Below are 48,924 nucleotides of genomic sequence, written 5' to 3' on the forward strand. Positions count from 1 at the left end.
GTCGGGCGTCTTGCGGATCGAGTACTCGCCGATCGCGATGCATTTGCGGAAGGCCTTCTCGGCCATGCCCACGTTCCCCAGCTTCAGGCAGGCCTGGCCGAGGTTGCGCTGGCGCGGCACCGAGTTGGGCGAGAGCTTGGCGGCGCGCTCCAGGATGCCGAGCGCCTCTTCGTGCTTGCCCATGCTCTGGTAGGCCTGCGCCAGCCCGTCGTAGGCGTCGATGTAGTAGCGGTTCTCGGCGATCACGGTGGCGAACATCTGGCGCGCCTGCTCGTGGTCGCCGTCCGCCATGCGGATCCTGGCCAGGCCCGCGCGCGCCCACTGGTATTCGCGCTGGGCCAGCACGCGTTCGTAGGTCTCGCGCGCCTTGGCGGGTTCGCCGCACTTCTCCATCAGGCGCGCCTTCATGCGCAGCAGGTCGATCTCGTGGACGCGGTTGGCCGCGATCTGCTCGTCGCACAGGCGCGCGGCGCGCAGGTAGTCCTTCTCGGCAAACGCATGGTCGATCGGGTTGAACACCTGCTTCTTGCGCCAGACGCGGTTCAGGCGCGTCAGCAGCACGCCCTCGGTGATCGGCTTGACGAGATAGGCGTCCGGCTGGTGCTCGGCCGCCCCCATCACTGATTCGACGGTCTTCTCGGCCGACACCATCAGGAACACGCTCGAGGGCAGCAGCAGGTTGCGGATGCGCGCTTCTTCCAGCACCTGCTGGCCGTTCTTGCCTTCGCCCAGGTTGTAGTCGCACAGGACCACGTCGTAGCGGGTCTTGTTCAGCAGGGCCATCGCCTCGCCGCCGCTGGAGGCCTGGTCGATATTGCGCGCGCCCAGGCTGCGCAGGCTTTCGCGCAGCAGCTGGCGCACCCCGATGAAGTCATCGACCACGAGGTAGTTCTTGGCGGCCCAGTCGACCTGCTCGACGGCGCTGGGCGCGGGCAGCGGGGCGGCCGGGCTGATGAAGTTGGCGGGCGCGTTCATGGCAGGGTCAGGATGAAGCAGCCGCCGCCAAGCTCGCCGCCGTTTTCGAGGCGCACGCTGCCCGCACGGTCGCGGTGGCGGTGCATGCGCGCGACTTCGCGCGAGAAGTGCAGGCCCAGGCCGGCGCTGTTGGTCAGGAAGTTCACGCCGCTGGCATTCGCGTCCATCGCGGCGCCGCCCGCCGCCAGCAGGGAGGGCGGATAGCCGGCGCCGTTGTCCTCGACGCGGATCTCCAGCCAGCCGTCGCGTTCGCGCGCACGGAGGCGGATGCGGTCGCGCGTGTAGTGCACCGCGTTGTTGATCGCGTGCGAGACCACGCCGACGATCAGGTCTTCGTCGAAATGCCAGACCAGCTCCGCGTCCACGTCGAGTTCGAGTTCGACGCCGCGCGAGGCGAGCAGGACGCGCTCCATCCCCACCACCTGCTCGACCAGCTGGCCGATCTCGAGCGGCTGCACGTCGAAAGGATATTCGGGCGTGCCGACGCGTTTATACAGCGCCAGCAGCTGCATCAGGTTGTCGTTCAGGCGGCGCGTCTGGTACAGCATCTGCGCCATTTGCGCGTACGCCTTCTCGGTCTCGGGCGACGCGCCGTCGAGCAGGCGCTCCAGCGTGCCGGACAGGACGCTGATCGAATTCTTCATGTCGTGAGCAGTGGACGCGAGGAACAGGAACAGCTCGCTCGATTGTGGGGAGTCTTCCATCGATGGGGCCGGCCGGGCCAGAAAAGTTACCGTACGTTAATTATACCGTCGGCCATTTGACAATCCCCTCACGGAATGTAACTTATGGCTGAGTTACAACAAGATGGCGTGCTATTCCGTTGCGGATTGCGGCATGCGGCTGCTGCGCCGCGCACGCAGCACGAATCGCGCCGGGTCGAGCGCATCGACCAGCGTCGTCTCCAGCGGCAGCGGCTCGCCCTCCAGCTGGGCGACAAGCAATTCCGCCGCCAAGGGCGCCCAGATCAGGCCGCGCGAAGCGTAGCCGAGCAAGGCAAACAGGCCCGGGTGGCGCGGCACGTCGCGCAGGCGCTCGGTCGCGCCGGCGGCGGCGAAATCCGGCAGGCGGCCCACCAGCGGCAGGCGGTCCGGGGCCACGCAGCGGAAGCCCACCCGTCCCGCCAGCGGCGCCCCTTGAGCGGCCGCCGGATCGGAGACCAGGCTGCGCAGCCTGTCGATGTTCTCCTGCTGGCTCGCCGCACGCAGCATCGGGTCGGCATCGAGGTCGTAGGTGGCGCCGGCGCAGGCGATGCCGCCTGCCGCCGGCGTCAGGTAGGCCTCGCGGCACAGCACCAGCGGCAGCGCGGGCAGGCTGGCGCTGTCCAGGTGGGTGACCTGGCCGCGCAGGCTGGAGAGCGGCAAGCCCGCGGACTGCGCCAGGCTGCGCGCGCCGACGCCGTTGGCCACGACCACGGCCGGCGCCCGGGCGACGATGCCGCCATCCTCGCCGCGCGCCAGCCATTCGCCGTCGATGCGTTCGAGCTGCACGCTGCCCACGCCGAAGCGGCGCGTCAGGCGCGCGCCGCAGGCATCCAGCAGCGCCGCGCACACGCTGCCGGGACGCGCCCAGCCGCCCTGCGGGAACAGCCAGCCGCCATCCGGCGCCTTCAATCCGAGCAGGGCTTCGGCCTCGGGCGGCTCCAGCCAGCGCGCGAACTCCGACGGCAATCTTCCTTCGGCCGCGATGGCGCGCGAGGCGCTAGCATGCCCAGCGTCGCGCGCCAGCTGCAGCACGCCGCAGGCATCGCCTTCGATGGCCGCGCCGATGCCGCCCAACTGCTCCCAGGCGCGCAGGGCGTAGAGGTAGGCGGCGCGCGTGAGGCGGGTCGGGATGTTGTCGTCGCGCGAGAGCAGCGGCATGAAGATGCCGGCCAGGTTGCCGGAAGCTTCCATCGCCGGCCGGGCATGGCGCTCGACCAGGGTGACGTCCCAGCCGCGCGCGCACAGGCTGGCGCAGGCGCTCGATCCGGCCAGGCCGGCGCCGAGCACGATGGCGCGGCGCTCGGGCCTCGGCGGCACCGGCAGGCGCGGCTTGCGGCTGGCGAAGACGGCATGGCCCGCTTCGCCCTCGAACACGAAGCCCTGGGCCTGCAGCGCGGCGCGCTGTTCTTCGTTCAGCGATTGTGCGAACAGCCGCGCGCCGGCGGCGACGATGCGCGCCAGCGGCCGGGCGAAGTCGCTTCCCGCAACGACGTCCAGGAAGACCGCGTCGGGCTGGGCGCCGAGCTGGGCCAGCGCGGCGTCGATCGGCGCGGACAGCAGGGTCAATGTCAGGCGCGGGTCGCTCTGCGGGATACGGTGAAAACCCGGCTGCAGGCCCGGCGCGAGGGCGACGACGTGCAGGCGTGCGCTGCGCTCGGGATCGGCATGCCATGCCGCCTGCAGCCCTGCGATCTCGCTGTCGCTGTGGTTCGAGAAGAACACCGTGTAGCGCTCGCGGCCGCGCCAGAGGCCACGCAAGTCGATCATCGCCCGACGTGGCGGAAACACGCACGGTCATGGTCGTTCACCATGCCGATGCCCTGCAGGTAGGCATAGACGATGGTCGAACCGACGAACTTGAAGCCGCGCTTGGACAAGTCTTTCGAGATGCGGTCCGACAGCTCGGTCTTCGCAGGGCGCTCGCCGTCGGGCCAGCTGCTGACGATGGGCTTGCCGTCGACCCAGCCCCACAGATAGGCGTCCAGCGTGAGCCCCTGCTCGCGCATCGCCAGGTAGGCCCTGGCGTTGGTGATGGCCGCCGCCACCTTCAGGCGATTGCGCACGATGCCGGGATTGGCCAGCAGTTCGGCCACCTTGGCCTCGTCATAGCGGGCGATTTTTTGGGCGTCCCAGCCATCGAAGGCGGCGCGGTAGCTGTCGCGCTTGTTCAGGATGGTCTCCCACGACAGGCCGGCCTGCGCGCCTTCGAGGTTGAGCATCTCGAACAGCGTGGTCTCGTCGTGGCAGGGCACGCCCCACTCGTGGTCGTGGTAGGCGATGTAGCGGGGGTTGGCCATATTGGCCCAGCTGCAGCGGGTCTGGTTCATGCCCGCAGTATAACTTGGCGCCGCCTCAGGCCAGGACCTGGCGGTACAGCGCGAGGTAGGCCGCGCCCGCTTTTTCCCAGCTGAAGCGGCTCGCGTGCAGGCGGGCGCGTTCGGCGCCGTGCTCGCGCTCGAAGCGCGCCATGCCCTGGGCCAGCACTCCGGCCATATGGTCCGGATCGAAGCTGTCGAAGTAGAAGGCGGCGTCGCCGCCGATCTCCGGCAGGCTCGTGAAACGCGACAGGAACACCGGCCGGCCATGGTGCATCGCTTCCAGCACCGGCAGGCCGAAGCCCTCGGCGAGCGAAGGAAAGAGGAAGGCTTCGCAATGCGCGTAGTACCAGTCCTTGTCGAACTGGCTGACCGGGCCCGTCACCGCCACCCTGTCCAGCACACCGTAGCGCGCGGCTTCCTGCAGGATCTTCTCCTTGTAGGCGTCCTTGACCACGCCGGCGATCACCAGGGTCATGTCGTTCCCGCGCAGCAGCGGAACCAGCACGTGGAAGTTCTTCTTCGGACACACCATGCCGACCGCGAAGAGAAAGCGCCCCGGTGGCTGGAAGCGCGGCAGGTGGCCTTCAGGCGCGCGGCCCGGATTGGTGCCGTTGTAGATGACCGAGATCTTGCCCGCCGCCTCGGGGAAGAAGCGCAGGATGTCGGCTTTCACGAATTCCGAGATCGCCACCACGTGGTCGACCCCGGCGATCTTGCGCGCCATGCGGCCCAGGTGCCGTGCGAGTTTCGGGCTGCCCGGCGGCTGCTCGTGCACCTGGTTCAGGTCGTGCACCGTCATCACGGTCCGGGCGCGCACCTGCTGCGGGCCGAAGCGGCAGTACTGGTCGGCGAAATGGACCACGTCGAACTGCTGCTTGCGCGGGAAATGCCAGCGGTGGAACTTGCGGTGGCGAACATAGGAAGCCCGCTGTCCCAGGAAACCGTGCTGCAGCGCATAGGTATAGGCGCTCAGCTCGACATTCCCTTCGCCCTGCCGCGCCAGTTCACTCGTCAGGCTGTGGCCGAAGGTATGCAGTCCCGTGTTCTCGAATCGCATGGAATCGAGCGTGATCAGGAGCTTCGGCATCATGCCGCGGCTTCCTCCAGCTGCACGCCGCGCCGGCGCTGCGCAACCCTGGCGCGCCATCCGGCGATCACCGCGGCCACCTGCCCCGCCCCGATCGCGTCCATGCAGCGGCAGCTTTGCGCATCGGTGCAGCTGCCGCAGGCCTGCTCGCCACTGAGCGAGACGGCGTTGCGGCCGAGCGCGCCCCAGCGGGCGATGTCAATCGGTTTGATGGGCGGGAACAGGCCGAGCGTCGACTGGCCCAACGCGGACGAGATGTGCAGCGGGCCGGTGCCGCTGGCGACCAGGCCGTCGGCCATGCCGATCAGCGCGACCAGTTCCCGCAGGTCGAGGCGGCCGCACAGGTTGCGCACGTTGGGGCTCTCGAGCAGCTGCGGAGCCTCGCGCGCCAGTACTTCTCCTTCGGCGCGGCTGCCCGTGATCCAGACCGCGACCTCGGGCTCGCTGCGCAGCAGCGCGGCCAGTTCGGTATAGCGCGCCAGCGGCCATTCGCGCCCGTTGCCGTTCGACTTGGGATGCAGGATCAGGTTGAACTGCGATGGATCGAGCAGCTGCTCCACGCTGGCGGCGCGCGGCGCCTGCAGGCCGTAGAGGGAAGCCAGCTCGGCGAGTTCCGGCTGGTGCTCGATGCCGATCGGCTTGAGCAGGGCAAAATTGAGCTGGGCCTCGTGCAGCGAGGAGCGCGCGCGGCTGAAGTGCGCGAGCCGGTTGCAGCTGATCCAGTGGTGCAGGCGATGGCTGCTGCCGACGCGGTTCGCGACGTGGGCGCGGCGCGCGGCGCGGCCGATGGCGCGGTGCGGGAAGGCAAAGACGACGGTGTCGTATTCCTGGTCCCGGAACAGGCGGTCGATGTCCAGTTCCTCCAGCGCCAGCACGCGGTCGATGTGACGGCAACAGCGCACCACGGGGGCGGCATAGGCGCGGCACACCATGTCGACCTGGACGCCCGGAATCAGGCTCTTCAGGTAACCCGCGAGCGGCAGGGTGAGGACGACGTCACCGATATTGTCGGTGCGGCAGATGAGGATGCGTGACAGGGCGGGAGGCATTACAGGTCTCTCGGTTTATTCCTGGCGCGGCGGCAGTTTCGCCACTCGCGTCCATCGCGTTCGAACAATGCGGCTCGAACCGACGCTGCAAAGCAGTCTGGCAGAGCCTATCCAATTTGTATGTATTTGTAATCCCATCTTTACACGTTCTTACATGCAATACAACCACTGTTGCGGCTGAATTACACTGACTATCTGGTTTGAGGCGCCCGCGCATCGTAAACGATGCAATACGCACCAGACCAGTGCAAGTGGTCATCCTAAGTGGAAATTAAGAGAGAAAGACGTGAGAAAATTCTCGAGGCCAATCAAGGCAATGCTCGGTTTGCTGGCAGTGGCCGGCGCCGAGGCGTCCGCATGCAGTATCCAATCTCGTCCTTTCGGGATGCTGTCATCCGGCGAACAGGTGCGCGCCTACACGGTCAGCAATAATCGTATCGAAGTCACGGTCCTGGACTACGGCGGCATCCTCCACGAGATCAAGGCACCAGACCGTGAAGGCAGGATGGAAAACGTCGTCCGCAACCTGGCGACGCTATCCGACTATGAACGCAATACCAGCTTCTCGCGGATCATCGGGCGCTTTGCCGGCCGCATCGGCAATGGCGGCTTCACCCTCGATGGCAGTCGCTACGAGCTCGCAGCCAGGCCGGACGGCGTCATCTCCCACGGTGGCCCGGGCGGATTTGGCAGTCGCCTATGGACGGGCAGGCCCGCCGCTTGCGGCGTCGACCTCGCCTTGACGAGCAAGGATGGGGAAAATGGCTTTCCCGGAAACCTGCAGGTCGAGGCCGCTTTCAGGCTCGATGGAGCGGACCTGCATATTGACTACCGTGCGACGACCGACAAGCCAACCGTGGCCAACCTGACACATCATGCATTCTTCAATCTGTCCGGCGCTCCCGACGTCTATGACCACGAGTTGAAGGTCAATGCCGGACGCTGGCTGGTCACTGACTCCAGGCGCGTACCCACGGGGGAGATTCCCGTGGTGACAGACATACTGGATCTGAGAGGCGGCCGCAAGGTGGGAGCGGTGGTGAATGCCCTTGAGCCGGCCATCAAGGCAAGCAATGGATTGGACCATACTTTCGTACTCGAGGAACGGCATGCGGCCACCCTGCGTGACGCTGTCTCGGGACGCGTGCTGGAAGTGTTCACCTCCGAGCCAGGCATCGTTGTGTTTTCCGCCAACAGCTGGAACGGCAGCCTGCGCGACGCAGCAGGACAGCCGCTCCTCAAGGGTGGTGGGCTGGCGCTGGAGACCCAACATTTCCCCAACAGCCCGAACATCTCGCACTTCCCGACGACAGTAGTGCGTCCGGGCACGCCCCTGCACACGGTGACTATCTTTCGCTTCGGCCTTGATGCAGGGAAAGACGGCCTTCAAGGCCCATAGCGTTTCTGAACCTCGTCGTAATGCCGCTTGAGGGTCCAGAAGGCCTGCTTCTTCTTGCCGTCGTCCGAGATCAATCCTTTGCGGTTCCAGAAGTCCTGGAAGTAGGGATGCTGGCGGCGCGGCGAGCGGAAATCGGCCAGCACCCAGGGCGTCATGCCGCGCAGACCAGGTATCCCCGAGAGCATCCGGAACTGGTTCTGGTAGAGCCGGTCCTGGTATTCCTCGGACCAGCGCGTATCGGCGTCGGCATGGTAGCCGCCCAGGGCGTCGGCGCCGAATTCGGTGACCACCACCGGCTTGTCGAGCTTGATGTCGAAGCGGAAGTCCAGCATCTCCGCATTGCTGGCCCAGTACCAGCCGGCATACTCGTTGAAGCTGGCCAGGTCGAGCAGTTCGGCGAGCGGATCCTCGATCGTGATGTCACGGCCCTTGCGGTGGATTTCCAGCGCCGCCGCCACCAGGCGGGTGTCGTCGAGCGCGCGCGCGGTGCGCACCAGGCTGCCCATGAAGGCATTGCGCGCCTCGCCGATCGGGGTCTCGTTCCCGACCGACCAGACCACCACGCTGGCGCGGTTGCGGTCGCGCTCGATCATGTCGGTGAGCTGTCTTCCGGCGTTGGCGAGCGTGGCCGGATTGGTCCACGAGATCGTCCAGTACACCGGCACTTCGGCCCACACCATCAGGCCCATCTCGTCGGCCAGCCGGGTCATCTCCTCGCTGTGCGGATAGTGGGCCAGGCGCACGAAATTGCAGTTCAGTTCCTTCGCCCACTGCAGCAGCATGCGCATATCGCCTTGCCCGCGCAGGCGGCCCGGGATCAGGGGGTTCTCTTCGTGCAGCGAGATCCCGCGCAGGAACACCGGCTTGCCGTTCAGGAGGATGTCCTGGCCGCGCGTCTCGATGGTGCGAAAACCGATGCGGTCGACCACCCTGTCGCCGCCACCCGAGAATTCCACCGCGTAGAGTTTCGGCTGCTGCGGCGACCAGTAGGCGAGCTGCCTGACGGGCACGTCGATCGTCGCGCGGCCGTTCGCGTCGGGCTTCAGCGAGAACTTTACCCCCGCTTCGGGAATCGTCACGGTCACCTGCTGTGCCGGGGCAACCCCGGCCATCTGCACGAAGCCCTGCAAACGGCGCGCGTCGCCCTTCGCCAGCTGCAGCTTGTAGTCGGCGATGTACGTCGCCGGCAGCTCGGCCAGCAGCACGTCGCGCGTGATGCCGCCGTAGTTCCACCAGTCGGTGTTCACGGTGGGGATCTCGTCCTGGTGGCGCGTGTTGTCGGCCTTGACCACGACCACGTTGCGGCCCTGCTTCAGGTAAGCGGTGGCGTCGAACTGGAAGGGCGTGAAGCCGCCCTTGTGCATGCCGAGTTTTTTTCCCGTTCAGGTAGACGTGGGCCTCGTAGTTGACGGCGCCGAAATACAGCACGTAGCGCCGGCCCGGCCTGGGATCGGCCTCGAAGACCTGGCGCAGCCATACGCTACCCTCGTACAGCTGCAGCTTCTCCGCCTGCGAGTTCCAGTCCCCCGGCACCTTCATGGTGGGGGCCCGGTCGAAGTCGTACTCGACCCAGTCGCCCTTGTCCTTCGGCTTCCTGTCGTCGTAGAAGCCGCCCTTCCCGCTTTTCGAGGCATCGAAGGCCTGGCGGCGGTAGTCGTAGAAGCCGTTCTCGTAGGGGTCGACGATGTAGCTCCAGCGCCCGTTCAGGCTCAGGTGACTGCGTCCGTAGATGTTCTGCAGCGGCGCCATCGACGCATCCTGGCGCGGCGCGGCGGCCGGTTGGCCGGCAAGCTGCACGTCGCCCGGCCGCGCCTGCTGGGCGGTGGCTGACAGGCAGGACAGCAGCAGGGTGAAGCCCAGCAGCAGCCGGGCGAAAGCGTGTCGCATCATGGTCTCCTCCAGTTGGCAACGTTTCCAAAATCGGTAAGACGATCGTATCGACAACGGACGAGTCAGCCAAGCGAAACCTGCTCAGCGCAGCAGCGCTTGCTCCAGGCGCGCCACGCCGGCGCGGATCTGCACGGGCGTGAAGGCCGAGAAGCCCAGCAGCAGGCCGGGCGGTACGGCGCATTCGGGGCCGGCCTGCGGATGCGCGAAGTAGGACAGCGGCCGCAGGTCGACGCCGGCATCGAGTGCGCGCGCCACCGCCTGCGCTTCGCCGAGCGGCCCCGTAAGGTGCACGCAGGCGTCCAGGCCCGTGTCGGTCGGGCCGGCGCGGAGCATGCCGCCGAGGCGCTGCCCCAATGCCTCGAGCATCGCGGCGCGGCGCTCGGCATAGGCGTCGCGGGTGCGCCGGATGTGGCGCGCGAAGTGGCCCTGGCGGATGAAGTCGGCGAGCACCGCCTGCGGCACGATCGGGCTGTGGCGGTCGACCACGGCCTTGGCCTGGCGCAGGGGCTCGGCCAGGCTCGGGGGCGCCACCACGTAGCCCAGGCGCAGGCCGGGGAACAGCACCTTCGACAGGGTGCCGACGTAGATCACACAGCCGCTGCGGTCCAGGCTTTGCAGCGAGGCCAGCGGCGGGCCGGTATAGCGGTACTCGCTGTCGTAGTCGTCCTCGACGATCCAGGCGCGCCTGCTTTCCGCCCAGCGCAGCAGGTCGAGGCGGCGCGCCAGGCTCATGGTCACGCCCAGCGGCAGCTGGTGCGAGGGCGTGGCGAAGACCATGGCGGCGTCAGGGTAGCGGCGGGCCGCATACGCCACGTCCATGCCCTCGGCATCGACCGGCACGGGACAGATGCGCGCGCCCGCCACCTCGAAGGGCGCGGCCGCGCCCTGGTAGCCGGGCGACTCGAGCCAGACCCCCTCGCCAGGGGCCAGCAACAGCTGGGCCAGCAGGTAGAGGCCCTGCTGCGAACCGCTCGTGATGACGATCTGCTCGGGCGTGCAGCGCACCCCGCGCGAGGCATTCAGGTAGGCGCAGAGCAGCTCGCGCAGCGGCGCATGGCCGGCCGCGGAATCGTAGCCGAGCGGCAGCTCGCGGCGGCGCCAGTGGTGCGCTTCCAGCTTGCGCCAGGTCTCGAAAGGAAACAGGTCCAGGCCCGGCATGCTGGTGCGGAAGGTGCGCAGCGGGCCCGCGTGATGGCGCACCCGCGCCATGCTGGATGCCATTGCCTGGCCACGCGCCGGCAGGGGGCGCGGCGCGGCCGGCGCCGCGCCGGAAGGCAGGGCCGCGGAGCGTGCCGCCGGCAGGGCGGTGTCGACGAAGGTCCCCTGCCCCACCCCGCCGCGCAGATAGCCTTCGGCCGTCAGCTGCTCGTAGGCGGCAAGCACGGTCTGGCGCGCGACGCCCAGCTGCAGCGCGAGTTCGCGCGTGGCGGGCAGGCGCGCGCCGGGCCCCAGGCCGCCCTGCAATATGGCGTCCTTCAGCCGCGCGTACAGCTGGCGAAAGAGCGGTGCGCCGCTTGCGCGGTCCAGCGGCGTGGCGGCGATGAGGTCGTGGATGTGCATGCGCAGGCAAAGGAATTGGTACGCCCATCTTCGCCCGGATTGGACCTTTCGGCAAGCCAATCGCCTGCCTATGATGGTGCTTCTTTGATCACGGAGGAGCAATGAAACAGTTCGAAGCCCGGGTGGCGTGGCAGCGCGGCGGCCAGCCCTTCCTCGACGGACGCTATAGCCGCGCCCACGCCTGGCGCTTCGACGGCGGCCTGGAAGTGCCGGCCTCTTCCTCGCCGCTGTCGGTGCCGCTTCCGATGTCCGACGCTAGCGCCATCGACCCCGAAGAAGCCCTGGTGGCGGCCGCGTCGAGCTGCCACATGCTGTTCTTCCTGTCGCTGGCGGCCGGCCGCGGCTTCACCATCGACAGCTACGTCGACGAGGCGCTCGGTTTCATGGACAAGGATGGCGAGGGCCGCATCGCCATGACCCGCATCGAACTGCGCCCGGCCATCGTGTTTGCGGGAGAACGGCCATCGCAGGACGAACTGGGCGCCCTGCACCACCAGGCCCATGCGCGCTGCTACATCGCGAATTCGCTCAAGACCGAGGTCATCGTCATGGAGACACGTTGATGTACCTGCCGACACGCCACCGCCAGCACGACCCGCAGGCCATGCATGCGCTCATCCATCGCCATGCGCTGGGCATGCTGGTGACGATCGAGGACGACATGCCGATGGCCGACCACATTCCTTTCGAGTTCGCCGAAGGTGGCGGGCACGGCCTGCTGCGCGCCCATGTGGCGCGCGCCAATCCGCTGTGGCGCCGCGCCGGGCAGCAGGTGCTGGTGGTGTTCCGCGGCCCGGCAGCCTATGCGCCCCCGGATCAGGAAGAAAAAGCGGCAAGCGGCGGCCGCGTGGTGCCGACCTGGGACTACCACGTGGTCCATGCGCGCGGGGTGCTGCGCGCCATCGAGGATCCGGCCTGGCTCCTGGACTTCCTGCGCGGCCAGACCCGCCACCACGAAGCGGCCCAGGCGCAGCCCTGGTCCGTGGACGATGCGCCGCCTGCCTATATCGGCGGCATGCTCAAGGCGATCGTCGGCATCGAGATCGCCATCGAGCGCATCGACGGAAAATGGAAGGGCGCTCCCCCTGCCTGAGGCGAGCGCCCTGAGAGGCAGTGCGGGCCTGCCTTACTTCTTCATCGGCGTCGGTTCCTTGCCGGTGGCGGTGCTGGTGTCGTTGCCCGGCGTGCCCGCCGTGCCGGCGGCGCCGCGCGCGGTCTTGGCGATCATCTCGTCCGCCGCCAGCAGGTGCTGCTCGACGATCGGCCGCATCTTGGTGACCAGGGCCGTGACTTCCGGATCCTTCAGCTCGCCCATCCTGCTCTTGAGTTTTTCATGGGTGGCGCGGTGGTCGCGCCGGCCCGACTGCTTGATGTAGGTGCGGTCGAAAATGTCGCCGCTGAGCGCCTCGAGCATCTTGCTCTTGGCCTTGTGCGTGACGTTCGGCTCGGCCGGCAGTTCGACGCCCTTGGCCTGGGCCAGGGCGCGCACCTCGGCATGCGCCTTGGTGTGCTCGTCGATCATGCGCTGGGCGTAGGCGCGCACCTGGGCGTTCTGGCTTTTCTCCAGCGCCAGCCGCGCGGCCGCGATCTCGGCCAGGTTGGATTCCGCCAGCACTTCGAGTGCCTTGCGGTCGTCGCGGGACAGCTTGCTCGCGCCCGCCTTGGCGTCGGTGGCGGCGGCGCCCTGGGTGGTCGACGGCGTCGCCGCCTGGCCCTTGTCGGCCTGGGCCGGTGCGGCGACGAACAAAAGCGCCGTCAAGATGGCCGGCAGCGCTGCGCGCGTGGATCGGTGTTCCTGCATGGGTTTCTCCTGGTGTGCTGTGCTGAAAACGCCTGTGCGCCGGCGGGACGCGTATCCCGCCGGCGCACAGCTTCCTGCCTGTTCGATACCAACCGGGGCGGCTTATTTGCCGGAGGTTGTTCCCGACTTCGCCGACGACATCTGCTGCGCGGCCTTCAGGTGCTGCTCGACGACCGGGAGGGTCTTCTCGGCCGCGGCTTTCACGTCGGCGTCCTTGGCGCTCTTGCTGATCTTCTGCAGCTTGGCGTGGGTGTCCTTGTGGTCCTTCAGGCCCGCCATCTTCATGTATTCCTTGTCGAAGGCGTCGCCCGTGAGTTTCTCGAGCTTGGCGGCCATGGCCTTGTGCTTGGCGTCCAGCTCGGTCGGCAGGGTCACGCCCTTCGATTGCGCCAGCGGCTGCAGGTCGGCCAGGGCCTTGCCGTGGTCGTCGATCATCTGCTGGGCGAAGGCCTTCACCTCGGCGTTCTGGCTCTTGCTCAGGGCCAGCTTGCCGGTCTCGACTTCGGCCATATTCGCGATGGCCATGTCGGTGATCGCCTTCTTGTCGGCGGCGCTCACCTTGGCGCTGGAGCCGGTCTGGCCGGCGGCGCCCGATGCGCCCGAGGTCTGGGCGCTGCGGTCTTCCATGCCCTGGCTGCTGGTGTTGTTGACGGTGCCGTCCGCGGCGGTCTTGCCGGTCAGGTTGGGGTTGCCGGTGGCGCTCTGCTGGGTCATGGACTGGGCGCTCTGGCCGCTGGTCTGGGCCTGCACGCCGAAGGCGCTGAACATGGCGGCAAAGGCGCTCACGGCGAGCAGTTTCTTGACCTGGTTCTTTTGCATGGTTTTTCTCCTGATGAGTGGTATGGGGCTGTCCCGCGCTGGCTGGCGCCGCGCGGTGTCTCCTGTCCTGTCTGACATTGCGTCGTGTCGAGCGTAGCCGAGTGTAGCGCCGCGATTTCCTGAACAGCGCACGTTAGCCGCGCAGCAATTTCTCACGTATCAGGCGAAAAAAAGCCAGTCCGCGGACTGGCCCTGGCCTGCTTGCCGACGCTCAGCGGAAGCGCAGCGTGGCGCTGAGATCGCCCGGCGGACGCGCGCCGCGCGCCGCGAAAGCGGCATTGCGCGCGGCCAGGCCGTCGAGCAGCGGCAGGCCATGCAGGCGCGTGATGAAGCGCAGGATCGAAGTGGTGTCGTAGAAGTTGTGGTCGACGGCGCCGCGCTTGGCGTGCGGCGACACCACGATGGCCGGGATGCGCGAGCCCGGTCCCCAGCGGTCGCCCTGGGGCGGCGCCACGTGGTCCCACCAGCCACCGTTCTCGTCGAAGGTGATCACCACCACCATGTCCTTCCACTGCGGCGACTTCTTCAGGTGCTCGATCACATTGGCCACGTGGGCGTCACCCGACTCGATGTCCGAGTAGCCAGCATGCAGGTTCAGGTTGCCCTGCGGCTTGTAGAAGCTGACCGCGGGCAGCTTGCCGGCCACCACGTCGGCGATGAAGCGGTTCGAGATCGGGCTGTCGCCCAGGCCGCCGTCACGCAGGTGTTCTTCGCGCGCCTTCGTGCCCGGGGCAAATTGCTTGAAGTAATTGAAGGGCTGGTGGTGGTGCTGGAAGTTCGGACGCTGGCCCTGGCCGCGTCCGTCGAGCGCGGCCTGCCAGGCGCCGCCATACCAGGCCCAGCTCACGCCTTTTTCCGAAAGCAGGTCGCCGATGGTCTTGTAGGTCTGCGGCGGCAGGGTCGACGGGTTGTGCGGGTCGGCCAGCATCGGGTCGCCATCCGGCGCGGGCTTCACCCAGCTCGGCTGGTAGGGCGGCGCCATGGTGTTGACGGCGTAGCCGTCCGGCGTGATGGCGCCGTTGCGCACGTACTTCGGCTTGCCCTCCAGCGCCGACTTCGGAGAGTCCGGTTCCAGCGCCAGGCGGGTGCCGGTGGGGCCGTCGGCCAGCACCGCGATCTTCGACTTCGCCGGCGTGGACGCGGCGTCGAAGAATTCGGGCGTGCGGCCGCTGATCAGGAACTGGTGGTTCAGGTAGGAGCCGCCGAAGGCCGCCATGAAGAAGTTGTCGCACAGCGTGAACTCGCGCGCGATCTGCCACAGGCCCAGGTTCTTGCCGGTCTCGCCGTAATGCCCCATTACCAGGGCGCCGGAATCGCCCCAGGCCACGAAGCCGTCGTTGCGGCCGCCGTTGATCTGCATCTGGTTGTGATAGAACTGGTGCGTCAGGTCGCGCGTGACCAGGCCTTCCGGCAGCGGATTGCCCTGCGCATCCTTCAGCTTCCACGGCGCGTTGGGCAAGCCCTGGATGTCGTCTTCCTTGACGATGTAGTCCTTGCCGCCGAGGTTCTGGCGGCCGGGCACCATGCCGCCCCAGATCTTCGGCAGGCTGGGGAGCACCGAGCCGTCGCGGTCTTTTTGCCGCACCGCTTCCGGCGGAAGGCTCGACAAGGGCGAAGCCAGGCCCGGGAAGTCCGCGAACAGGTTGTTGAAGCTGCGGTTCTCGAGATAGATCACGACCACGTTCTTCACGTGGGTGCGCAGCTTGTCGTCCAGCGAGGTGCCGCGCGCAGGCGCAGGTTTTGCGGACTTGCCGGCTGCGGCATCGGCAAGCAGGGGCATGCCCAGCGAGAGACCGGCGGCGGCCTGCATCACGCGGCGGCGCGTCGGGTCTTCCGGTTGGGTGGCGGGGTTGTCGTGGGGTGATTGCTCGTGCACTGCCTGCTCCGTGTCGCTTCGGGGAAACAGGCATTATCGGTGCTTTTCTTTCCAGCAGGAATATTGACGCGGACATGCCGGGTATGGCGCCGTGGATATTGTCAAACGCCGGTCATAATCGCCGGGCAGAATGCAATGGCTCCTTGGGAAGGGACGCTGGCGGCGCAAGCCGCCCTACCGGCGCCGGCGGTCGGGAAATATACCGGCACCAATTTACGCGCCGCGCATTGCGCGCGGTGCTCCTCGCTTACAGCAGCGGGATCAGGATGTCGTAGGCATTGTCCGGCCGCGCGCCGTCGTGCAGGGTGGGCGTATAGCGGCGGTCGTAGCGCTCCAGGCGCCAGCCCTCGTCGTCCTGCACCATGCCCAGCTGCTCGATGGCGGCAAAGCCGGTGAGATAGGTGGCCTGGACCCGCGCCATCGGCCCGCGGTGGGTCAGCAAGGCGTAGCGGCGCTCCGGGATGCGGATCCCGATCATGCCCGGCGGCAGACTGTTCAGGTCGGCGACCACGGCGGCGACGCACTCGATGTGCACGCCATTCTTTTCTTGCAGGCTGACGCCGTAGCGCAGTCCATTGGTTTCGCCCAGTTCGCTTTCGCGCTCCAGAAAGGCGCTCCAGACGCCCGGCATGTCCGTTTCCAGGACCGAAAACGGGCCTGCGAGCGGCAGTCCGGCGAGCTTCATTTCAGGCAGGGTAACGGTTGAGATGTGCATGATAGTGGTGTGCAGGGAGACGGGAAAATTATAGCCTTATCGCCTAGACAATATTAGCATCCGTGCAATCGTGCGCAGCCATTTGTCTCCATCGCACAGGTATTTTTTGCGAAAAGCGTGCAACAACCGTATTGATCTGCTGCATGCCGCATGCATGGCAGGGGCTTGCCGCACCGCCTGTTCCCGCTTTTTTGCAGTCTGTCGCAAACGCCACCCGGCGTCGTAATGTCTCCCTACAATGGATTCATACCACTTCACCGGAGACCACCATGCAACGCCTGATCCTCGCCGCCGTCCTGTCCCTCGCTTCGCTGACCGCCCATGCCGACGAGCAGCTGCGCAAGGTCACCCCGTTCAAGGGCATCGTGGTCCATGGTCCCGTCAGCCTCGTCGTCGAAGCCGGCAAGTCCCACTCGCTGCGGGTCGAGGGCGACCCGACCTTCATCGGCCGCGTCACCAGCGAGGTGGTGGGCGGCGAACTGCGCTTGGGGCTGAAGGAGAGCAAGCGCACGAATATCGGCAACAGCGACCGCGTGGTCGTCACCCTGCCGGAACTGCAGACCTTCAGCGGCGAAGGCGCCGGCCTGATCATCCTGAACAATGTGCGCGGCGAGCGCTTCGACGTCGACTACCGCGGCGCCGGCCGCCTGGCGATCAATGGCGAGGTGCGCACCCTGCGCCTGCACGCCGAGGGGGTCGGCGAAGTCGACACCAAGGACCTGCGCACCCGCAGCGCCGACGTCAGCTTCGAGGGCATCGGCTCGGTCAAGGTCCACGCCAGCGACAGGCTGGACGCCAACGTGACCGGCATGGGCAACCTGAGCTACTACGGCAACCCGCGCGTGGTGAACAAGTCGGTATCGGGCATCGGCAGCGTGGTCGCCGTCAAGTAAGATCCTTGTCCAGCGGACGGTTGGCGATGTCGAGCAAGACCTCGGCATGGCAGGGACCGTCGAGCGGGCACCAGCAGGCCAGGTTCTTGCCGCGCAGCGCCAGCTGCGCCTGCCGCGCGACCTCCTGGCCGGCCGGGTCGCGCTCGATCCAGCGCCGGTAGGCGGCCACCGCTTCCGCCACCGTCGGCATGGCCGTGTAGCGCGTGCCGACCGGCGTGCCCGGCGCGAGCTCGGGCGCCACCGAGAAGGGATTGCCCCAGCGTCCCGGACGCGCCACCGAGACGGTATCCGGCGGCAGCTTCCAGCCTTTTTTCCTGCTCAGTCGTACGCGCGTCGGCATCGTTCACGCTCCTAGAGTTTCGCGATCTGCGCGTCGATCCGGCGCAGCGCCCGTTCGTTGCGCTCACTATAGCGGTTCGTCAGGTAGTCGGTGCGTCCGCGCATCAGGAGGGTGATCTTGAAGAGTTCTTCCATCACGTCGACCACGCGGTCGTAGTAGGCCGATGGACGCATCCGGCCTTCCTCGTCGAACTCCTTGTAGGCCATCGGCACCGAGGACTGGTTCGGGATGGTGAACATGCGCATCCAGCGCCCCAGCAGGCGCATGGTGTTGACCACGTTGAAGGACTGCGAACCGCCGCACACCTGCATCAGCGCCAGGGTGCGTCCCTGGCTCGGACGCAGGGCGCCCTGCTCCAGCGGGACCCAGTCGATCTGGTTCTTCATCACCGACGTGATGGCGCCATGGCGCTCGGGGCTGCACCACACCTGCCCCTCGGACCACAGGAACAGTGCGCGCAGCTCGGCCACCTTCGGATGCGTCTCCGGCACGCTGCCCACCATGGGCAGCTCCATCGGATCGAAGATTTTCACTTCCGCCCCGAAGTGCTCGAGGATGCGCGCCGCCTCGTAGGTCAGGAAGCGGCTGAAGGAACGCTCGCGCAGCGAACCATACAGGAGCAGGATGCGCGGCGGGTGGGTCATGTCGCCCGCCTGCGCCAGCTTGTCCATGTCCGGCATGTCGAGCTGCTCGGCGTTGATGTTCGGGAGTCCGGGAATCTTGCTCATGCTTGTCTCGCTTCTTCAGCCCAGGCGCAGCGCCAGCGCCGCCAGGGTCACCAACAGGATCGGCAGGGTGAGCACGATGCCGACACGGAAATAATAGGCCCACGAGATGCGCACGCCCTTGCTCGCCAGGACGTGCAGCCATAGAAGCGTCGCCAGGCTGCCGATCGGCGTGATCTTCGGCCCCAGGTCGCTGCCGATCACGTTCGCGTAGACCATCGCTTCGCGCACGGCGCCGGTCGCGTTCGTGGCATCGATCGACAGCGCGCCGACCAGCACGGTGGGCATATTGTTCATGATCGAGGACAGCAGCGCCGTCACGAGGCCGGTGCCGAATGCCGCGCCCCACACGCCATGCGCGGCGAAGCGGTCCAGCAATGCCGTCAGGTAGCCGGTCAGCCCGGCGTTGCGCAGGCCGTAGACCACCAGGTACATCCCGAGCGAGAACACCACCACCTGCCAGGGCGCGCCGCGCAGCACCACGCGGGTGGAGATGCGGTGGCCGCGCGCGGCGACCGCCAGCAGCACCAGCGCGCCGAATGCGGCCACGGCGCTGATCGGCACGCCCGCTTCATCGAGCCAGAAGAAGCCGATGAGGAGCATGGCCAGCACCCACCAGCCGGCGACGAAGGTGGCGCGGTCGTGGATCGCTTCCTCCGGTGCGCGCAGCTGGGCCAGCTCATAGTCGCGCGGGATGTCGCGGCCGAAGAAGAACAGCAGGGCGCCGAGCGTGGCCGCCACCGACACCAGGTTCACCGGCGCCATCACGGCGGCGTAGCGTGCGAAGCCGATCCCGAAGTAGTCGGCGGACACGATGTTGACGAGGTTCGACACCACCAGCGGCAGGCTGGCCGTGTCCGCGATGAAGCCGGCCGCCATCACGAAGGCCAGCGTGGCCCGCGGCGAAAAGCGCAGCGCCGCCAGCATGGCGATCACGATGGGCGTGAGGATCAGCGCCGCACCGTCGTTGGCGAACAGCGCGGCCACCGCGGCGCCGAGCAGCACCAGCAGCACGAACAGGCGCCGCCCGCTGCCGCGGCCCCAGCGCGCCACGTGCAACGCGGCCCACTCGAAGAAGCCGGCCTTGTCCAGCAGCAGGCTGATGACGATGATGGCGACGAAGGCGCCGGTGGCGTTCCATACGATGCCCCAGACGACGGGGATGTCTTCCAGCCGGATCACGCCGAGCAGCAGGGCCGCGATGGCGCCGAAGGAAGCGCTCCAGCCGATGCCGAGGCCGCGCGGCTGCCAGATGACGAGGACGAGGGTGGCGGCAAAGATCAGGAAGGCGGTCAGCAAGCGCGTTCCCCCTTCACGCCGGCAGCAGGCCGCCGATGCGGTCCAGCGCCTGCTTGAAGCGGCTGCGGTCGCGGGCCAGCTCCTCGAGCGGCAGCGCAAGGAAAGCCTCGATGCGCCCGCGCAGGATGGCATAGGCGCGTTCGAAGGCGGCGTCGACGACTTCCTTCGTCCCCTCGACGTGGCTGGGGTCGTCCACGCCCCAGTGGGTCCGCAGCACCGGCCCGAGGTAGGCCGGGCAGGTCTCGCCGGCCGCGCTCGCGCAGACGGTGACGACGATGTCGGGCGTGAGCGGCAGGTCGTCCCAGGACTTGCTGTAGTAGCCCCCGGTCGGGATGCTTTTGTCAGCCAGCAGCTGCAGGGCGCGCGCGTTCAGGCGGCCCATGGGCTGGCTGCCGGCGCTGAGGGCGCGCCATCCCGGCGGCGCAAGGTGGTTGAAGACGGCTTCGCCGATGAGGGAGCGGCAGGAGTTTCCGGTGCAGAGGAACAATACGTTCATGGGGCCTTCGGATGTCGATGGGTCAGGGCGTGGCGTTGCACGTTGGTTCGCATGCCGGAACGCAAGGATTGCCGCCGCAGCAATTCTCGGTGAGGAAGGCAAGCAGGCCGTTCATGGCGCCGAACTGCGCCGCGTAGATCAGGAAGCGCCCTTCCTGGCGCGGCGCGATCAGCCCCGCGTGGCTCAATTCCTTCAGGTGGAAGGACAGCGAGGACGCCGGGATGCCGAGCGCTTCGGCGATCCGGCTGGCAGCCATGCCTGCGGGACCGGCCTGCACCAGCAGGCGGAAAGTCGCCAGCCGCGACTCCTGGGCCAGGGCGGCGAGCGCCGCGATGGCGGCCTTGGTATCCATGGGGACGTCTTTCATTTCCATATTCATCGAATTATAAGGGATCGGGATCGGACGCTTCGAATATTATCGAAATAATTTGACAGCTTGATGACAAGCCGATTATTCTTATTTCGTCGAATGACGAATAACCATCAGGAGAACCGCCATGCCCCAGAACGTCGCTACCCTCCCCGTCGCTGTCCTCGGCGCCGGTCCCGTCGGACTTGCCGCCGCCGCCCACTTGCGAGAACGCGGCATGACGCCTCTCGTGCTGGAAGCCGGCGCCCTGGTCGGCGCCAGCCTGGACAGCTTCCGCCACGTGCAGCTGTTCTCCCCGTGGCGCTACAACGTCGACAAGGCTGCGCGCCGCCTGCTCGAGGAGGCCGGCTGGCGCATGCCGGCGCCGGATGCGCTGCCGAGCGCCGGCGAACTGCTCGATCAATACCTCGTCCCGCTGGCGGCCCTGCCGGCCCTGGCGGACACGCTGCGCCTGCGCCATCGCGTCACGGCCGTCACGCGCGCCGGCAGCGACAAGGTGACGACACGCGCGCGCGCCGAGACACCCTTCCTCATCCGGGCCGAGACACTGGACGGCCCGCGCGATTTTCTCGCCTCCGCCGTGATCGACGCCACCGGCACGTGGTCGCAGCCAAATCCCCTCGGCGCGAATGGCATCCCGGCGATCGGCGAGACGGCCCTGGCGGCGCGCATCGCCTACGGCATGCCGGACGTGCTGGGCAGCCAGCGTCCGCGCTATGCGGACAAGCGCGTGCTGGTCGTCGGCGCCGGCCACTCCGCCGCCGGCACCCTGCTGGCGCTGGCGCAGCTCGCCGAGGAACATCCCGCCACCCGGCTGGCATGGGTCACGCGCAGCGACCGCCTGGCGCGGGTATTCGGCGGCGGCGAGGCCGACGGCCTGCCGGCGCGCGGCGCGCTGGGCCGGCGCCTGCAGGCGCTGCGCGATAGCGGACGCCTCGAAATGCGCCAGTCCTTCCCCATCCATGCGCTGGAAGAAACCGGTGGACGCATCACGGTGCGCGATACGGCCGGGCGCCATATCGACGGCATCGACGAAATCGTCTGCGCCACCGGCGCCCGGCCGGACCTGTCGGTGGGGCGCGAGCTGCGCCTGCGCCACGACCACTGGTTGGAGAGCACCGATGCGCTCGCACCCCTCATCGATCCGAACGAGCACAGCTGCGGCACCGTGCGCCCGCACGGACACCGCGAGCTCGCGCACCCCGAGCCGGGCTACTACGCGGTCGGCGCAAAGAGCTACGGCCGCGCGCCCAACTTCCTGCTGGCCACCGGCTACGAGCAGGCGCGTTCGGTGGTCGCGGCGCTGGCCGGCGATCTCGCCGCCGCCGACGAAGTCCGGCTGGTCCTGCCCGAAACCGGCGTCTGCAACACGCGCGGGGCGCTCCAGCAGGCGGCGCGGCCCTGCTGTACAGTGAAGGCTGCGGACGCGACCTGTTGCTGAGCGGTCGCGCCATCATCGGGAGCACACCTTGTCGCCAGCACGCAAGACCATCGGCATCCTCGCCTTCACGCAAATCGCATCGTGGGGAACGCTCTATTACGCCTTTGCCGTCCTGGCGCCATCGATACGGGGAGAGCTCGGCATCAGCGCCGAAACGGCCTTCGCCGCGTTCTCGTGGAGCCTGCTGGTGGCGGGAGTGGCCGCCACGCCGGTCGGCGCGCTGGTTGACCGGCACGGCGGGCGCTACGTCATGGCGGCCGGCTCGCTCGCCAGCGCCCTTGGTCTCGCGCTGCTGTCGCGCGCCGGCGGCGGCGCCTCGTATTTCATCGCCTGGAGCATCATCGGCCTGGCGATGTCGCTCACCCTGTACGAAGCCGCCTTCGCGACCATCAACCGCAAGGTCGACGCCGGCGCGCCGCGCGCGATCTCGACGCTCACGCTGTTCGCCGGTTTCGCCAGCACCATCTTCTGGCCGCTGACGCTCGCGATCGCATCGCGCCTGGGCTGGCGCGATACCTACCTGGCCTACGCGGCGCTGCAACTGGCCGCCTGCCTGCCCCTGCACCTCTGGCTGGGGCGCGACGCCCCGCGCGCCCCGGCCTGCGCGGACGCGCCGCGCGACAGCCACACGCTGGCCGAGGCGATCCGCCACCCTGCCTTCTGGAAGCTGGCGCTGGCCTTCTCGGCGAACATCTTCATCTTCTCGGCCCTGGCGGTGCACCTGATTCCGCTGCTGCAATCGCTGGGCCACAGCGCCGCCACCGCCGTGCTGCTCGCCGCCCTGGTCGGCCCGATGCAGGTGGCGGGCCGCATCGGCGAGCGCACGCTGGCGCGTGGCCAGGCGCCGCAGGCGGTCGGGCGGTTCGTCTTCTCGACCCTGCCCTTCGGGCTGCTCGCACTGGCGCTGTTCGGCACACGGGCCTGGGCGGTTGCCCTGTTCTGCATGCTGTACGGGATGAGCAACGGCGTACTGACGATCATCCGCGGCACCCTGCCGCGCCTGCTGTTCGGGGCCCGGCACTACGGCGCGATCACGGGCGCCATGGCGGCGCCTTCGCTGTTGTCGAAGGCCGCGGGGCCGCTGGTCGCAGCGGCGATCCTGTCGGGTTCTTCCGGGACGGTGGTGCTGCCGCTCGTGCTGTTCGCCTGCGCCCTGGCCTCGCTGCTGCTCTACCTCTCGGCGATCAAGCCGGCGCCCGCGCGCGGCGTGGCCGGAATGGCAGGCACTTGACGGCGTGGCGGCCGCTTTCTATCCTCGTCGCTCACCACCAGAACGAAAGCATCCATGACCAGTTCCTGCTGCGGACCGTCGGCGACGCCTCCAGCCGACATCGACATCGACGACCTTGCCGCCCTGTGCAAGGCGATCGGACACCCCGCCAGGCTGCAACTGCTGCGGCACCTGATCCGCCACGGCGACTGCTATTTCGGCAGCCTCGCCGACGTGCTGCCGCTCGCGGCCTCGACCATATCGAAACACGTTTCGATCCTCAAGGATGCCGGCCTCATCGAGGGCTCGTCGGACGTGCAGCGCGTCTGCTACTGCGTCCGGCCGGACCGGCTTGCCCAGCTCAAGGCGATGGTCGGCGCCTTGTGAAGCCGACCGCGCATCAGTCCTGCAGCCGCAATTCCCAGTAAGCCACGTCGACCCAGCGCCCGAACTTGCGCCCCACTTCGCTGAAGTGGGCCACCTTGCGAAAGCCCAGCTTCTCGTGCAGCGCCACGCTGGCCGCGTTGGGCTGGGCGATCCCGCCGATCACCATGTGCACCCCCTGCCGCCGCAGGGCCTCGAGCAGCGCGCGGTACAGGGCGGTGCCGGCGCCGCGCCCGGCCGCCTCGCGGGCCAGGTAGACCGAGCTTTCGACCGAGGTGCGGTAAGCCGGGCGGGCACGCCACCTGGTGGCATAGGCATAGCCGAGCAGGCATCCTTCGCGCTCGGCCACCAGCCAGGGCAGGCCGAGCGCCTGGACGTCCGCGATGCGCCGGGCCATGTCGCCGCAGTCAACGGGTTCCTCTTCGAAGCTGATGGTGGTGGTGGCGACGTAGGGATTGTAGATGGCGCAGATGGCGGCTGCGTCATCGGGCGTGGCGGGGCGGATCGAGACGGCGGGCATCATGGGGAGACGGCGGCGGGCGGGTCGAGCGTGACCATGCAACCGGCCCTGAGGGTGTTGTGCACCTCTGCCACCGCATCCGTTTCGGCCAGCAGCCTGGCGATCTGCGCCGGCGTGGCGCCGGAACGGACCGAGGCGCGATAACGGACATTGGTCGCGCACAGTCCCACGCCGGGGAAGTCCGCGCTGGCTTCGACCTGCACGCCATCGAGTGCAATGCCGAGCCGGCGCGCTTCGCGGTACAGGTCATTGCAATAGCAGGTCGCCAGCGCCAGCATCAGGAACTCGCCGCCGTTCACGCCTGATCCCGGCATCTCCGTTTTCGGGGGAATATCCAGCAGCTGGCGCGATCCATCGGACTCCACGGCGACCAGGTGCGCGGCGGAAGAATTGTCGATCGAAGCACTGATACGCATTGCGTTCTCCATTGCCCTGCAGGGGCAAGGGAGATGGTACCGGAACTGGCGCGGCAGGTGTTCGGTTCCGCTCGACTCAGCGCACGATCGTGTCCAGCCGCTCCACCTTGATCTTGCGCTGCAGCTGCAGGATCCCGTAGACCAGCGCTTCCGCAGTCGGCGGACAGCCCGGGATATAGACGTCGACCGGCACGATGCGGTCGCAGCCGCGCACCACGGAATAGGAGTAGTGGTAGTAGCCGCCGCCGTTGGCGCAGGAGCCCATCGAGATGACGTAGCGCGGCTCGGGCATCTGGTCGTAGACCTTGCGCAGCGCGGTGGCCATCTTGTTGGTCAGCGTTCCCGCGATGATCATCAGGTCGGCCTGGCGCGGACTGGCGCGCGGGACCATCCCGAAGCGGTCCATGTCGTAGCGCGCGGAGGCCGCGTGCATCATCTCCACGGCGCAGCAGGCCAGGCCGAAGGACAGGTACCAGATACTGTTGCCGCGCGCATGCGACAGCAGCTGGTCGACACTCGTGAGCAGGTAATGCTGGCCTTCCAGCACGGATTCATCCATCGTGGGCTCCTTCTGAAAACAGAGCGACGATACGGGCTCGCGCCCGCCCTGTCTTGTACCGACACGACATCGGCGCTAGCGGAGGAAGGAATCGAGCTCGTCGCGCCCGAAGGCCCAGAAGCGGTAGCCGGAGGCCGCGTCCTCGCGGCTGGCCAGGAAGTGCGAGGGCGTGTCGCCGACGAACTGCCGGAAGTCGCGGCTGAAATGGGCCTGGTCGACGTAGCCCGCCTCCAGCGCGGCCGCCGCCAGGCCGGGCCTGTCCGGCCCCTGCATCAGGAGCGACAGGGCGCGGGCGAACCGGGCCAGCCGGCGGAAGTCGCGCAGCGCGACGCCGTGGTGCGCCAGGAAGCGGCGCTCGAACTGGCGCACGCCGAGACCGAGGCCATCGGCCAGCTCGCCGACCGGCATGAACAGGCGCTCGAAGGACAGCTGCGGCAGCGGCGCCGCTTGCCGCGCGCCGGCGTCCGCGCGGCGCAAGAGGAATTCCTCGAGGATGCGGACGCGCTCGCGGAAAACCTTCGCCGCCTGCAGTTCCTCCTGCAGGCGCGCCGCCTCGGAGCTGCCGACCAGGGCGTCGAGCGGCACGGAAGCGCCGCCGAGGCAGTCAGCGGGAATCCCGAAGCAATGCAGCACGCCGGAGGGGCGGAAGACGGCGGACATGAAGCTGCTGCCCGGCTCCACCCCGAAGTGGCGTGGCGCCATCGTCGGCCCCGACAGGAAGGCCTGCGGCAGGCGGCCGTCCGGTGCGCCGAGCAGGCTGGCGCCACCCGCCAGGTAGAGCACCAGCTGCGCATCGGGGCTGGCGGGAAGGTGGGGCGTCGCGACCTCGAACCCGCCGCCGATGAGGTTCTTGACATAGGAAGCCAGCGCGCGCCGCGGCAGCGCGAACTGGCGGGGGCTGGGCTGCTCCGGCATGCGCTAGCGCCGCGCGGTTTCCATGCGCGGCAGCAGCACCGCCAGGATGCCCAGCAGCGGCAGGAAGGAAGCGATCCGGTACACGTATTCGATGCCGGTGCTGTCGGCGATCGCCCCCATCAGGGCGGCGCCGATGCCGCTGATGCCGAACATCAGGCCGAAGAACAGGCCCGCGATCATGCCGACCTTACCGGGCACCAGCTCCTGCGCGAACACGACGATGGCGGAAAAGGCGGAGGACATCACCAGGCCGATGACCACCGACAGCACGGCGGTCCAGAACAGGTCCACATAGGGCAGCGCCAGCGTGAACGGCGCCGCGCCGAGGATCGAGAACCAGATCACGCGCTTGCGCCCGATGCGGTCGCCGATCGGCCCACCGGCGAACGTCCCCGCCGCCACCGCCGCCAGGAAGAGGAAGAGGTAGCCCTGGGCCGCCTCCACCGACACGTCGAATTTTTCGATCAGGTAGAAGGTGTAGTAGCTCGACAGGCTGGCCATGTAGATGTACTTCGAGAACACCAGCAGGGCCAGCACGGTGAGCGCCCACAACACGCGTCCGCGCGACAGGCCCGGCCCGGCGTGCACGGCGATCTTGCCGGTGGCCTTTTTCAGGTGGCCGGCATACCAGCGGCTCACGCCAATCAACACCGCCACCGCCAGCAGCACCAGCACCATCAGCCAGGCGATCCTCCCCTGCCCGCTGCCGACGATGATGGCGGCGGCCAGCAGCGGCCCGAAGGCCGAACCGAGGTTGCCGCCCACCTGGAACAGCGACTGCGCGAAGCCGAAGCGCCCTCCCGAGGCCAGGCGCGCCACGCGCGAAGCTTCCGGATGGAAGGTCGAGGAACCGACGCCGATCATGCCGGCCGCCAGCAGCAGCATGGCGAAGCTGCCCGCGGTCGACAGCAGCGCGACCCCCAGCAGGGTGATGCACATCCCGGCCGGCAGCAGGAAAGGAATCGGGCGTTTGTCGGTGTACAGGCCGATCCAGGGCTGCAGCAGCGAAGCGGTGCACTGGAAGGTCAGCGTGATCAGGCCGATCTGGGTGAAGCTGAGCGCGAACTCGTCTTTCAGCAGCGGGTAGATCGCGGGCAGGACGGCCTGCACGCAGTCGTTGAGCAGGTGCACAAAAGCGACGGAGAAGAGGATCTGCATCACCGTGGCCGGCTGGGAAGCGGCGGCGGCGGGACTGGAGGGCAAAGAGGACATAAGACGGCCTGGGTGGAAAGCCGTCCCAGTGTACTATGCGGCGCCGGCGCTTGCAGGCGCTCGGTCCGCAGGGGAAGCCAGCGTCTTGACGAGGGCATAGCGCGCGCCGCCTGGCGGGAATCCCTCCAGCCTGGAACTCACGGTATAGCCCAGCTTCTCGTAGAAGGCCAGCGCCTGGAAGCTCAGGGTCTCCAGGAAAGCCTGGCCGCAGCCCCGGCGCAGCGCCTCCTCCTCCGCGGCGTGCAGGATGTCGCGGCCGATGCCCCGGCCGCGCAAGGCCTCGCCGACCCACAGCGCGTGCACCTGCAGCCAGCCGACATAGGTGTCGCCCACCAGGCCGCCCGCGACCCGTCCCGCCTCGTCGCGCACCGTGACCACCAGCTCGCGGGGCGTTGCGCCGCCTGTGTGGGCGGCGTTGAAGTCGATCAGGCCCTGGACGATCACGTTGGCGTCGCGGTAGTCGGCATGGGCTTCGACGGCCAGGACGTGGATGCCTTCACGAGACGTGGCTTCGACGGATTCAGGATCGTTCGCTGTCATATTTCATCCTTTTCAAATACAGGCCTCATCATGGCCGTCAGCCGCCTCACCGCCCGGATGTTTGCCTGCGCGCCCACCCGCCGATCAGCGCCAGCGCACGCGGCGACATCGTCTCGTCGATGCCCTCCACTTCGGAAAGCTCGCCGCTGCCTGCGGTCTGGAAGAAGTGGTTCAGGCCCGGCAAGCGCCGGACCTCGGCATGCGGATTAGCCGCCAGCGCTGCCGTCAACGCCGGTATGTTGGTGTCGGCCGATATGATCCGGTCCTTGTCGCCCACCAGGGCCAGCACCGGACAGCGCACCTGGCGCAGCACCGCTTGCGGGTCGATCGACAGCAGGGTGCGCATCCACGGGCCCGGGTCGCCCTGCGCTTCGGCTACGCCGCGGGCCTTCAGCACCTCGCCCATCGGGATGCCGTTGCCGGCCATGAGCACCAGGAAAGATAGCGCCGGGTCGCGCGCGGCGACGATGCTGCCTGCCAGCGCGCCTTCGCTGTGCCCGACCAGGCCGATGCGCCGGCCATCGATGCCCGGACGGCTGCGGAGGAAGGCCAGTGCCGCGTCGGTGTCGGACGCGAAGTCGTAGGTGGTGGCGCTGGCGAAGTCGCCGCCGGACTGGCCCAGTCCCCGCTTGTCGCTGCGCAGCACCGCGAAACCCTGGCGCGTCAGGTGGTCGGCCAGCACCAGGTAGAACCGATGGCCGAACAGGCTGCCGTCGCGGTCCACTTCGCCCGAGCCGGGCACCAGGATGATGGCGGGATGCGGTCCGGGGCCGGGCGGCAGGCTCAGGGTGCCGGACAGGCGGATCCCGCTGCCGGCATTGTCGAATTCGACCTGCTCGACGGCATACGGCAGAGGCATGGAGGGTGTTTGCGGCCGTGCCTGCGTCGCGGCGCTCCTGAACAAGACCAGGCCGGCACCCAGCACGATCAGGAGCAGGCAAACCAGGCGCCACAAGCAAGGCCGTTGCAGTCGTCGCATAGGGCGTGAAAGTAGAGCGAAACGGCTAGTCTAGCATCACGGACGCCGTCGACATCCTCCCGATGTCGCGGCATCGGCCTCAAGGCCGCGGACCGGCAGCGGCTGCGCTCAAGCGGATTGCAGCGCATAGCGCGCCGGCGGCACGCCCACATGGCGGGTGAACGCGACGCTGAAGGCGCTGGCCGAGCCGTAGCCGACCTGCTGCGCCACCTCGGCCACGCCGCCCGCCCCCTTGCGCAGCAGGCCGCGCGCCAGGGCCATGCGCCAGTTGCACAGATAGGCCATCGGCGCCATCCCGAGCGCGCGGCTGAAGCGCTCGAAGAAGGCGGAACGCGACAGCGCCGCCTCCCGCGCCAGCGTCGCCATGGTCCAGGCCCTGGCCGGCTCCGCGTGCAGGCGCCGCAGGGCCGGCGCCAGCCGCTCGTCGGCCAGCCCGCGAAGCAGGCCGGGCGACGTCGCCGCGCTGGCGCCGGAGCGCAGCGCTTCGATGAGAAGCACCTCCAGCAGCCTGGTCAGCAGGATGTCGCGCGCCGGCCGGGACGCGCGGCACTCGTCGCCGACCAGCCGCACGATGGCGCCCAGGCGCGGGTCGCCGCGTACGTGGACCAGTTCCGGCAGGAGCGAGACCAGCAGCGCCGCGTCGGACGATCCGAAACTGCAGTAGCCCACCAGCATCCGGACATCGGCCGGCCCGTCCTGCACGCCGTGCCGGATCTCGCCATCGCGCATGGGGGGCGGCGGCGGTGCGGCGCCGGATGGCGCGTCCTTCGCATCCGGAACAAGGCTGGACACGGTGAAGTTGCGCGCCGAGGGAATCAGGATGAAATCGTCCTGCGCGAGGACGATCGCCTCATGTCCATCCACTGCCAGGCGGCAGCAGCCTTCGAGGACCACGCAATAGAAGGGCCGGCCATATTCTTCGCGGCGCACGCGCCAGGGCCCGGCCCCGCTGACGAGTTTGGAAAACGGCGCGCCTGGCTGGAGCAGAAGGACAAGTTCGGCGAAGGGGTCGACCATATTCGGACGCTCGCGAATGAAATGTGTACGTTCGATTATATCCCGTCCGGCACTGCGGCCCTATAGTGTGTCCATCCCCACCACTCACCACCACCCTAAGGAGCCTCTCATGCCCACCGTCCTCATCACCGGCTGCTCGTCCGGATTCGGTCTCGCCACCGCCCGCCTGTTCCTGGAACGCGGCTGGGACGTGGTCGCCACCATGCGCACGCCGCGCCCCGATGTGCTGCCGGCCTCGCCGAAGCTGCGCATCGTCGCGCTCGACGTCCTCGATCCGGAGAGCGTCCGGCGCGCGGTCGAGGAAAGCGGCCCGGTCGACGTGCTGGTCAACAATGCCGGCATCGGCCTGATGGGCGTGTTCGAGTCCACGCCGATGACGACCCTGCGCGAGGTGTTCGACACCAACCTGCTGGGCGTCATGGCCGTCACGCAGGCCGTGCTGCCACAGTTCAGGCAGCGCGGCGCCGGCGTGATCGTCAACGTTTCGTCCGCCACGACCTACAAGGCGCTGCCGCTGCTGGCTGCCTACACGGCGAGCAAGGCGGCGATGAATGCCTGGACCGCATCGCTGGCGCTCGAGCTGCAAGCCATCGGCGTGCGCGCGCACCTGGTGCTGCCGGGCCGCTCGCCGGAAACGCCGTTCGGCCACAGTGCGCAGGGGCGCATGCAGGACGCGGCGCCGGAAGCCTATGCCGCTTTCCTGGATAACGTGTTCGCCGGCCGGAGAAACGATGGGCCGGTGACCCATGCGCTCGATGTCGCCGGAGCGGTGTGGCGCGCCGCGCTTGACCCCGGCGCGCCGCTCTACCTGCCGGCCGGCGCCGATGCGGAGGCGATGGCGGCGGCTTGAGCATTCGAGGACTGGCGGCGCGTCAAGCGCCAATCAGCGCGGCCAGGCCGCGCAGCGGGACGTCACGCTTTTCGCCCAGGTCGTATACTCCGTCACCAGGGCTTCGTGCATGCTCGCGCGACGGCCACCGATGGCGTCTTCCCAGTCATTCACATGCAGCAAGAGATTCTTTCAGGCCTCATTTTTGTCGTCATAACACACACGGATTGTCATGACGATTGAGTTGATCGTGGCGGTGGCGAAGAGCTTCCTGTTCGTGCTTGCCACCATGCTGCCCATTCTCAACCCGGCAGCGACCGCACCGATCTTCCTCAGCATGACCGAGGGAGCATCGCCCGCCACCCGCACGCTGCTGGCGCGCCGCATTGCGCGCAATATGTTCTGGCTGATGGCGGGCTCGATGCTGGTCGGCTCCTACGTGCTCGACTTCTTCGGCATTTCGCTGCCCATCGTCCGCATCGGCGGCGGCCTGCTCCTCGCCTCCGTGGCATGGCGCCTGCTCGGTGCGACGCCCTCCACGCCCGACAGCCGGGCCGCCCTGGCAGAAGCGTATACACCGGACCACGCCTACCGCCAGGCCTTCTACCCGCTGACCTTTCCGATCAGCTGCGGCCCCGCCTCGATCTCGGTCGCCATCACCGTGGGCGTCACGCTGCACGATCTCCGTCTCGTGATCTCGCTGGCGCGCATGGGCGGCGCCCTGCTGGCGCTGGCGCTCATCGGCCTGCTGCTCTATCTGGCCTTTCGCTACGGGGAACACTTCCTGCGCCTGATCGGCGATGCCGGAACGGCCGTCTTCCTGCGCCTGACCGCATTCATCCTGCTGTGCCTCGGCGTGCAGATCGTATGGGATGGCGTCAGCGAGTTGCTGCTGGACGTGATGGCCGCTTCCACCGGGCTGACCGCGGTCTAGGGGCGCCCTGTTCCCGCATAAGGAAAAGAACCATGCCCAGATTCCCCTTCACTATCTTCGCGCTCGGACTCTCGGGCTGCATCGCCTGTGGCGACCTTGCCGCCCAACCCATTTCCGGCGTCGAGTTCTACGGCTCGCTGCGCACCCAGGCCGAGGCGGTCCGTCCGGACCGCGACGATCGCCTGGACGCGTATGCGTCCTTCCGCGACGCCTACTCGCGGGTGGGCCTGAGGGTCGACCATCCGCTGGGCAAAGACCTGGCGCTGACGGGGCAACTGGAACTGCCATTCGATTCCGCGAATGTCCGGATGCGCGACCCCTACGACCAGGGCGATGCGGCCCGCCCCCACGGGGAGCGGATCAGGCTCGCGCAGCTCGGACTGCGCGGCCGCTTCGGCGCCGTCAGCTACGGCCAGCAGTGGATGCCCTACTACAATGCCGTCGCGGCGCCGGTGGACATGTTCAGCAGCTATTACAGCGGCTTTGCGACCTATACCGTCTTTCGCGTGGCGCAGACCCTGTCCTATGCGACGCCGGAAGTCGGGGGCCTGTCCCTGGCCGCTGCCTACACCGGCAGCAGCGGCAACGCGCGCTCGACGTCGCGCATCGATGCGCCGCGCCGGCAGCTGGCCGCCACCTACAGCCTCGGCGATACCCGCCTGGCCATCGGCCTGGACGACCGGGGCGACGCCGGTTACGGCCGCAACCGGCTGCTCGGGCTGTCCGCCAGCCATCGGGCCGGCGGCCTCTATCTGGCCATGAAGTACGAGCGCTTCCACACGGGGAACCGCCAGGGCGGCAGCTTTTCCAGCGACGGCAACCAGGCCATCAACCTCTTCGCCAGCTATGCCACGGGCGCAAGCACCTTCAAGCTGATGCTTGCAAAAGTGGAGCACTATGGCGACAACATCGTCCACCTCGGCATCGACCACCAGCTGTCAAGCGACGTGAAGGTGTTCGCCGAGTACTACCGGGAGGCGAGCACCGCCGTGCTTACCCCGCGCCGGGGAGGCCTGGACGACTTCGATGCCGGCATCAGCGGCGGCCAGGCCCTTGCCGTGGGACTTCGCTACGATTTCTGACGCGGTCTCAGTCGAACTTCGAGAAGTCCGGCTTGCGCTTCTCGAAGAAGGCGGTGAACGCTTCCTTCGCTTCCGGCGCCAGCAGCATGGCCGCGAAGCGCTCGTTCTCGGCGGCGATCGCGCCTTCGATGGCCTCGATGCGCGGACGCTTCATCAAGGCTTTCGTGGTGCGGATCGAGGCGGCCGGCAGCGCGACCAGCTTGGCGGCCTGCTGTTCGGCGTAGGCGCGCAGCTCGGCGGCCGGCAGGACTTTCGTGAGCAGGCCCATCTCGAAGGCTTCCTGGGCGCCGAAGGCTTCGCCCAGCAGCAGCTTCTCGGCCGCGCGCGGATAGCCGGCCAGCTGCGGCAGCAGCAGCGAGGACGCGAATTCCGGGCACAGGCCCAGCTGCGTGAAGGGCACCGAGAACTTGGCGTTGTCGGCGGCATAGACCAGGTCGCAGTGCATCAGCATGGTGGTGCCGATGCCGATGGCGGCGCCGGCCACGGCCGCGATCACGGGCTTGGTCGAACCGTGCAGGGCGCGCATGAACTGGAATACCGGGCGGGCTTCGGCGGGAACGCCCGGCACCGGGGCCGAGTTCTTCATGAAGTCGTCGAGGTCGTTCCCGGCGGTGAAGATCTCGGGTTTGCCGGCGATGAGGATGGCGCGCACTGCCGTGTCGCTTTCCGCATCGCGCAGTGCGTCGGCCATCGACTGGTACATCGCGGCGGTGATGGCGTTCTTGCGCTCGAGGCGGTTGAATTCGATGGTCAGGAGGCCGTTGGCCTTGTTGATCAGCATGTCCATGTTTCAGGGTCTCCGATTTTTCTGAAGCTGGTTGGACGCGTGGGCGGGGGACCGCCCACCCTACAAGGGCAAGCCTGTCCTCCCGCCCACGCGGTGACTACTTTCTGATGCTTAGACGCGCTCGATGATACCGGCGGCACCCATGCCGGCGCCGACGCACATCGTCACCATGCCGTACTTCAGGTTGTTGCGGCGCAGTGCGTGCACGACGGTCGCGGCGCGGATGGCGCCGGTCGCGCCCAGCGGGTGGCCCAGGGCGATCGCGCCGCCCATCGGGTTGACCTTGCTGGTGTCGAGGCCCAGGTCGCGGATCACGGCCAGCGCCTGCGCGGCGAAGGCTTCGTTCAGCTCGATCCAGTCCAGCTGGTCCTGGGTGATGCCGGCCGCTGCCAGTGCGGCAGGGATGGCGACCTTCGGGCCGATGCCCATGATTTCCGGCGGCACGCCGCGTACGGCGAAGGAGGAGAACTTGGCCAGCGGGGTCAGGTTGTGCTCCTTCAGGATCTTCTCGCTGACGACGATCAGCGCGCCGGCGCCGTCCGACATCTGCGAGGAGGTCGCCGCGGTCACGCTGCCCTTGGCGGCGAAGACGGGTTTCAGCTTGGCCATCGATTCGATCGAGGCGTCGGCGCGCGGGCCTTCGTCGAGGTCGACGGTGCGGCGCTTCACGGTGATTTCACCGGTGGCCAGGTTCGGCGTGCGGGTGACGATTTCGACCGGGGTGATCTCGTCCTTGAACAGGCCTGCCTGCTGGGCGGCGATGGCGCGGCGGTGCGATTCCAGGCCGAAGGCGTCCTGGTCTTCGCGCGACACCTTCCACTGCTCGGCCACCTTCTCGGCGGTCAGGCCCATGCCGTAGGCCAGGCCCACGTTCTCGTCCTTGAAGGTCTCCATATTGATCGACGGGTGGTGGCCCATCATCGGGACCATCGACATCGATTCGACGCCGCCGGCGATCATCACGTCGGCTTCGCCCACGCGGATGCGGTCGGCCGCCATCGCCAGGGCGGTGATGCCCGAGGCGCAGTAGCGGTTGACGGTGACGCCGCCCACGGTGTTCGGCAGGCCTGCCAGCACCACGGCGTTACGCGCCACGTTGAAGCCCTGCTCCGCTTCCGGGAAGGAGCAGCCGACGATGGCGTCGACGATCAGGGCCGGGTCCAGGTTCGGCACGGCGGCCATGGCGCCGCGGATGGCGTGCACCAAGAGGTCGTCCGGACGGGTCTTGTTGAAGAAGCCGCGCGGCGCCTTGCCGATCGGGGTGCGGGTCGCTGCGACGATGTATGCGTCTTGAAGTTGTTTGCTCATGATTGGTCGTCCTGTTTGGTCGTCGCTTTAGTTACGCACCGGCTTACCGGTCTGCATCATGCCCATGATGCGTTCCTGGGTCTTCGGGTTGCCCAGCAGCTCGATGAAGGCCTTGCGCTCCATGTCGAGCAGCCACTGTTCGGACACCACGCTGCCCTGGTCGACGTCACCGCCGGTCACGATCTCGGCGATCATGTCGCCCAGCTTGTAGTCGTAGGCCGAGATGAAGCCGCCGTCGCGCATATTGACCAGCTGGCCGCGGATCGTCGCCCAGCCGTAGCGGCCGGTGACGGTGATCGGGCGGCGCGCCGGGGCGCGGTAGCCGGCGTCGAACATGGCGCGCGCGGTGGTCTTGGCCACGTGCAGCAGTTCGTACGGGTTGAAGACGATGATGTCGTCTTCCTTCAGGTAGCCCATGGCCTTCGCTTCCAGGGCCGACTTCGACACCTGCGCGGTGGCCGCGTTGGTGAAGCCGGTCTTCAGGAATTGCAGGATGTCGTTGCCCTTGGCGTCAAGGAAGGCACGTACTGCCGCTTCCTTCAGGCCGCCGCCGGCCGGCACCAGGCCGACGCCGACTTCGACCAGGCCGATGTAGGACTCGATCGAGGCCACGCGCTTCGACGCGTGCAGGGCCATCTCGCAGCCGCCGCCCAGCGCCAGGCCCGCGACAGCGGCGACCACCGGGATGTTCGAGTACTTCATCTGCATGAAGACGTTTTGCAGGTCGCGGACCATCGGGTCCATCGCCTTGGCGCCGCCCATCATGAAGGCCGGCATGGCCGACTGCAGGTCGGCGCCGGCCGAGAAGGCGCCGCCTTCGGCCGCGTCGGTGTTCCAGATCACCAGGCCCTTGTAGCCCTTCTCCGCTTCAGCCATGCCGCGCTGCAGGCCCTTCACCACGCCTTCGCCGATGACGTGCATCTTGGTCTTGAGCGAGATGACGAGCACGTCGTCGCCCGAGTGCCACAGGCGCACCGAGTCGTCCTCGAACACGGTGGTGCCGGCAGTCTTCGGATCGAGCGAGGTCGAACCCAGGACCGGGGCGCGGAACTGCTGGCGCTGGTAGACCGGCAGGTCGGACACCGGCACGTAGGCGTTCTTCGAAGCCGAGTACGAACCCTCAAGGGTGTGCACGCCCTTCTCGGCCACCTGGCCTTCGAAGACCCAGGCGGGCAGCGGTGCATTGGTCAGCGCCTTGCCGGCGTCGATGTCTTCCTTCACCCACTGGGCGATCTGGGTCCAGCCTGCGGCCTGCCAGGTCTCGAACGGGCCAACGCTCCAGCCGAAGCCCCAGCGCATCGCGAAGTCGACGTCGCGCGCGTTGTCGGCGATGCTGTCGAGGTGGAAGGCGATGTAGTGGAAGGCATCGCGGAAGATCGCCCACAGGAACTGCGCCTGCGGGTTGGTCGATTCGCGCATGGCCTTGAACTTCTTGACCGGGTCCTTTTCCTTCAGGATGCGGGCGACGATGTCGGCCGCCTTGGCGCCGCCGGCGACGTATTCGCCGGTGGCGAAGTCGAGACGCTGGATCTCCTTGCCGACCTTCTTGTAGAAGCCGGCGCCGGCCTTCTGGCCCAGGGCGCCCTTCTCGATCAGCTTGGCCAGCACCTCAGGGGTCTTGTAGACGCTGAAGAACGGGTCGTCCGCCAGGTTGTCCTGCATGGTCTTGATGACGTGGCCCATGGTGTCCAGGCCCACGACGTCGGCGGTGCGGAAGGTGCCCGACTTGGCGCGGCCCAGCTTGGCGCCGGTCAGGTCGTCGACCACGTCCACCGACAGGCCGAATTTCTCGGCTTCGTGGATGGTGGCCAGCATGCCGAAGATGCCGACGCGGTTGGCGATGAAGTTCGGGGTGTCCTTCGCGCGCACCACGCCCTTGCCCAGGGTCGAGGTCAGGAAGGTTTCCAGCTGGTCGAGGATTTCAGGACGGGTGCTGGTGGTCGGGATCAGTTCGACCAGGTGCATGTAGCGCGGCGGGTTGAAGAAGTGGACGCCGCAGAAGCGCGCCTTCAGTTCTTCGTCGAAGCCTTCGGCCAGCTTGTTGATCGACAGGCCCGACGTGTTGGACGCGAAGATCGCGTTCGGGGCGATGTGCGGCGCGACCTTCTTGTACAGGTCGTGTTTCCAGTCCATGCGCTCGGCGATGGCTTCGATGATCAGGTCGCAGCCGGCCAGCACGTCGAGGTTGTCCTCGTAGTTGGCCACTTCGATCAGGGCCGCGTCTTCCTTGTTGCCCAGCGGGGCCGGCGACAGCTTCTTCAGGTTCTCGATGGCGCGCAGGACGATGCCGTTCTTCGGGCCTTCCTTGGCAGGCAGGTCGAACAGCACGACCGGCACCTTGGCGTTCACGCAGTGCGCAGCGATCTGCGCGCCCATCACGCCGGCGCCCAGCACGGCGACTTTCTTGACGATGAAATTGGACATTCTTGTTTCCTTGGATGAGTCGTCGCCCCCGCATTCCCTGCGAGGGCGACGTGATGGGAGTGTTAGAACAGGTCTGCGTCCATGGCCAGCAGGTTCGCCGAACCCGAACGTGCCTGGCGGATCAGCATCGCGGTTTCCGGGTACAGGCGGGCGAAGTAGAAGCGCGCGGTGTGCAGCTTGGCTTCGTAGAACTTGTCGCCCGAATCCTTCTTGGCCAGCGCGATCTTCGCCATCTGGGCGAAGAAGTAGCTGAACACCAGGTGGCCCACGACGCGCAGGTAAGGCACGGCGGCGGCGCCGACTTCGTCCGGGTTCTGGAAGGCCTTCATGCCGATTTCCATGGTCAGCTTGGTGACCTTCTCGCCCAGTTCGCCCAGCGGGGTCACGAATTCGGACATCGACTCGTCCAGGCCGTTCTCTTCCACGAAGGACTTGATCTTCTCGCCGAAGGCGCGCAGCTTGGCGCCGTTGTCCATCAGGATCTTACGGCCCAGCAGGTCCAGCGACTGCACGGTGTTGGTGCCTTCGTAGATCATGTTGATGCGGGCATCGCGCACGTACTGCTCCATGCCCCACTCGCTGATGTAGCCGTGGCCGCCGTAGACCTGCATCGCTTCCGAGGTCGCGATCCAGCCGTTGTCGGTGATGAAGGCCTTGACGATCGGGGTCAAGAGCGCGACTTCGCCGGCGGCTTCCTTGCGCACTTCCTCGTCCGGGTGGTTCAGTTCACGGTCGATCTGCAGCGCGATGTAGGAGGTCAGCGCGCGTGCGCCTTCGGCGAAGGCCTTGGCCGTCAAGAGCATGCGGCGCACATCCGGGTGCACGATGATCGGGTCGGCCGGCTTGCTAGGGTCCTTCGGGCCCGACAGGCTGCGCATCTGGATGCGGTCCTTCGCATACACCAGCGCGTTCTGGTAGGCGACTTCGGTCAGGCCCAGCGACTGCATGCCGACGCCCAGGCGGGCGGCGTTCATGAACACGAACATCGCCTGCAGGCCCTTGTGCGGCTGGCCGATCAGGGTGCCGATCGCGCCGTCCAGGTTCATCTGGCAGGTGGCGTTGCCGTGGATGCCCATCTTCTCTTCGATGGCGCCGCAGGCGATGCCGTTACGCTCGCCCAGCGAGCCGTCGGCGTTGACCTTGAATTTCGGGACCAAGAACAGCGAGATGCCCTTCGAGCCTTCCGGTGCGTCCGGCAGGCGCGCCAGCACCAGGTGGACGATGTTCTCGGCCATGTCGTGTTCGCCGGCCGAGATGAAGATCTTCGAGCCGCTGATTGCATAGGTGCCGTCGGCCTGCGGTTCGGCCTTCGAGCGCAGCAGGCCCAGGTCGGTGCCGCAGTGCGCTTCGGTCAGGCACATGGTGCCGGTCCACTCGCCCGAGACCAGCTTCGGCAGGTACAGCTTCTTCTGCTCGTCGGTGCCGTGCTCCTTCAGGCACTCGTAGGCGCCGTGCGACAGGCCCGGGTACATGGTCCATGCCTGGTTCGAGGAGTTCAGCATCTCGTAGAACGAGTTGTTCAGCGAAACCGGCAGGCCCTGGCCGCCGTATTCCGGATCGCATGCCAGGGCAGCCCAGCCGCCTTCGACATACTGTTTATACGCTTCCTTGAAACCCTTCGGGGTGGTCACGGTCTTGGTGGACGCATCAAACGTGCAGCCTTCGCGGTCGCCCGAGTGGTTCAGCGGGAACAGCACTTCCTGCGTGAACTTCGCACCTTCTTCCAGCACCTGGTTGATGATGTCGGCGTCGATTTCCTGGTAGGCAGGCAGGTTCTTGAACTCTTCGCTGACGTTGAGGAATTCGTGCAGAACGAACTGCATATCCCGGATTGGCGCGACGTACTGACCCATGGTTTTCTCCTGAACGAAGGTAAAAGTGTGTTGTGTGACTGGCGGTGCTTTATTGCGCCGGCGTGGATGGATTACGATAGTTTTCGATCAGCCGCTCGAAGCCGCGGCGCGCCCGGTCGACCGAACCGGGCATGCGCAGGAAACGCGCGTCATGGTGCAGGGCCAGGATCAGCCCGTACATCTCGTACACCAGCTGGTCGGCGTCGGTGTCGGCACGCAGGTGGCCGACCTCGATCGCCTGGCGCGCGCTGCGCTGCAGGGCGCCCTGCCAGGCCTGCACCATCTTGACCAGCTCCTCGCGGATCGGACCCGGACGGTCGTCGTACTCGACGGCGCCGCTGATGTAGATGCAGCCCGACGCGATCTCGACCGACACCCGCCCCAGCCAGCGGTCGAACATCGACTGCAGGCGCGGCAGGCCGCGCGGCTCGCGCACGCTCGGGAAGAACACTTCCTGCTCGAAGCGGTGGTGGTAGAGCTTGACCACTTCCAGCTGCAGGTCTTCGCGCGAACCGAAGTGCGCGAACACGCCCGACTTGGACATGTTCATCCGGTCGGCCAGCAAGCCGATGGTCAGGCCCTCGAGGCCATCGCGGCTGGACAGCTCGAGCGCCACGTCCAGGATCGCTGCCCGCGTGAGTTCGCCCTTGCGCATGAATTTGGCTGACGTAGTAATGACTGCCCCTGAATCGAAAAAATCCGAACGCTCGTACTATTATCTACCAGAGTTGAAATGTCAAACGGGAACTTAGAGGCGAGATTCTATTGATGCAAAACAACGGCAGGAGGAGAAAACCGCCTGCTGGACGTTCCCGGCCGGATGCAGCCCGGACAACGTTGTCGCAGATGTAAAAATACCCCATTTTGGGGCGGCGTGGCGTACGCGGATGGCAAGCAAGCCAAGAAGTTGCAAGAAATTTTCCTGCCACCCTCCTGGCTTGCTCCGCCGTTTCAGCTCGCCAATGCGCGCAGCGCCAGGCCGGTGACATAAGCGCCATAGGTACCGAGCGCATAGCCGAGCACCGCCAGCAGCACGCCGACCGGCGCCAACGCCGGATGAAAGGCGCTGGCCACCACCGGGGCCGAGGCCGCGCCGCCGACATTGGCTTGCGAGCCGACCGCCATGAAGAACAAGGGCGCCCGGATCAGCTTGGCCATCAGGAGCAGCAGGCCGCCATGCACGGCGATCCAGATCAGGCCCAGCAGGAACAGCCAGGGACGGTCGAGCAGCGCGTTCAGGTCCATTTGCATGCCGATCGTCGCGACCAGCACGTAGAGCATGGCCGAGCCAATGGTCGAGGCTCCCGCGCCTTCCAGGCTGCGCGCCCGCGTAAAGCTGAGCAGCAGGCCGAAAGTGGTGGCAAACACGACCATCCAGAAGAAGGAGGATGTCAGGCTGTAATCCTGCAGGCGCCACTCCGAAGGAAGACTTTTGATCCATTCCACCACCGGACCAGTCAGGGCGTGGGACAGGCCAGTCACGCCGATGCCGACCGCCAGGATCACCATCACATCGGTCAAGGTCGGCATGCGCGCATGGGCCGACTGGTAGGTTTCGATGCGCGTCTTCAGGTCATTGATCGCGCTCAGGTCGGCGCCCGTCCAACGGTCGAAAACTTGGGCGCGCCCCGCCAGGAACAGCAGCACGGCCGTCCACACATTGGCCACCAGCACGTCGACGGCGACAAACTGTCCGAACACATTGGCATCGACCTCGAACACCTCTTTCATGGCGGCCTGGTTGGCGCCGCCGCCGATCCAGGCGCCGGTGATGGTGGTCATGCCACGCCAGGTTTCTCCCGCCACAGTTTCGGGATGGATGAGACGCATCACCTCGAAAGAAACCAGCGCGCCCAGCATGATGCCCACGGTGCCGGTCAGGAACATCACGACCGCCTTCGGTCCGAGCCGGACGATGGCGCCGAAATCGATCGCGACGCACAGCAGGACCAGGGCGCTGGGCAGCAGGTAGTCGCGGGCCACTGGATACAGCTTCGACAGGCTGCCATCGATGACGCCCAGCGTGTTCAGGATGGCCGGCAGCAGGTAGCACAGCAGCAGCGCCGGTACGTAGGTATAAAAGGACTTCCAGAAACCCGTCGGGCGGGAAGCGGTCCAGAAGACCAGGCCGAGGATGGCGGCGAGGATGCCGAGCACGACGGCATCATTGGTGACGAGTGGAACAGCTTCTTGCATGAATGGGCGCCTGGAAAAGTGATCCAGGCATTCACGTCGCATATGCGGAATGCCTGGCGGGAGCCTTACGGCCAGGAAATCCGCATTCTACCGGTGTCAGGTCAAAACCTGGGTGTCACAAAACCTGGGTGTCAGGTCTGACATTCGGACACGATCTCAACCGTAGTGCACTTTCTTCCGACAGCTTGAAGCACTTGGAAGTCTTCCCGATGGGCGCCTGCGCAATCTCAGCCTGAACAAAAATATGTTCAGTACCTTACCAGCATGACAAGACCAATCAGACTCGAATTTCCCGGCGCTCTTTACCATGTCACATCACGAGGCAATCGAGGTCAGCCAATCTATCGCCATGATGCTGATCGCTACGCATGGCTGAACATTCTTGATCAGGTGTGCAAGCGACATCATTTCGTCATCCACAGCTTTTGCCAGATGACGAATCACTATCATTTGCTGATCGAAACTGCGGAAGCAAATCTCTCCCGGGGAATGCGCCAGCTGAACGGACATTACGCGCAGCTCATCAGTCGTCGATACGAGCTTGTGGGACATCTATTCCAGGGACGCTACAAAGCCATCCTGGTGCAGAAGGAAAGCCATCTCCTGGAAGTAAGCCGTTACATCGTCTTGAATCCGATCCGCGCCAACATGGTTTCATCTCTGGACGAATGGCCCTGGACCAGCCACCACTTTCTCATCGGCGCGCGCCACCCGCCCGAGTGGCTCAAGCGTGACTGGCTGCTCAGTCAATTCGGTACGACACAGGCCGATGCCATCGCCGCCTACCAGGCCTTCGTTCAGGCCGGCCTTGGTCAGGCGAGTCCGCTTGCGGCCACCCGTCATGGAGTCCTATTGGGCAACGACGACTTTGTTTCGACCCATCAGCAATTGCAATGGGCCGAAGAGTTTGCCGAGGCGGCCAGGATCGAGCGCCAAGCAGTCACCCTGACACTGGCCGACTACCAGACCAGATATGCTGACAGAGACGAAGCGATGGCCCGGGCTTACCTCTCGACGGCCTTCACGATGCCGCAAATTGCACAGGCCTTCGATGTATCGACCAAGACAGTCAGCCGAGCGGTTGCTGCGTTCGAAAGGCCGATAAAGCAGGCTTAAAGAAGAGCCCGTGTCCGAATGTCAGACCTGACACCAGGGGTTGGAGGTGGGCCTATTCGTCCGTGATGCGGCTGATCGCCCGGCGGTCGCGCTTGGTCGGGCGGCCCTTGATGTCGAGGCTGGGTTCGGGGAACAGGCGGCGCGCCGTCTTGTCGTTTTCGCGCTTGGCGATGCTCTCGTCGGTTTCGAAATACAGCGTGCGCGCGACCGGTGCGGGGCCGCGGGTGTCCGAGAGGGCGGCGACGATCACTTCCCAGCGGTCCGAGCCGTTATCGATGAGCAGCTTGTCGTTCACCTTCACATTGCGCGCCGGCTTGACGGGTTCGCCGTCGATGCGGACGCGGCCGCGGTCGATCGCGTCGGTGGCCAGCGAGCGGGTCTTGAAGAAGCGCGCCGCCCATAGCCATTTGTCGATTCGTACGTTCTTGTCTTCCATGGTGTTCCTGTTACTTCCTTTTATGCATAGCCGATCGCGAAGATCCGCATGATCAGTTTATACACCATGTAGGCCGCCCCATAACTCGCGCGGCGCAGCCAGCCGATGTGGGCGAATTCCTCGGCGCGCACGGGCACGCCGTCAAGGATGGCGCGTTCGATATGGGCGCGCATGGTGGCGGCGAAGCGTTCGTCCAGCACCACGACATTGGCCTCCTGATTCAGGAACAGGGACAGGCCGTCGCAGTTGCTCGAGCCAACCGTCGCCCAGTCGTCGTCGACCACCGCGACCTTGGCGTGCAGCTGGGTCTTGCGATACTCGACCACCTTGATGCCATCGGCCAGCAGCTTGGGATAGAAGGAATGCGCCACCGCATCCTGTATATGGAACTCACCCACGCCAATTAAAAGGGTCACTTGCACGCCGCGCCGCGCCGCGTGCGCCAGCGCCTTGCGGAACTTGCGGCCCGGGGCGAAGTACGGGGTGGCCAGCAGCACGCTGTGCTTCGCGCGCCCCAGGGCCTGCAGGTAGGCGCGCTGGATGGTGGAACGGTTGCGCAGGTTGTCGCGCACCACGAAGGCGGCGCGCGCCGGGTATTTGCAGGTCTGCGGCGGTTCCTTGCGCATTTCCTTGAACAGCTCGATGCGCTGCTTGAGCTTCAGGCGTCCCGCGCGCAGCCACTGGCCCTGGGCCTCGTCATGGATCTGGGCGACGAGCGGCCCGCGGACCTGCACCGTGAAGTCCCAGCGCGGCGCCGCCAGGCGCTGGTGGGCGGCGTGGTCGCACAGCCAGTCGTCGTTGACGTTGATGCCGCCCACGAAAGCGACCGTGCGGTCGACCACGGCGATCTTGCGGTGCGAGCGGGCGATGCCGCGCTTGCACCAGGGGTTGAAGACGCGGTACTGCACGCCGGCCTGGGCGAAAATCGCCCCCAGACGCTGGGACGGGCCGTGCTCGGTGCCGATCCAGTCGACCAGCACGCGTACCTTCACGCCGCGCTGCGCCGCGCGGATCAGGGCGTCGCGGACCATGTCGCCGGTCGGGTCCTCGGCGAAGATATAGGTTTCGAACAGGACGTCGTACTGGGCCGCATCGAGCGCGGCAATGAGCGCCGGGAAGAAGGCGGTGCCGCTTTCCAGCAGGGTGACGTCGTTGTCGTCTACGAAGCTGACGTGGCGCATGGGCGCTGCCGGGCGCTAACCGAGCTGCAGTTCCGCCACGATGGGTGCGTGGTCGGACAGCTTGGCCCACAGGGGCCCGTGCATCACCTGCGCGTTGTCGACCTTGAAGCCGCGCACGTAGATGCGGTCGAGGCGGAACCAGGGCAGCATCGCCGGGAAGGTGCGCGCCGGGGCCAGGCGCGGCTGGCGGCCGGCCGAGCTGCGCACCATGTCGCCGAGGGCCGATTTCGGCCCCAGCTCGTCGAATACCTCGACGACGCCGAGCGCGTTGCGCAGGCGGTCGCTCAGGGTATTGCGCCAATCGTTGAAGTCGCCGGCGATGATGACGGGTTCGCCTTCGGACGATGCATTGACGGCCTCGATCAGGGCGGCAGTCTGGCGTCCGCGGCTGCCTTCGAAGAGGCCCAGGTGGACCACGTAGCAGTGGATCTTGCCTGCAGGCGTCTCGAGCACGCAGTGCAGGATGCCGCGCTGCTCGTAGGCGTGGTCGGAGACGTCGTGGTTATGGGAATTCTCGATAGCGAAACAGCTCAGCAGCGCATTGCCGTGGTGGCCGTGGTCGTAGACCGCGTTCATGCCGTAGGCGCTGTGGTGCTTTTCGCCTTTGAAATAATCGTACTGTGCCGTTTCGGGCCAGTGCCGGTGCGCATGCTCTTCCTTGCCATAACGGGCCTGGAAGCGATCATGCCTGCCCTGCACTTCCTGCAGGAACACGATGTCGGCGTGGAATTCGGCGATTGCTTTCTTCAGGGCGATCACCCGGGGCGTACTGCGCAATGACGAGACGCCCTTGTGAATGTTGTAGGTAGCCACACGAATTTTCATGGGAACATTCTAACCGCATCGGGCGGTTGTCCTCGTGGAACGAGGCCCAATTGTGCGCTGCCGGGTGATCTGGTGCGGGCCTTGGCCCGCTGGGGGCGTCAGCTGAAGGCGAGCGCCTGGCTGTTGATGGCTTCGTGGCCGCTGACCATCATGCGGCGCGGGCGTTGCGATGCACGGGTCACGTCATCGTTGGAGCCCAAAGGTCCGGACAAGCGCAGGCCATTCGACAGGTCGACGTGGAGGCAGCCATTACCAATGCTGATTTCCTTGACCATGTCGTCGAACTTCAGGTGTTGGTCCATTGTCTTTCTCCCAGATGTCTAGTTAGAGTTCCGCCGCGAAATAATTGCACGCGACTCGGTGGACGATATTCTGAACAGTTCGCCCTGTCAAACGACGAATCTATCGTGCAGATAGGAAATTGTCTAATTTCATTTGGTTACAAATTGTGACAGAAACGCTTGTCACAGTTAAACTTTCATAGGGAAAAGCGACAAATCCTTACAAATTGGGCGCGCACAAGGTGCGCTCACGCACGGAATAAAGTAGTGAATTTGTCTATCTCAACAGGGAGAAAAAAAGTTGAGATGTTGCAGCGTCGATACAGGAATATTTCTCTTTAGAATCAGTTACTTATAGTAAATTATCAAAGAGAGTGAGCAGACTACAAACACCTGCTCAGCTGTATCCGGCATGGCGCGGCAGTTGCAGGATGGCTTCCGCATTCGAGGACGAGAAACAGCGGTCGGCGGCCTCCAGCCAGGGTAGCCAGGCATACCGCAAGTGTTCGCGCGGGCTCAGAATAATCGGGATGTCGCGCGGCACGCAGACGGAGAAAATATGCTCCGTATTGTGGGTGACGCCCGGGGCGTAGCGGTGGCGCCAGACCGGGTAGATCTCGTAGACATTGGAGAGCTGCCAGTCGTGCAGGCGGATCGTTTCGCCATCGGCGACGATGCCGGTTTCCTCGAACAGTTCGCGCGTGGCGGCCTGGATCAGGGGTTCGTCGAGGGCGTCGAGCGAGCCGGTGACGGATTGCCAGAAACCCGGGCGGTCGGCGCGTTCGATGAGCAGGACTTCCATCTCGGAAGTATGGATGACGACGAGGACCGATTCGGGGATCTTGTGGGGCATGGGCCAGAAAAAACAAACGCGGGCGAAGCCATTGTGTGGCTGCGCCCGCGTGAGTTGAACGCATGGTCGGCAAAGCCGACCACCCTACTTAAGCGACTTTCGGCTCGTTGCGCAGGCGGATGTGCAGTTCCTTGAGCTGCTTCTCGTCGACTTCCGACGGCGCGTTGGTGAGCAGGTCTTGCGCGCGCTGGGTCTTCGGGAAGGCGATCACGTCGCGGATCGACTCGGAGCCGGTCATCAGGGTGATGAGGCGGTCCAGGCCGAAGGCCAGGCCACCGTGCGGCGGCGCGCCGTACTGCAGGGCGTCGAGCAGGAAGCCGAACTTCAGCTGCGCTTCCTCGGCGTCGATCTTCAGGGCGCGGAACACCTTGCTCTGCACGTCTTCACGGTGGATACGGATCGAGCCGCCGCCCAGTTCCCAGCCGTTCAGGACCATGTCGTAGGCCTTGGCGACACAGGCGCCCGGGTTGGTCTCGAGCATGTCTTCGTGGCCATCCTTCGGTGCGGTGAAGGGGTGGTGGGTGGCGTTCCAGCGGTCGCCGTCTTCGTCGTACTCGAACATCGGAAAGTCGATGACCCACAGCGGCGCCCAGACGTCGTCGAACAGGCCGGCCTTCTTGCCGAATTCCGAGTGGCCGATCTTCACGCGCAGCGCGCCGATGGCGTCGTTGACGACCTTGGCCTTGTCGGCGCCGAAGAAGATCAGGTCGCCGTCTTCGGCGCCCGTCAGTTCCAGGATCTGCGCCAGCACGTCGTCCGAGATGTTCTTGACGATCGGCGACTGCAGGCCGTCACGGCCCTTGGCCTTCTCGTTGACCTTGATGTAGGCCAGGCCCTTGGCGCCGTAGATGGCGACGAACTGGGTGTACGCGTCGATTTCCGAACGCGGCATCGAACCGCCCTGCGGCACGCGCAGGCCGACCACGCGGCCGCCCGGCATGTTGGCGGCGCTGTTGAAGACCTTGAACTCGACCGACTTCATCAGCTCGGTCAGTTCGGTGAACTGCAGCTTGACGCGCATGTCCGGCTTGTCCGAACCGTAGGAGCCCATGGCGGTGGCGAAGTCCATCACCGGGAACGGATTCGGCAGGTCGATGCCGGCGGCGTTCTTGAAGACGACGCGCATCATGTCTTCGAACAGGTCACGGATTTCCTGTTCGGTCAGGAAGGAGGTTTCGCAGTCGATCTGGGTGAATTCCGGCTGGCGGTCGGCGCGCAGGTCTTCATCGCGGAAGCACTTGGTGATCTGGTAGTAGCGGTCGAAGTTGGCGACCATCAGCAGCTGCTTGAACAGCTGCGGCGACTGCGGCAGCGCGAAGAAGTTGCCCGGGTTGACGCGCGAGGGGACGAGATAGTCGCGCGCGCCTTCCGGGGTCGACTTGGTCAGCATCGGGGTTTCGATGTCGATGAAGCCCAGGTTGTCGAGGTACTTGCGCACTTCCATCGACACCTTGTAGCGCAGGCGCAGGTTGTGCTGCATCTGCTGGCGGCGCAGGTCGAGCACGCGGTGGGTCAGGCGGGTGGTTTCCGACAGGTTGTCGTCGTCCAGCTGGAAGGGCACCGGCACCGATGCGTTCAGCACTTCCAGGTTGGTGGTGTTGATCTCGATCTTGCCCGACTTCAGGTTGGCGTTGGCGGTGCCTTCCAGGCGGTTCACGACCGTGCCGGTGATGCGCAGGCAGTACTCGTTGCGCACGTGTTCCGCGGCCTTGAACACCTCGGCGTTATCCGGGTGGCAGACCACCTGCACCAGGCCTTCGCGGTCGCGCAGGTCGATGAAGATCACGCCGCCGTGGTCGCGGCGACGGTGCACCCAGCCACACAGGCTGACGGTTTGGCCCAGCAGTTCCTCGGTGACGAGGCCGCAGTAGTGAGTACGCATGGAGGACATAGTTTTCGTTCCAGGTTGGTTGGTTCGTTAAAGGCCAGAGCCTATTCTTTGATGCTGCGTTGTTCGGGTGTGCTCAGTCTGGAGCGACGACGCCCATCGAAACGATGTGCTTGAGCGCCGCGTCGACCGACATGTTCAGTTCCACGACCTTGCTGCGTTCCATCATCAGGAAAAAGCCCGAGGTCGGGTTCGGGGTGGTCGGCACATAGACGCTCACGTAGTCGCCCACCAGGTGGTTCTTGACGTCCCCGCCCGGAACGCCGGTCAGGAATGCGATGGTATAGGAATCCGCGTGCGGATACGGGATCAGGACAGGCGTGCGGAAGGCGTTGCCCGAGGATGAGAACAGCGTGTCCGACACCTGCTTGACGCTGCCGTACAGCGAGCTGACGACCGGGATGCGCTTCATGACGCGGTCGCCCAGGCGCACGATGTAGCCGCCGATCAGGTTATTGGTCAGGAGGCCCGTCAGGAACACGATGGCGATCGTCAGGACCGCGCCGAAGCCGGGGACGTCCATGCCGAACAGCGAGCGCGGCTGCCAGGCTTCCGGTACGAACAGCAGCGACTGGTCGAGCGTGGTGATGATCAGGCTCAGCACCCAGGCGGTGATCGCCAGGGGTACCAGCACCAGCAAGCCAGTCAGGAAATATTTGCGCATCGCGTTCTCTTGTTCTTGTTCAGGGCTGCGGCTTCATCAGCCGCAGCAGGTCATGCTCTCAGGTACTTCAAGTACTGCTCTTGTCGCCGCCGGTCGCTGCGGGCGCGGGGGCCGGGGTGCTGGCCGTGCTGCCGGCATCGCTCGAGGCTGCCGGCGCGGCGGCGCCGTTGCTGCTGGCGCTGGTGCCGGTGGCCGGCGGCGTGCCGCCACGGAAGTCCGTCACGTACCAGCCGGTACCCTTGAGCTGGAAGCCCGCAGCAGTCACTTGCTTTTTGAAGGCTTCCTTGCCGCAGGAGGGGCAGACCGTCAGGACCGGATCAGAAATTTTTTGCAGTACATCCTTGGTAAAACCGCATTCATCGCAGCGGTAAGCGTAAATCGGCATCTGATACTCCGCAAAAATCTTCAAAACCCTGAATTATAAAGCTTTTGCATGCACCCTTGCCTATTTTGCCCGCAGCGGAGCCGGGGGACGGCCCAGGGGATATGGCCGAGGTGTTGTTTTTAATCATCGACAACGCGTGTTTCGTTTGCGCAAGGACAGCCCGGGGTGATTAAATAGCATCTTTCCTTCGAACATGATGGCAGTAGAGAAAGCTCTGCTGCCCAAAGTTAAGAAGAAACAGAAGATTTTGCGCGGCGTCTGCCGCCGCTGGTCCATAGAAGAAAACTGCTTTTCCCGAGCCCGCCTTGTGCGGGCTTTTCTTTGGCGCTGTCACCGTTTGCTGTTGGGTCAAGGTGAACTGTGGTGTTGCTTC

The 48,924-nt window shown here is 66.4% G+C and carries 51 protein-coding genes (1 of these 51 only partly in view); 11 read left to right on the forward strand and 40 right to left on the reverse strand.

Annotated elements, in window-relative coordinates; translation table 11 throughout:
- The 6 genes from NX780_RS17000 to NX780_RS17025 all read right to left on the reverse strand — a co-directional run.
- Nucleotides 1-975, reverse strand: partial view of a tetratricopeptide repeat-containing response regulator gene (locus NX780_RS17000; RefSeq protein WP_258829067.1) — the 5' portion only. Its footprint begins 759 nt before the window's first position; 975 of the gene's 1,734 nt are visible here — the first part of the coding sequence; its start codon is at nucleotides 973-975; its stop codon lies beyond the left edge, outside the window.
- Nucleotides 972-1,679 carry a sensor histidine kinase gene (locus NX780_RS17005; protein ID WP_258829068.1) on the reverse strand — a complete coding sequence of 236 codons (708 nt, stop codon included), beginning with the start codon at nucleotides 1,677-1,679 and terminating at the stop codon, nucleotides 972-974. Before NX780_RS17005 ends, NX780_RS17000 begins: the two co-directional genes overlap by 4 nt.
- Nucleotides 1,680-1,790: 111 nt before the next feature.
- On the reverse strand, nucleotides 1,791-3,446 hold the full coding sequence (mnmC1, locus tag NX780_RS17010; protein ID WP_258829069.1) for an FAD-dependent 5-carboxymethylaminomethyl-2-thiouridine(34) oxidoreductase MnmC1: 1,656 nt from the start codon (nucleotides 3,444-3,446) through the stop codon (nucleotides 1,791-1,793).
- The gene (locus NX780_RS17015; RefSeq protein ID WP_258829070.1) at nucleotides 3,443-4,006 is read right to left on the reverse strand and encodes a DNA-3-methyladenine glycosylase I; all 564 of its coding nucleotides are present in this window, start codon (nucleotides 4,004-4,006) and stop codon (nucleotides 3,443-3,445) included. The genes mnmC1 and NX780_RS17015 overlap by 4 nt, the downstream gene beginning before the upstream one ends.
- A 25-nt stretch (nucleotides 4,007-4,031) precedes the next feature.
- Nucleotides 4,032-5,087 carry a glycosyltransferase family 4 protein gene (locus tag NX780_RS17020; protein ID WP_258829071.1) on the reverse strand — a complete coding sequence of 352 codons (1,056 nt, stop codon included), beginning with the start codon at nucleotides 5,085-5,087 and terminating at the stop codon, nucleotides 4,032-4,034.
- On the reverse strand, nucleotides 5,084-6,133 hold the full coding sequence (locus NX780_RS17025) for a glycosyltransferase family 9 protein (RefSeq protein ID WP_258829072.1): 1,050 nt from the start codon (nucleotides 6,131-6,133) through the stop codon (nucleotides 5,084-5,086). The genes NX780_RS17020 and NX780_RS17025 overlap by 4 nt, the downstream gene beginning before the upstream one ends.
- Before the next feature lie 286 nt (nucleotides 6,134-6,419).
- Between NX780_RS17025 and NX780_RS17030 the strand changes: the two genes are divergently transcribed.
- On the forward strand, nucleotides 6,420-7,532 hold the full coding sequence (locus NX780_RS17030; RefSeq protein WP_258829073.1) for an aldose epimerase family protein: 1,113 nt from the start codon (nucleotides 6,420-6,422) through the stop codon (nucleotides 7,530-7,532).
- Here the strand turns inward: NX780_RS17030 and NX780_RS17035 are convergent.
- Entirely contained in the window at nucleotides 7,520-8,896 is a 1,377-nt protein-coding gene (locus NX780_RS17035) for a glycoside hydrolase family 2 protein (protein ID WP_258829074.1), read from the reverse strand. The genes NX780_RS17030 and NX780_RS17035 overlap by 13 nt on opposite strands.
- A gap of 607 nt (nucleotides 8,897-9,503) precedes the next feature.
- On the reverse strand, nucleotides 9,504-10,982 hold the full coding sequence (pdxR, locus tag NX780_RS17040; RefSeq protein WP_258829075.1) for a MocR-like pyridoxine biosynthesis transcription factor PdxR: 1,479 nt from the start codon (nucleotides 10,980-10,982) through the stop codon (nucleotides 9,504-9,506).
- Between the two features lie 101 nt (nucleotides 10,983-11,083).
- Here pdxR and NX780_RS17045 point away from each other — a divergent pair, with 101 nt between their 5' ends.
- Both NX780_RS17045 and NX780_RS17050 read left to right on the forward strand, forming a co-directional pair.
- Nucleotides 11,084-11,545, forward strand: coding sequence for an OsmC family protein (locus NX780_RS17045; RefSeq protein WP_258829076.1), 462 nt, complete (start codon nucleotides 11,084-11,086; stop codon nucleotides 11,543-11,545).
- Nucleotides 11,545-12,075 (forward strand): FMN-binding negative transcriptional regulator, encoded by a 531-nt coding sequence (locus NX780_RS17050; RefSeq protein ID WP_258829077.1) that lies wholly within the window; start codon nucleotides 11,545-11,547, stop codon nucleotides 12,073-12,075. Before NX780_RS17045 ends, NX780_RS17050 begins: the two co-directional genes overlap by 1 nt.
- A gap of 33 nt (nucleotides 12,076-12,108) precedes the next feature.
- On the opposite strand, the gene NX780_RS17055 is transcribed toward NX780_RS17050, so the two are convergent.
- The 4 genes from NX780_RS17055 to NX780_RS17070 form a co-directional block, all read right to left on the reverse strand.
- Nucleotides 12,109-12,783: a DUF4142 domain-containing protein gene (locus NX780_RS17055; RefSeq protein WP_258829078.1), complete on the reverse strand. Its 675-nt coding sequence runs from the start codon at nucleotides 12,781-12,783 to the stop codon at nucleotides 12,109-12,111.
- 102 nt (nucleotides 12,784-12,885) lie between these two features.
- Nucleotides 12,886-13,602, reverse strand: a complete 717-nt coding sequence (locus NX780_RS17060) for a DUF4142 domain-containing protein (RefSeq protein WP_258829079.1) — start codon at nucleotides 13,600-13,602, stop codon at nucleotides 12,886-12,888.
- 211 nt (nucleotides 13,603-13,813) lie between these two features.
- The gene (locus tag NX780_RS17065) at nucleotides 13,814-15,412 is read right to left on the reverse strand and encodes an acid phosphatase (protein WP_370663621.1); all 1,599 of its coding nucleotides are present in this window, start codon (nucleotides 15,410-15,412) and stop codon (nucleotides 13,814-13,816) included.
- 313 nt (nucleotides 15,413-15,725) lie between these two features.
- Nucleotides 15,726-16,193: a GyrI-like domain-containing protein gene (locus NX780_RS17070; protein ID WP_258829081.1), complete on the reverse strand. Its 468-nt coding sequence runs from the start codon at nucleotides 16,191-16,193 to the stop codon at nucleotides 15,726-15,728.
- A gap of 269 nt (nucleotides 16,194-16,462) precedes the next feature.
- On the opposite strand from NX780_RS17070, the gene NX780_RS17075 reads away from it, so the two are divergent.
- Nucleotides 16,463-17,086, forward strand: a complete 624-nt coding sequence (locus NX780_RS17075; RefSeq protein WP_258829082.1) for a GIN domain-containing protein — start codon at nucleotides 16,463-16,465, stop codon at nucleotides 17,084-17,086.
- Here NX780_RS17075 and NX780_RS17080 read toward each other — a convergent pair.
- From NX780_RS17080 to NX780_RS17100, 5 genes are read right to left on the reverse strand one after another with little or no spacing between them, the layout of a single operon-like run.
- A complete protein-coding gene (locus tag NX780_RS17080) occupies nucleotides 17,079-17,426 on the reverse strand; it encodes a DUF4326 domain-containing protein (RefSeq protein ID WP_258829083.1) in 348 nt (115 codons plus the stop codon). The two genes, NX780_RS17075 and NX780_RS17080, sit on opposite strands and share 8 nt — an antisense overlap.
- 11 nt (nucleotides 17,427-17,437) lie before the next feature.
- Nucleotides 17,438-18,154, reverse strand: a complete 717-nt coding sequence (arsH, locus tag NX780_RS17085) for an arsenical resistance protein ArsH (RefSeq protein ID WP_258829084.1) — start codon at nucleotides 18,152-18,154, stop codon at nucleotides 17,438-17,440.
- Nucleotides 18,155-18,169: 15 nt separating this feature from the next.
- A complete protein-coding gene (locus NX780_RS17090) occupies nucleotides 18,170-19,450 on the reverse strand; it encodes an arsenic transporter (protein WP_258829085.1) in 1,281 nt (426 codons plus the stop codon).
- A 13-nt stretch (nucleotides 19,451-19,463) separates the two neighbouring features.
- Nucleotides 19,464-19,946, reverse strand: coding sequence for an arsenate reductase ArsC (locus tag NX780_RS17095; RefSeq protein ID WP_258829086.1), 483 nt, complete (start codon nucleotides 19,944-19,946; stop codon nucleotides 19,464-19,466).
- A gap of 22 nt (nucleotides 19,947-19,968) precedes the next feature.
- A complete protein-coding gene (locus NX780_RS17100) occupies nucleotides 19,969-20,298 on the reverse strand; it encodes an ArsR/SmtB family transcription factor (RefSeq protein ID WP_258829117.1) in 330 nt (109 codons plus the stop codon).
- A gap of 145 nt (nucleotides 20,299-20,443) precedes the next feature.
- Between NX780_RS17100 and NX780_RS17105 the strand changes: the two genes are divergently transcribed.
- From NX780_RS17105 to NX780_RS17115, 3 genes are read left to right on the forward strand one after another with little or no spacing between them, the layout of a single operon-like run.
- On the forward strand, nucleotides 20,444-21,757 hold the full coding sequence (locus NX780_RS17105) for an NAD(P)-binding protein (protein ID WP_258829087.1): 1,314 nt from the start codon (nucleotides 20,444-20,446) through the stop codon (nucleotides 21,755-21,757).
- Nucleotides 21,758-21,785: 28 nt separating this feature from the next.
- Nucleotides 21,786-22,988 carry an MFS transporter gene (locus NX780_RS17110; protein WP_258829088.1) on the forward strand — a complete coding sequence of 401 codons (1,203 nt, stop codon included), beginning with the start codon at nucleotides 21,786-21,788 and terminating at the stop codon, nucleotides 22,986-22,988.
- 54 nt (nucleotides 22,989-23,042) lie between these two features.
- Nucleotides 23,043-23,354 (forward strand): ArsR/SmtB family transcription factor, encoded by a 312-nt coding sequence (locus tag NX780_RS17115; protein WP_258829089.1) that lies wholly within the window; start codon nucleotides 23,043-23,045, stop codon nucleotides 23,352-23,354.
- 13 nt (nucleotides 23,355-23,367) lie between these two features.
- Here NX780_RS17115 and NX780_RS17120 read toward each other — a convergent pair whose 3' ends face one another.
- The 8 genes from NX780_RS17120 to NX780_RS17155 form a co-directional block, all read right to left on the reverse strand.
- Nucleotides 23,368-23,871, reverse strand: coding sequence for an arsinothricin resistance N-acetyltransferase ArsN1 family B (locus NX780_RS17120; RefSeq protein ID WP_370663622.1), 504 nt, complete (start codon nucleotides 23,869-23,871; stop codon nucleotides 23,368-23,370).
- Nucleotides 23,871-24,287 (reverse strand): OsmC family protein, encoded by a 417-nt coding sequence (locus NX780_RS17125; protein WP_258829091.1) that lies wholly within the window; start codon nucleotides 24,285-24,287, stop codon nucleotides 23,871-23,873. The genes NX780_RS17120 and NX780_RS17125 overlap by 1 nt, the downstream gene beginning before the upstream one ends.
- Nucleotides 24,288-24,363: 76 nt before the next feature.
- Nucleotides 24,364-24,846 (reverse strand): NuoB/complex I 20 kDa subunit family protein, encoded by a 483-nt coding sequence (locus tag NX780_RS17130; protein ID WP_258829092.1) that lies wholly within the window; start codon nucleotides 24,844-24,846, stop codon nucleotides 24,364-24,366.
- Nucleotides 24,847-24,921: 75 nt separating this feature from the next.
- A complete protein-coding gene (locus NX780_RS17135; protein WP_258829093.1) occupies nucleotides 24,922-25,761 on the reverse strand; it encodes an AraC family transcriptional regulator in 840 nt (279 codons plus the stop codon).
- A 3-nt stretch (nucleotides 25,762-25,764) separates the two neighbouring features.
- A complete protein-coding gene (locus NX780_RS17140) occupies nucleotides 25,765-26,973 on the reverse strand; it encodes an MFS transporter (protein ID WP_258829094.1) in 1,209 nt (402 codons plus the stop codon).
- A gap of 33 nt (nucleotides 26,974-27,006) precedes the next feature.
- Entirely contained in the window at nucleotides 27,007-27,513 is a 507-nt protein-coding gene (locus NX780_RS17145) for a GNAT family N-acetyltransferase (RefSeq protein WP_258829095.1), read from the reverse strand.
- A gap of 46 nt (nucleotides 27,514-27,559) precedes the next feature.
- Nucleotides 27,560-28,372 (reverse strand): alpha/beta hydrolase family protein, encoded by an 813-nt coding sequence (locus NX780_RS17150; RefSeq protein ID WP_258829096.1) that lies wholly within the window; start codon nucleotides 28,370-28,372, stop codon nucleotides 27,560-27,562.
- A 228-nt stretch (nucleotides 28,373-28,600) separates the two neighbouring features.
- The gene (locus NX780_RS17155; RefSeq protein ID WP_258829097.1) at nucleotides 28,601-29,509 is read right to left on the reverse strand and encodes an AraC family transcriptional regulator; all 909 of its coding nucleotides are present in this window, start codon (nucleotides 29,507-29,509) and stop codon (nucleotides 28,601-28,603) included.
- Between the two features lie 109 nt (nucleotides 29,510-29,618).
- On the opposite strand from NX780_RS17155, the gene NX780_RS17160 reads away from it, so the two are divergent.
- From NX780_RS17160 to NX780_RS17170, 3 genes are all read left to right on the forward strand, one after another.
- On the forward strand, nucleotides 29,619-30,359 hold the full coding sequence (locus NX780_RS17160; RefSeq protein WP_258829098.1) for an SDR family oxidoreductase: 741 nt from the start codon (nucleotides 29,619-29,621) through the stop codon (nucleotides 30,357-30,359).
- 211 nt (nucleotides 30,360-30,570) lie between these two features.
- A complete protein-coding gene (locus NX780_RS17165; protein WP_258829099.1) occupies nucleotides 30,571-31,272 on the forward strand; it encodes a MarC family protein in 702 nt (233 codons plus the stop codon).
- Between the two features lie 32 nt (nucleotides 31,273-31,304).
- Entirely contained in the window at nucleotides 31,305-32,354 is a 1,050-nt protein-coding gene (locus NX780_RS17170) for a porin (RefSeq protein WP_258829100.1), read from the forward strand.
- A 7-nt stretch (nucleotides 32,355-32,361) separates the two neighbouring features.
- Here NX780_RS17170 and NX780_RS17175 read toward each other — a convergent pair whose 3' ends face one another.
- From NX780_RS17175 to NX780_RS17200, 6 genes are all read right to left on the reverse strand, one after another.
- Nucleotides 32,362-33,141, reverse strand: a complete 780-nt coding sequence (locus NX780_RS17175) for an enoyl-CoA hydratase (protein WP_258829101.1) — start codon at nucleotides 33,139-33,141, stop codon at nucleotides 32,362-32,364.
- Between the two features lie 111 nt (nucleotides 33,142-33,252).
- Complete coding sequence (locus NX780_RS17180) at nucleotides 33,253-34,449, reverse strand: acetyl-CoA C-acyltransferase (protein WP_258829102.1); 1,197 nt, start codon at nucleotides 34,447-34,449, stop codon at nucleotides 33,253-33,255.
- 27 nt (nucleotides 34,450-34,476) lie between these two features.
- Complete coding sequence (locus tag NX780_RS17185; protein WP_258829103.1) at nucleotides 34,477-36,873, reverse strand: 3-hydroxyacyl-CoA dehydrogenase/enoyl-CoA hydratase family protein; 2,397 nt, start codon at nucleotides 36,871-36,873, stop codon at nucleotides 34,477-34,479.
- A 62-nt stretch (nucleotides 36,874-36,935) separates the two neighbouring features.
- Nucleotides 36,936-38,726, reverse strand: coding sequence for an acyl-CoA dehydrogenase C-terminal domain-containing protein (locus NX780_RS17190; RefSeq protein WP_258829104.1), 1,791 nt, complete (start codon nucleotides 38,724-38,726; stop codon nucleotides 36,936-36,938).
- Between the two features lie 49 nt (nucleotides 38,727-38,775).
- Nucleotides 38,776-39,381, reverse strand: coding sequence for a TetR/AcrR family transcriptional regulator (locus NX780_RS17195; protein ID WP_258829105.1), 606 nt, complete (start codon nucleotides 39,379-39,381; stop codon nucleotides 38,776-38,778).
- A gap of 296 nt (nucleotides 39,382-39,677) precedes the next feature.
- Nucleotides 39,678-40,922: a DUF819 family protein gene (locus tag NX780_RS17200; protein WP_258829106.1), complete on the reverse strand. Its 1,245-nt coding sequence runs from the start codon at nucleotides 40,920-40,922 to the stop codon at nucleotides 39,678-39,680.
- Nucleotides 40,923-41,186: 264 nt separating this feature from the next.
- On the opposite strand from NX780_RS17200, the gene NX780_RS17205 reads away from it, so the two are divergent.
- Nucleotides 41,187-42,038: a transposase gene (locus NX780_RS17205; RefSeq protein WP_258829107.1), complete on the forward strand. Its 852-nt coding sequence runs from the start codon at nucleotides 41,187-41,189 to the stop codon at nucleotides 42,036-42,038.
- A 52-nt stretch (nucleotides 42,039-42,090) separates the two neighbouring features.
- Here the strand turns inward: NX780_RS17205 and NX780_RS17210 are convergent, their stop codons facing one another.
- From NX780_RS17210 to NX780_RS17250, 9 genes are all read right to left on the reverse strand, one after another.
- A complete protein-coding gene (locus tag NX780_RS17210; protein WP_258829108.1) occupies nucleotides 42,091-42,474 on the reverse strand; it encodes an RNA-binding S4 domain-containing protein in 384 nt (127 codons plus the stop codon).
- A 20-nt stretch (nucleotides 42,475-42,494) separates the two neighbouring features.
- On the reverse strand, nucleotides 42,495-43,655 hold the full coding sequence (clsB, locus tag NX780_RS17215; protein WP_258829109.1) for a cardiolipin synthase ClsB: 1,161 nt from the start codon (nucleotides 43,653-43,655) through the stop codon (nucleotides 42,495-42,497).
- 15 nt (nucleotides 43,656-43,670) lie between these two features.
- On the reverse strand, nucleotides 43,671-44,480 hold the full coding sequence (locus NX780_RS17220) for an endonuclease/exonuclease/phosphatase family protein (protein ID WP_258829110.1): 810 nt from the start codon (nucleotides 44,478-44,480) through the stop codon (nucleotides 43,671-43,673).
- 98 nt (nucleotides 44,481-44,578) lie between these two features.
- Nucleotides 44,579-44,782 carry a hypothetical protein gene (locus tag NX780_RS17225; protein ID WP_258829111.1) on the reverse strand — a complete coding sequence of 68 codons (204 nt, stop codon included), beginning with the start codon at nucleotides 44,780-44,782 and terminating at the stop codon, nucleotides 44,579-44,581.
- A gap of 376 nt (nucleotides 44,783-45,158) precedes the next feature.
- Nucleotides 45,159-45,614, reverse strand: a complete 456-nt coding sequence (gene nudB, locus NX780_RS17230) for a dihydroneopterin triphosphate diphosphatase (protein ID WP_258829112.1) — start codon at nucleotides 45,612-45,614, stop codon at nucleotides 45,159-45,161.
- Nucleotides 45,615-45,702: 88 nt separating this feature from the next.
- A complete protein-coding gene (aspS, locus tag NX780_RS17235; RefSeq protein ID WP_258829113.1) occupies nucleotides 45,703-47,496 on the reverse strand; it encodes an aspartate--tRNA ligase in 1,794 nt (597 codons plus the stop codon).
- Nucleotides 47,497-47,578: 82 nt separating this feature from the next.
- Complete coding sequence (locus tag NX780_RS17240) at nucleotides 47,579-48,166, reverse strand: DUF502 domain-containing protein (RefSeq protein WP_258829114.1); 588 nt, start codon at nucleotides 48,164-48,166, stop codon at nucleotides 47,579-47,581.
- Between the two features lie 67 nt (nucleotides 48,167-48,233).
- The gene (locus tag NX780_RS17245) at nucleotides 48,234-48,551 is read right to left on the reverse strand and encodes an FmdB family zinc ribbon protein (RefSeq protein ID WP_258829115.1); all 318 of its coding nucleotides are present in this window, start codon (nucleotides 48,549-48,551) and stop codon (nucleotides 48,234-48,236) included.
- 169 nt (nucleotides 48,552-48,720) lie between these two features.
- Nucleotides 48,721-48,924, reverse strand: a 204-nt coding sequence (locus NX780_RS17250; RefSeq protein WP_258829116.1) for a hypothetical protein, incomplete at its 5' end; no start/stop codon positions are given.

Source organism: Massilia agri, from assembly GCF_024753255.1.
Classification (GTDB): domain Bacteria; phylum Pseudomonadota; class Gammaproteobacteria; order Burkholderiales; family Burkholderiaceae_D; genus Telluria; species Telluria agri.

Coding starts and splice junctions, on each gene's coding strand:
- NX780_RS17130 (WP_258829092.1), bottom strand. CDS start 24,846: ATGGATGAATCCGTGCTGGAAGGCCAGCATTACCTGCTCACGAGTGTC.
- NX780_RS17190 (WP_258829104.1), bottom strand. CDS start 38,726: ATGGGTCAGTACGTCGCGCCAATCCGGGATATGCAGTTCGTTCTGCAC.
- NX780_RS17150 (WP_258829096.1), bottom strand. CDS start 28,372: ATGCCTCTGCCGTATGCCGTCGAGCAGGTCGAATTCGACAATGCCGGC.
- NX780_RS17185 (WP_258829103.1), bottom strand. CDS start 36,873: ATGTCCAATTTCATCGTCAAGAAAGTCGCCGTGCTGGGCGCCGGCGTG.
- NX780_RS17065 (WP_370663621.1), bottom strand. CDS start 15,412: ATGCAGGCCGCCGCCGGTCTCTCGCTGGGCATGCCCCTGCTTGCCGAT.
- NX780_RS17105 (WP_258829087.1), top strand. CDS start 20,444: ATGCCCCAGAACGTCGCTACCCTCCCCGTCGCTGTCCTCGGCGCCGGT.
- NX780_RS17170 (WP_258829100.1), top strand. CDS start 31,305: ATGCCCAGATTCCCCTTCACTATCTTCGCGCTCGGACTCTCGGGCTGC.
- NX780_RS17155 (WP_258829097.1), bottom strand. CDS start 29,509: ATGGTCGACCCCTTCGCCGAACTTGTCCTTCTGCTCCAGCCAGGCGCG.
- NX780_RS17220 (WP_258829110.1), bottom strand. CDS start 44,480: ATGAAAATTCGTGTGGCTACCTACAACATTCACAAGGGCGTCTCGTCA.
- NX780_RS17195 (WP_258829105.1), bottom strand. CDS start 39,381: ATGCGCAAGGGCGAACTCACGCGGGCAGCGATCCTGGACGTGGCGCTC.
- NX780_RS17015 (WP_258829070.1), bottom strand. CDS start 4,006: ATGAACCAGACCCGCTGCAGCTGGGCCAATATGGCCAACCCCCGCTAC.
- NX780_RS17160 (WP_258829098.1), top strand. CDS start 29,619: ATGCCCACCGTCCTCATCACCGGCTGCTCGTCCGGATTCGGTCTCGCC.
- NX780_RS17080 (WP_258829083.1), bottom strand. CDS start 17,426: ATGCCGACGCGCGTACGACTGAGCAGGAAAAAAGGCTGGAAGCTGCCG.
- NX780_RS17100 (WP_258829117.1), bottom strand. CDS start 20,298: ATGGATACCAAGGCCGCCATCGCGGCGCTCGCCGCCCTGGCCCAGGAG.
- NX780_RS17180 (WP_258829102.1), bottom strand. CDS start 34,449: ATGAGCAAACAACTTCAAGACGCATACATCGTCGCAGCGACCCGCACC.
- nudB (WP_258829112.1), bottom strand. CDS start 45,614: ATGCCCCACAAGATCCCCGAATCGGTCCTCGTCGTCATCCATACTTCC.
- NX780_RS17145 (WP_258829095.1), bottom strand. CDS start 27,513: ATGACAGCGAACGATCCTGAATCCGTCGAAGCCACGTCTCGTGAAGGC.
- NX780_RS17025 (WP_258829072.1), bottom strand. CDS start 6,133: ATGCCTCCCGCCCTGTCACGCATCCTCATCTGCCGCACCGACAATATC.
- NX780_RS17120 (WP_370663622.1), bottom strand. CDS start 23,871: ATGCCCGCCGTCTCGATCCGCCCCGCCACGCCCGATGACGCAGCCGCC.
- NX780_RS17050 (WP_258829077.1), top strand. CDS start 11,545: ATGTACCTGCCGACACGCCACCGCCAGCACGACCCGCAGGCCATGCAT.
- mnmC1 (WP_258829069.1), bottom strand. CDS start 3,446: ATGATCGACTTGCGTGGCCTCTGGCGCGGCCGCGAGCGCTACACGGTG.
- NX780_RS17210 (WP_258829108.1), bottom strand. CDS start 42,474: ATGGAAGACAAGAACGTACGAATCGACAAATGGCTATGGGCGGCGCGC.
- NX780_RS17045 (WP_258829076.1), top strand. CDS start 11,084: ATGAAACAGTTCGAAGCCCGGGTGGCGTGGCAGCGCGGCGGCCAGCCC.
- NX780_RS17140 (WP_258829094.1), bottom strand. CDS start 26,973: ATGTCCTCTTTGCCCTCCAGTCCCGCCGCCGCCGCTTCCCAGCCGGCC.
- NX780_RS17175 (WP_258829101.1), bottom strand. CDS start 33,141: ATGGACATGCTGATCAACAAGGCCAACGGCCTCCTGACCATCGAATTC.
- NX780_RS17055 (WP_258829078.1), bottom strand. CDS start 12,783: ATGCAGGAACACCGATCCACGCGCGCAGCGCTGCCGGCCATCTTGACG.
- NX780_RS17115 (WP_258829089.1), top strand. CDS start 23,043: ATGACCAGTTCCTGCTGCGGACCGTCGGCGACGCCTCCAGCCGACATC.
- aspS (WP_258829113.1), bottom strand. CDS start 47,496: ATGCGTACTCACTACTGCGGCCTCGTCACCGAGGAACTGCTGGGCCAA.
- NX780_RS17240 (WP_258829114.1), bottom strand. CDS start 48,166: ATGCGCAAATATTTCCTGACTGGCTTGCTGGTGCTGGTACCCCTGGCG.
- pdxR (WP_258829075.1), bottom strand. CDS start 10,982: ATGCACATCCACGACCTCATCGCCGCCACGCCGCTGGACCGCGCAAGC.
- NX780_RS17020 (WP_258829071.1), bottom strand. CDS start 5,087: ATGATGCCGAAGCTCCTGATCACGCTCGATTCCATGCGATTCGAGAAC.
- NX780_RS17245 (WP_258829115.1), bottom strand. CDS start 48,551: ATGCCGATTTACGCTTACCGCTGCGATGAATGCGGTTTTACCAAGGAT.
- NX780_RS17125 (WP_258829091.1), bottom strand. CDS start 24,287: ATGCGTATCAGTGCTTCGATCGACAATTCTTCCGCCGCGCACCTGGTC.
- NX780_RS17165 (WP_258829099.1), top strand. CDS start 30,571: ATGACGATTGAGTTGATCGTGGCGGTGGCGAAGAGCTTCCTGTTCGTG.
- clsB (WP_258829109.1), bottom strand. CDS start 43,655: ATGCGCCACGTCAGCTTCGTAGACGACAACGACGTCACCCTGCTGGAA.
- NX780_RS17070 (WP_258829081.1), bottom strand. CDS start 16,193: ATGCACATCTCAACCGTTACCCTGCCTGAAATGAAGCTCGCCGGACTG.
- NX780_RS17200 (WP_258829106.1), bottom strand. CDS start 40,922: ATGCAAGAAGCTGTTCCACTCGTCACCAATGATGCCGTCGTGCTCGGC.
- NX780_RS17135 (WP_258829093.1), bottom strand. CDS start 25,761: ATGCCGGAGCAGCCCAGCCCCCGCCAGTTCGCGCTGCCGCGGCGCGCG.
- NX780_RS17005 (WP_258829068.1), bottom strand. CDS start 1,679: ATGGAAGACTCCCCACAATCGAGCGAGCTGTTCCTGTTCCTCGCGTCC.
- NX780_RS17095 (WP_258829086.1), bottom strand. CDS start 19,946: ATGAACGTATTGTTCCTCTGCACCGGAAACTCCTGCCGCTCCCTCATC.
- NX780_RS17035 (WP_258829074.1), bottom strand. CDS start 8,896: ATGCACAAGGGCGGCTTCACGCCCTTCCAGTTCGACGCCACCGCTTAC.
- NX780_RS17225 (WP_258829111.1), bottom strand. CDS start 44,782: ATGGACCAACACCTGAAGTTCGACGACATGGTCAAGGAAATCAGCATT.
- NX780_RS17075 (WP_258829082.1), top strand. CDS start 16,463: ATGCAACGCCTGATCCTCGCCGCCGTCCTGTCCCTCGCTTCGCTGACC.
- NX780_RS17060 (WP_258829079.1), bottom strand. CDS start 13,602: ATGCAAAAGAACCAGGTCAAGAAACTGCTCGCCGTGAGCGCCTTTGCC.
- NX780_RS17205 (WP_258829107.1), top strand. CDS start 41,187: ATGACAAGACCAATCAGACTCGAATTTCCCGGCGCTCTTTACCATGTC.
- arsH (WP_258829084.1), bottom strand. CDS start 18,154: ATGAGCAAGATTCCCGGACTCCCGAACATCAACGCCGAGCAGCTCGAC.